This is a genomic window from Stenotrophomonas sp. 1L-E-5-B-C3 (genome assembly GCF_057292075.1).
Genome location: NZ_JBXAWS010000008.1, coordinates 168,403 through 226,073 on the forward strand (window position 1 = coordinate 168,403; position 57,671 = coordinate 226,073).

General features: G+C 66.2%; 44 protein-coding genes and 1 tRNA gene (2 of these 45 only partly in view). 30 read left to right on the plus strand and 15 right to left on the minus strand.

Annotated features, from left to right (window positions below):
* On the minus strand, window positions 1–524 hold the 5' portion of the coding sequence (gene rph / locus AC0Z6F_RS12670) for a ribonuclease PH (protein ID WP_049426699.1). 202 nt of this gene lie to the left of the window's left edge; 524 of the gene's 726 nt are visible here — the first part of the coding sequence; the start codon lies at window positions 522–524; its stop codon lies beyond the left edge, outside the window.
* Window positions 525–648: 124 nt separating this feature from the next.
* Here rph and AC0Z6F_RS12675 point away from each other — a divergent pair, with 124 nt between their 5' ends.
* Window positions 649–1,509: a YicC/YloC family endoribonuclease gene (locus tag AC0Z6F_RS12675; RefSeq protein WP_012511999.1), complete on the plus strand. Its 861-nt coding sequence runs from the start codon at window positions 649–651 to the stop codon at window positions 1,507–1,509.
* Window positions 1,510–1,660: 151 nt separating this feature from the next.
* On the opposite strand, the gene AC0Z6F_RS12680 is transcribed toward AC0Z6F_RS12675, so the two are convergent.
* The 10 genes from AC0Z6F_RS12680 to fdnG all read right to left on the minus strand — a co-directional run bounded on the left by AC0Z6F_RS12680 (window position 1,661) and on the right by fdnG (window position 13,588).
* On the minus strand, window positions 1,661–2,806 hold the full coding sequence (locus tag AC0Z6F_RS12680) for a Fic family protein (protein ID WP_448123389.1): 1,146 nt from the start codon (window positions 2,804–2,806) through the stop codon (window positions 1,661–1,663).
* A gap of 182 nt (window positions 2,807–2,988) precedes the next feature.
* Window positions 2,989–4,068 (minus strand): selenide, water dikinase SelD, encoded by a 1,080-nt coding sequence (gene selD / locus AC0Z6F_RS12685; RefSeq protein ID WP_485616951.1) that lies wholly within the window; start codon window positions 4,066–4,068, stop codon window positions 2,989–2,991.
* 26 nt (window positions 4,069–4,094) lie between these two features.
* A tRNA-Sec gene (locus AC0Z6F_RS12690) sits at window positions 4,095–4,190 on the minus strand.
* Window positions 4,191–4,214: 24 nt separating this feature from the next.
* On the minus strand, window positions 4,215–6,146 hold the full coding sequence (gene selB, locus AC0Z6F_RS12695; RefSeq protein ID WP_485616952.1) for a selenocysteine-specific translation elongation factor: 1,932 nt from the start codon (window positions 6,144–6,146) through the stop codon (window positions 4,215–4,217).
* Entirely contained in the window at window positions 6,143–7,567 is a 1,425-nt protein-coding gene (gene selA, locus AC0Z6F_RS12700) for an L-seryl-tRNA(Sec) selenium transferase (protein WP_012511996.1), read from the minus strand. Before selA ends, selB begins: the two co-directional genes overlap by 4 nt.
* A 3-nt stretch (window positions 7,568–7,570) precedes the next feature.
* Window positions 7,571–8,554, minus strand: coding sequence for a formate dehydrogenase accessory protein FdhE (gene fdhE / locus AC0Z6F_RS12705; RefSeq protein ID WP_012511995.1), 984 nt, complete (start codon window positions 8,552–8,554; stop codon window positions 7,571–7,573).
* Window positions 8,535–8,711: a hypothetical protein gene (locus AC0Z6F_RS12710; protein ID WP_154354818.1), complete on the minus strand. Its 177-nt coding sequence runs from the start codon at window positions 8,709–8,711 to the stop codon at window positions 8,535–8,537. Before AC0Z6F_RS12710 ends, fdhE begins: the two co-directional genes overlap by 20 nt.
* Before the next feature lie 236 nt (window positions 8,712–8,947).
* On the minus strand, window positions 8,948–9,595 hold the full coding sequence (locus tag AC0Z6F_RS12715; protein WP_006389639.1) for a formate dehydrogenase subunit gamma: 648 nt from the start codon (window positions 9,593–9,595) through the stop codon (window positions 8,948–8,950).
* Entirely contained in the window at window positions 9,592–10,509 is a 918-nt protein-coding gene (gene fdxH / locus AC0Z6F_RS12720) for a formate dehydrogenase subunit beta (protein WP_485616954.1), read from the minus strand. The genes AC0Z6F_RS12715 and fdxH overlap by 4 nt, the downstream gene beginning before the upstream one ends.
* A 10-nt stretch (window positions 10,510–10,519) precedes the next feature.
* Window positions 10,520–13,588 carry a formate dehydrogenase-N subunit alpha gene (gene fdnG, locus AC0Z6F_RS12725; RefSeq protein WP_485616955.1) on the minus strand — a complete coding sequence of 1,023 codons (3,069 nt, stop codon included), beginning with the start codon at window positions 13,586–13,588 and terminating at the stop codon, window positions 10,520–10,522.
* 291 nt (window positions 13,589–13,879) lie between these two features.
* On the opposite strand from fdnG, the gene gmk reads away from it, so the two are divergent.
* From gmk to AC0Z6F_RS12765, 8 genes are all read left to right on the plus strand, one after another.
* The gene (gmk, locus tag AC0Z6F_RS12730) at window positions 13,880–14,545 is read left to right on the plus strand and encodes a guanylate kinase (protein WP_006389578.1); all 666 of its coding nucleotides are present in this window, start codon (window positions 13,880–13,882) and stop codon (window positions 14,543–14,545) included.
* 110 nt (window positions 14,546–14,655) lie between these two features.
* Complete coding sequence (rpoZ, locus tag AC0Z6F_RS12735; protein ID WP_005410877.1) at window positions 14,656–14,955, plus strand: DNA-directed RNA polymerase subunit omega; 300 nt, start codon at window positions 14,656–14,658, stop codon at window positions 14,953–14,955.
* A gap of 106 nt (window positions 14,956–15,061) precedes the next feature.
* The gene (locus tag AC0Z6F_RS12740) at window positions 15,062–17,224 is read left to right on the plus strand and encodes a RelA/SpoT family protein (RefSeq protein ID WP_006389575.1); all 2,163 of its coding nucleotides are present in this window, start codon (window positions 15,062–15,064) and stop codon (window positions 17,222–17,224) included.
* A 332-nt stretch (window positions 17,225–17,556) separates the two neighbouring features.
* Window positions 17,557–17,943 (plus strand): RidA family protein, encoded by a 387-nt coding sequence (locus tag AC0Z6F_RS12745; protein ID WP_012511991.1) that lies wholly within the window; start codon window positions 17,557–17,559, stop codon window positions 17,941–17,943.
* Between the two features lie 7 nt (window positions 17,944–17,950).
* A complete protein-coding gene (gene recG / locus AC0Z6F_RS12750) occupies window positions 17,951–20,062 on the plus strand; it encodes an ATP-dependent DNA helicase RecG (protein ID WP_485616957.1) in 2,112 nt (703 codons plus the stop codon).
* Window positions 20,063–20,603: 541 nt separating this feature from the next.
* Window positions 20,604–21,542, plus strand: coding sequence for a nucleoside hydrolase (locus AC0Z6F_RS12755; protein WP_197584772.1), 939 nt, complete (start codon window positions 20,604–20,606; stop codon window positions 21,540–21,542).
* An 87-nt stretch (window positions 21,543–21,629) separates the two neighbouring features.
* Window positions 21,630–21,872, plus strand: a complete 243-nt coding sequence (locus AC0Z6F_RS12760; protein ID WP_006389217.1) for a type B 50S ribosomal protein L31 — start codon at window positions 21,630–21,632, stop codon at window positions 21,870–21,872.
* A 296-nt stretch (window positions 21,873–22,168) separates the two neighbouring features.
* Window positions 22,169–23,446, plus strand: coding sequence for a citrate synthase (locus AC0Z6F_RS12765; protein WP_012511988.1), 1,278 nt, complete (start codon window positions 22,169–22,171; stop codon window positions 23,444–23,446).
* A 150-nt stretch (window positions 23,447–23,596) separates the two neighbouring features.
* On the opposite strand, the gene AC0Z6F_RS12770 is transcribed toward AC0Z6F_RS12765, so the two are convergent.
* Complete coding sequence (locus AC0Z6F_RS12770) at window positions 23,597–24,370, minus strand: AraC family transcriptional regulator (RefSeq protein ID WP_485616959.1); 774 nt, start codon at window positions 24,368–24,370, stop codon at window positions 23,597–23,599.
* Between the two features lie 93 nt (window positions 24,371–24,463).
* Between AC0Z6F_RS12770 and AC0Z6F_RS12775 the strand changes: the two genes are divergently transcribed.
* The 8 genes from AC0Z6F_RS12775 (at window position 24,464) to AC0Z6F_RS12810 (ending at window position 37,011) form a co-directional block, all read left to right on the plus strand.
* The gene (locus AC0Z6F_RS12775; RefSeq protein WP_485616961.1) at window positions 24,464–25,222 is read left to right on the plus strand and encodes an alpha/beta fold hydrolase; all 759 of its coding nucleotides are present in this window, start codon (window positions 24,464–24,466) and stop codon (window positions 25,220–25,222) included.
* 360 nt (window positions 25,223–25,582) lie between these two features.
* Window positions 25,583–25,945 (plus strand): NirD/YgiW/YdeI family stress tolerance protein, encoded by a 363-nt coding sequence (locus AC0Z6F_RS12780; protein WP_182266633.1) that lies wholly within the window; start codon window positions 25,583–25,585, stop codon window positions 25,943–25,945.
* 455 nt (window positions 25,946–26,400) lie between these two features.
* Window positions 26,401–26,910 carry a CS1 type fimbrial major subunit gene (locus tag AC0Z6F_RS12785; RefSeq protein WP_197616948.1) on the plus strand — a complete coding sequence of 170 codons (510 nt, stop codon included), beginning with the start codon at window positions 26,401–26,403 and terminating at the stop codon, window positions 26,908–26,910.
* A 51-nt stretch (window positions 26,911–26,961) separates the two neighbouring features.
* Window positions 26,962–29,694, plus strand: a complete 2,733-nt coding sequence (locus AC0Z6F_RS12790; protein WP_485616962.1) for a TcfC E-set like domain-containing protein — start codon at window positions 26,962–26,964, stop codon at window positions 29,692–29,694.
* Window positions 29,691–30,821: a CfaE/CblD family pilus tip adhesin gene (locus tag AC0Z6F_RS12795; RefSeq protein WP_485616963.1), complete on the plus strand. Its 1,131-nt coding sequence runs from the start codon at window positions 29,691–29,693 to the stop codon at window positions 30,819–30,821. Before AC0Z6F_RS12790 ends, AC0Z6F_RS12795 begins: the two co-directional genes overlap by 4 nt.
* 18 nt (window positions 30,822–30,839) lie before the next feature.
* Window positions 30,840–31,547 (plus strand): pilus assembly protein, encoded by a 708-nt coding sequence (locus tag AC0Z6F_RS12800; protein WP_180838479.1) that lies wholly within the window; start codon window positions 30,840–30,842, stop codon window positions 31,545–31,547.
* Window positions 31,548–31,608: 61 nt separating this feature from the next.
* Window positions 31,609–36,192 (plus strand): ESPR-type extended signal peptide-containing protein, encoded by a 4,584-nt coding sequence (locus tag AC0Z6F_RS12805; RefSeq protein ID WP_485616964.1) that lies wholly within the window; start codon window positions 31,609–31,611, stop codon window positions 36,190–36,192.
* Between the two features lie 69 nt (window positions 36,193–36,261).
* Window positions 36,262–37,011 carry a hypothetical protein gene (locus AC0Z6F_RS12810; RefSeq protein WP_485616965.1) on the plus strand — a complete coding sequence of 250 codons (750 nt, stop codon included), beginning with the start codon at window positions 36,262–36,264 and terminating at the stop codon, window positions 37,009–37,011.
* 281 nt (window positions 37,012–37,292) lie between these two features.
* Here the strand turns inward: AC0Z6F_RS12810 and AC0Z6F_RS12815 are convergent, their stop codons facing one another.
* Both AC0Z6F_RS12815 and AC0Z6F_RS12820 read right to left on the minus strand, forming a co-directional pair.
* A complete protein-coding gene (locus tag AC0Z6F_RS12815) occupies window positions 37,293–37,937 on the minus strand; it encodes a hypothetical protein (protein ID WP_012511978.1) in 645 nt (214 codons plus the stop codon).
* Window positions 37,938–38,280: 343 nt separating this feature from the next.
* Entirely contained in the window at window positions 38,281–40,704 is a 2,424-nt protein-coding gene (locus tag AC0Z6F_RS12820; protein WP_012511977.1) for a penicillin-binding protein 1A, read from the minus strand.
* A gap of 219 nt (window positions 40,705–40,923) precedes the next feature.
* Between AC0Z6F_RS12820 and AC0Z6F_RS12825 the strand changes: the two genes are divergently transcribed.
* The 13 genes from AC0Z6F_RS12825 to tkt all read left to right on the plus strand — a co-directional run bounded on the left by AC0Z6F_RS12825 (window position 40,924) and on the right by tkt (window position 56,770).
* A complete protein-coding gene (locus AC0Z6F_RS12825; RefSeq protein WP_485616966.1) occupies window positions 40,924–41,982 on the plus strand; it encodes a pilus assembly protein PilM in 1,059 nt (352 codons plus the stop codon).
* Entirely contained in the window at window positions 41,982–42,854 is an 873-nt protein-coding gene (locus AC0Z6F_RS12830; RefSeq protein WP_012511976.1) for a PilN domain-containing protein, read from the plus strand. Before AC0Z6F_RS12825 ends, AC0Z6F_RS12830 begins: the two co-directional genes overlap by 1 nt.
* Window positions 42,851–43,507, plus strand: a complete 657-nt coding sequence (locus AC0Z6F_RS12835; RefSeq protein ID WP_006388913.1) for a type IV pilus inner membrane component PilO — start codon at window positions 42,851–42,853, stop codon at window positions 43,505–43,507. Before AC0Z6F_RS12830 ends, AC0Z6F_RS12835 begins: the two co-directional genes overlap by 4 nt.
* Before the next feature lie 26 nt (window positions 43,508–43,533).
* Complete coding sequence (locus AC0Z6F_RS12840) at window positions 43,534–44,037, plus strand: pilus assembly protein PilP (RefSeq protein ID WP_050559910.1); 504 nt, start codon at window positions 43,534–43,536, stop codon at window positions 44,035–44,037.
* Between the two features lie 21 nt (window positions 44,038–44,058).
* Window positions 44,059–46,032: a type IV pilus secretin PilQ gene (locus AC0Z6F_RS12845; protein ID WP_006388908.1), complete on the plus strand. Its 1,974-nt coding sequence runs from the start codon at window positions 44,059–44,061 to the stop codon at window positions 46,030–46,032.
* 190 nt (window positions 46,033–46,222) lie between these two features.
* The gene (locus tag AC0Z6F_RS12850; protein WP_041864582.1) at window positions 46,223–47,248 is read left to right on the plus strand and encodes an AAA family ATPase; all 1,026 of its coding nucleotides are present in this window, start codon (window positions 46,223–46,225) and stop codon (window positions 47,246–47,248) included.
* A gap of 8 nt (window positions 47,249–47,256) precedes the next feature.
* Window positions 47,257–48,186, plus strand: a complete 930-nt coding sequence (locus AC0Z6F_RS12855) for a DUF58 domain-containing protein (protein ID WP_065723814.1) — start codon at window positions 47,257–47,259, stop codon at window positions 48,184–48,186.
* Entirely contained in the window at window positions 48,183–48,632 is a 450-nt protein-coding gene (locus AC0Z6F_RS12860; protein WP_012511972.1) for a DUF4381 family protein, read from the plus strand. The genes AC0Z6F_RS12855 and AC0Z6F_RS12860 overlap by 4 nt, the downstream gene beginning before the upstream one ends.
* Entirely contained in the window at window positions 48,629–49,633 is a 1,005-nt protein-coding gene (locus tag AC0Z6F_RS12865; protein ID WP_012511971.1) for a vWA domain-containing protein, read from the plus strand. The genes AC0Z6F_RS12860 and AC0Z6F_RS12865 overlap by 4 nt, the downstream gene beginning before the upstream one ends.
* Window positions 49,630–51,468: a tetratricopeptide repeat protein gene (locus AC0Z6F_RS12870; protein WP_100435173.1), complete on the plus strand. Its 1,839-nt coding sequence runs from the start codon at window positions 49,630–49,632 to the stop codon at window positions 51,466–51,468. Before AC0Z6F_RS12865 ends, AC0Z6F_RS12870 begins: the two co-directional genes overlap by 4 nt.
* Entirely contained in the window at window positions 51,465–53,180 is a 1,716-nt protein-coding gene (locus AC0Z6F_RS12875; protein ID WP_485616967.1) for a BatD family protein, read from the plus strand. Before AC0Z6F_RS12870 ends, AC0Z6F_RS12875 begins: the two co-directional genes overlap by 4 nt.
* 57 nt (window positions 53,181–53,237) lie before the next feature.
* Window positions 53,238–54,557 (plus strand): dicarboxylate/amino acid:cation symporter, encoded by a 1,320-nt coding sequence (locus AC0Z6F_RS12880; RefSeq protein ID WP_032127858.1) that lies wholly within the window; start codon window positions 53,238–53,240, stop codon window positions 54,555–54,557.
* A 215-nt stretch (window positions 54,558–54,772) separates the two neighbouring features.
* On the plus strand, window positions 54,773–56,770 hold the full coding sequence (gene tkt / locus AC0Z6F_RS12885; RefSeq protein ID WP_049461813.1) for a transketolase: 1,998 nt from the start codon (window positions 54,773–54,775) through the stop codon (window positions 56,768–56,770).
* Between the two features lie 125 nt (window positions 56,771–56,895).
* Here tkt and AC0Z6F_RS12890 read toward each other — a convergent pair whose 3' ends face one another.
* Window positions 56,896–57,671: the 3' end of an acetyl-CoA hydrolase/transferase C-terminal domain-containing protein gene (locus AC0Z6F_RS12890; RefSeq protein ID WP_125894123.1), read on the minus strand. The gene runs 1,177 nt beyond the window's last position; only the last 776 of its 1,953 coding nucleotides appear in the window; its start codon lies beyond the right edge, outside the window; it ends in the stop codon at window positions 56,896–56,898.

A 57,671-nucleotide genomic window follows, 5' to 3' on the forward strand; every position in this document is an offset into this window, starting at 1 on the left:
ACCGGGGTGCCGCGGTAGACGCCCACCGACACCGCTGCCACGGCGCCCAGGATCGGGTTGCGCTTGATGTCGCCACGCTTCATCAGCACGTTCACCGCATCGACCAGGGCCACGTAGGCGCCGGTGATGGCAGCGGTGCGGGTGCCACCGTCGGCCTGCAGCACGTCGCAGTCGAGGGTGATGGTGCGCTCGCCCAGTGCATTGCGGTCCACGCAGGCACGCAGGCTGCGGCCGATCAGGCGCTGGATCTCCAGGGTGCGACCGCCCTGCTTGCCGCGTGCGGCTTCGCGGTCGCTGCGGGTGTGGGTGGCACGCGGCAGCATGCCGTACTCGGCGGTCACCCAGCCCTCGCCCTTGCCACGCAGGAAGCCCGGCACGCGGTTCTCGACGCTGGCGGTGCACAGCACACGGGTTTCACCGAAGCAGACCAGCACCGAACCTTCGGCGTGGCGGGTGAAGCCGCGTTGGATGACGACCGGACGGAGCTGGTCGGGCTGGCGGCCGCTGGGGCGGGAATCGGACATGGTGCGGGTTCCGTAATGGCGAGGGAGTACGCCGCCACGCCCGCGGCCTTCACGGGGCGGGCAAGGGGGCTCTGGTGAGGGCGCTAGGGTACCATTCCCCCTTTGCACGCACCGGACACATTCCATGATTCGAAGCATGACCGCCTATGCCGGCGGCGAGCGGGTCACCCCGTGGGGCACGCTGGGCTGCGAGCTGCGCTCGGTCAACCACCGCTTCCTGGAGGTCGGCACGCGCCTGCCCGATGAACTGCGGGCATTGGAACCGCAGCTGCGCGAGCGCATTGCCGCGCGCCTGAGCCGTGGCAAGCTGGATCTGGTGATGCGCCTGCGCGCGCCGGAAGCCGCCGCCAACCTGCAGGTGGACGAGGCCCTGCTGGGCCAGCTGGGTCGCCTGGCGCACCGCCTGACCTCCGATTTCCCCAACCTGCAGGTCAGCTTCACCGATCTGCTGCAGCTGCCGGGCGTCACCCGCGGCGAGGCCACCGATGCTGCCGCGCTGCAGGCCGAGGCCCTTGCGCTGCTGGACCAGGTGCTGGACGGTTTCGTCGAAGCCCGTGAACGTGAAGGCGGCAAGTTGTCCGCTGCCATCAGCGAGCGCGTGGACGGCATCGAACGCATCGCCACCGAAGTGCGCACGCTGATTCCGGCCATTCGCGACGGCCAGCGCGCCAAGCTGGCCGCCCGCCTGGCTGACCTGCCGCATCCGGTCGACCCCGGCCGCGCCGAGCAGGAGTTGGTGCTGTGGCTGCAGAAGCTGGATGTGGATGAGGAACTGGATCGCCTCGGCAGCCACATCGTCGAGATCCGCCGCGTGCTCAAGCAGCGTGAGCCGGTCGGCCGCCGCCTGGACTTCCTGCTGCAGGAGTTCAACCGCGAAGCCAACACGCTGGGCTCGAAGTCGGTGGACAGCCGTACGTCCAATGCGGCGGTGGAGCTGAAGGTGCTGATCGACCAGATCCGCGAACAGGTGCAGAACATCGAGTGAGAGTGCGTGGCCGGGCGTGCCGTCAGGCCATCGAAGATGCGTGCCCTGGCGGTTGGGACGAGCGTGTGATGGGGGATCGTTGATCCGCCTGGGTACGCATTAGGGGGAGATTCAACGTCTTCACTTCGATGCGCGGGCTGCGCCTACCTCCCTAGCGCTGCAGCAGTTCGGTGTATTGCTTGTAGCTGAACTGCTGGTTCCGTTTCTGATTCTCGGTACCGACAAGGACGTCAACGCTTTGCAGGACTTTGACAGCCGCACTGGCGGTGGGAAATGTCACCCCCAGCCTTTCAGCTGCAAATGTAATGGTGAAGCGCGGCATCGTAGGCAGCATTTCGAACAAGCGGATCGCCTGCACCGTGCCGTCTTTCGCAGCCATGACCTTTCTCCGGTCGGCTGCGATGAGTGAGGCGATGTCGATGATGTTTCTTTGGGCGTTCTCGGCGGCTTCGGTCGTGCAGTCGAGGAAGAAGCGGATCCAACTCTCCCAGTCGCCATCGGCGCGGATGGCCGACAGGAGCCGGTAGTACTCGGCTTGATGTTTCTTGAGTTCGCCAGAGACATAGAGCAGTGGCTCCGGCAGCAGCTTCCAGTCTTCCAGCAATGCTGCAATCAGCAAGCGGCCTATGCGCCCATTGCCATCAAGGAACGGGTGGCTCGTTTCGAACTGCGCATGGATCAAGGCAATGCGGACCAGAGGAGGAAGGTTTGTCGTAGTCTCGTGGATATAGTGCTCCATCTCACCCAGCAACCGTCCGACTTCCATGTGAGGCGGGGGGACGTAAAGAGCATTGCCTGGCCGGGTACCTGCGATCCAGTTCTGGGAGCGGCGCACTTCACCAGGTAGCTTCTGCTCGCCGCGCGCACTGTTCAAAAGGATGCTATGTGCTTCGCACAGCAGGCGCGTTGAGATCGGCAGGCCCCGATCGTGCTTCAGCTGGTCTCGCACATACGCGAACGCTTGCAGGTAATTCGTCACGTCGCTAACGTCTGTGGTACTAGCCACGTCGATTCCGGATTCTTGATCCAGCAGATCCGTCAGTGTCGCCTGAGTGCCTTCCATCTGGGAGGTCAACAAGGCCTCCTTGCGGATGGAGCTGTAGATCAGCCATTCAGCAGAAGCGACCAAACCTGACATGGCGGAGAGCCGTCCCAGCGCCGCCTCGGCTGCCGCATTGGCCATGTAGCAAGCAGGGTCAAGGGGCGGCATCGTGGGCGGCAATGGATGGGGCACGAAGGCCTTGACAAGCTCGCCACCCGAATCGGTGGTGGTATAAGTGCCGGTGGTCCTGGGCATTTGCGCTCCTGGCGAGGCGTTGTTAAAGGGATCTTTAAGAATCCCGGCCACTATTAAAGCATGCTTTAATAGTGATGAGATTGCTCTCAGTGGCACGTTATCTGAGCAAGCCGATGAAGTGGTGCCGCCGCCATGGCTGCGGATCTCATCGACGGGAGACGCGCGCCCGAGGCAAGAACATCTCAAACCACGCTGACGCCCGCCGCTCCCTCGCTCAAGCGCCCCACCACGGCCGCCTGGCCGAACCCGGCGTCGTGGAAGCAGGCCAGTACCGCATCCACCGCCTCCGGGGCGCAGGACACCAGCAGGCCACCACTGGTCTGCGGGTCGGTCAGCAGTGGCTGCCAGTGCGCCGCCGTGCCCTCGGCGAAACGCACCTCGGCGCCATACGAGGCCCAGTTGCGGTTGGAGGCGCCGGTCACGCAGCCGCGTTGCAGCAGGTCCAGCGTCTGCGGCAGCAACGGGATCTGCGCGCTGTCCACCTCGGCGGCCACGCCACTGGCGCGGCACACTTCCAGCAGGTGGCCGAGCAGGCCGAAACCGGTGACGTCGGTCATCGCGTGCACGCCGTCCAGCGCGGCAAGGGGCATGCCCACGCTGTTCAGGCGTGTGGTCGACTCGACCATTTGCCGGTAGCCCTCGGCATCCAGTACTTCTTTTTTCAGTGCTGACGAATACACGCCCACCCCCAATGGCTTGCCCAGCACCAGCACGTCATCGGCGCGGGCATCGGCATTGCGCTTGAGCCGTTGCGGATCGAGCACACCAATGGCAGCCAGGCCGTAGATGGGTTCCACCGAATCGATGCTGTGGCCGCCGGCCACCACGATGCCGGCATTGGCGCAGGCGCGTTCGCCGCCCTGCAGGATGCCGCGGATCGTGTCCTGCGGCAGGCTGTTGATCGGCATGCCGACGATGGCCAGTGCGAACAGCGGGCGCGCGCCCATCGCGTACAGATCCGACAAGGCATTGGTGGCAGCGATGCGGCCGAAGTCGAACGGGTCGTCGACGATCGGCATGAAGAAGTCGGTGGTGGCGACGATCGCCTGCCGGTCATCGAGGCGGTACACCGCGGCGTCGTCGCTGGTCTCGCGGCCGACCAGCAGTTCGACCGGTGCGGGAAGTGCCGGAACCCCGCGCAGCAGTTCGGTCAGTACACCCGGCGCGATCTTGCAGCCGCAGCCACCGCCATGCGCGAGAGACGTCAGTCGTTGCGGGGCATCGGCCGTTGAAGGAGCGGGGGACTGCGCGTGCGTGGCCATGCCGACATCTCCTGCGGAAATACGAATGGCGGAAGGCAGCAGGAGTCGAACCTACCAGGGAACGATCGACGCCCCCTACTGGGTTTGAAGCCCAGCCGCATGCCCGGATGCGCATGCCTTCCGAAAGTACAGCGGCAGCGGTGGGCTCAACCGAGGGTCCCGTTCCACTGCAGGTCGCCGCGCGGCCGATGCTGGTCACCGACACGTCGAGTGTAGCCAACGCGATTGAAGAACTCCAAGATCTGGATGCTGCGTTTGCGGCCCAGCCCGATGGCATCGCGGAACGCCGCCGCATCCACCGTGCCGCTGGCCTGTGACAGCTGCGCGACGATCGCGGCCAGCTCGGCGATGCGGGCCGGTGCATAGAACAGGTCGGGCACCACCTGGAACAGTTCACCACGCGCGGCGGCCCGCCGCAGGACTGCGCGGAGCTCATCCTCGGCCAGGCCGATGTCGGCTGCCAGGGTACGTACCCACGGCGGATCGAAACCGCCCGCGTGCAGTTGCGGCAGCACGCGTTCGAGCAGCAGGCGTTCGCGTTCCGGCGGTGCGTGATCGTGGCCGGGCAAGCGCCACCATGTGCCCGCGCGCTGCACGCTGCCATCGTCGAGCAGGTCCTGCAGCAGGGCGTTCCACAGGCTGGTTGCCAACGCAGGCACGGTGCTGCGCTGCAGGCGGCCACTGTCGACGCCGGGTTCGTCCGGGCGTCGTTCATGCCAGCCGCGCAGCGAGGTGAGCACCTGCTCGCGCAATGCCTGCCAGTGCGAGGCAAGAATGATCACCGTGCCTTCGCGGGTAGTGATGCGGCGTGCGTCGCCGGGCAGGTCGATCCGGTCGGCGGCGCGCCGGCAGTAGCGCTGCAGGGCGCCGAGGGGGATGCCGGAAGGGGCCTGCCGCAGCAGCGGGCCAACCCCTGCTCCGGCCGCCAGTTGCTCCAGTGCACCCAGCAAAGCAAGGCGAGCCAGGCTGCGCCGACGCCGCTGCGGGGGATCTGGATCGAGCACAACACCCCCGCCCAGGGTACGGGTCGCGGCCGAATCGCGGGCAATGAAGCGGTCACCGCACATCGCGCAGACCGGTGCATCGAACACCAGCTGCACGAGCTGACCATCGCCGTGGTCATGGTCCTCCAGCAGCACCACGTGGGCCTGCCGGTGCATCGTTCCCCAGTGGATATGCAGTGGCGCCCAGTCGCGCAGGGGGGCTTCCCGCGCGGAAAGCCGCAGGCGCACGTCGACGCGGGTGGTGGCCAGCAGCGCACGCGGGTCGGCGATCCAGTCACCGCGCGTGATGTCGTCGCGGGCGATGGCGGCCAGGTTCAGCGCGCAGCGCTGCCCCGCCACCGCCTGTTCGCTGGCCTGGTTCTGCGCGTGGATGCTGCGCACGCGAACGTCGGTGGCGGCCGGCATCAGCTGCAGATGTTCGCCAACAGCAGCCACGCCGCCATGCACTGCGCCGGTTACCAGCGTGCCGTGGCCGGCCAGCGAGAACACGCGGTCCACCGGCATGCGGAACAGTTCGCTGCGCAGTTCGGCCTGGCGCGTGCTGGCATCGTCCGCAGCCCACGCGTGCAGGCGGGCACGCAGTGCGCTGACACCTGTGTCTTCAGGTGACGTGCTGTTACAGGCGAACACGGGGGCGTCCTGCAGTGGCGTGCCGGCCAACAGTGCAGCGATCTCGATTTCGACCCGGGCGAGGCGTGCGGCATCCACGCGGTCGATCTTGGTCAGCGCCACCGCGGCACGGTCTACGCCCAGCAGCTGCAGGATCGCCAGATGCTCGCGGGTCTGCGGCATCACACCGTCGTCGGCGGCGATCACCAGCAGGGCGACATCGATACCAGTGGCGCCGGCCACCATCGTATGCACGAAGCGCTCGTGGCCTGGCACGTCGACGAAGCCCAGCGTCGCAGCCGGGCCTTCGGCGTCCCTGCTTTCCACCGGGACATAGGCATAGCCCAGTTCGATCGATATACCGCGCGTTCGCTCTTCCTGCAGGCGATCGGTCTCGATGCCGGTCAGTGCGCGTACCAGGCTGGTTTTGCCATGGTCGATATGCCCGGCGGTGCCGACGATCATGCCTGCAGCGTGCTCCATTGCGCGAGGAAGTCGGCTTCGTCCGCAGGCTCGAGACAGCGCAGGTCCAGCCACAATGCGTCATCGGCGATGCGGCCCAGTACCGGCCGTGGCAGCTGGCGCAGGCGCTTGGCCAGGCGATCCAGTCCGCCTCGGCGTGTACTGGTGATGCGCAGTCCGGCACTGGCCAGCTGTGCCTGCGGTTGCGCACCGCTGCCGATCTGGCTGTGCATCGCCGCGCGTTCAAGGCCGTACTCCGATGCCAACCCGTCTTGCATCGGCCGCAGCAGGCGCTGTGCCTGCGCATCGATGTCGTCCTGCGTGCGCGACAGGGTGCGCAGGGTCGGCAGCCTGTGCGCCAGCAGCTCCGGTTCGCGGTACAGGGCCAGCACCGCTTCCAGCGCGGCCAGCCCCATCTTGTCCATGCGCAGCGCCCGCTTCAGCGGGTTGCGGTTGATCCGTGCGATCAGGTCGGCGCGACCGGCGATGATGCCGGCCTGCGGTCCGCCCAGCAGCTTGTCACCGCTGAACGAAACCAGGTCGGCACCGGCCGCCAGCGTTTCCTGTACGGTCGGCTCGTGCGGCAGGCCGAACAGGGCCAGATCACACAGGCTGCCGCTGCCCAGGTCCACCACCAGCGGCAGGCCATGCTCGTGCGCGATCGTCGCCATCTTCGCGGTCTCGACCTTGGCGGTGAAACCGGTGATCGCGTAGTTGCTGGCGTGCACCTCCATCAGCAGCGCGGTGCGCGCACCAATGGCGTTGGCGAAGTCGGCCGGATGGGTGCGGTTGGTCGTACCCACTTCCAGCAGCCGCGCGCCGGCGCTGCGCATCACATCGGGAATGCGGAAGGCACCGCCGATCTCCACCAGTTCGCCGCGCGACACCACCACGTCGCGGCGGTTGGCCAGGCTGTTGAGCAGCAGCAGGACCGCTGCCGCATTGTTGTTGACCACGGTAGCGGCTTCGGCGCCGGTCAATTCGCAGACCAGCGCCTGCACCCGCGCATCGCGGTCGCCGCGGCGGCCACGGCTGATGTCGAATTCCAGATCGACCGGTGCGGTCATCGCGCGGGTCACCGCCCGTACCGCAGCCTCGGGCAGCAGGGCGCGGCCCAGATTGGTGTGCAGTACGGTGCCGGTCAGGTTGTACATCGGCTGCAGGTCCAAGCGTGCATCGGCGGCGAACGCTGCGTTGAGTGCGGCGACCAGCGCTGGGCCGTCCACCGCCTGTTGCAGTTGCTCGGCGGACAACTGCCCGCTGCTGATCCGATCGCGTAGCTGCTGCAGGTGCGAACGCAGCAGCTGGGTGATGCGGCTGCGTCCGTGGCCTTCAATCAGTTCGGACAATGCCGGCAGTCGCAGCAGCCGATCCAGCGAGGGCAGGGCAGCGGCGGATGCCGGAGCAGGAGGCGTGCGTGGCATCGGTCAGTCGCCGTCGGCCTGCCACAGCAGCGGGTTCTGGCTGGCACGCGCGTAGCCTTCCTCGCCCAGCAGCAGGTCCAGTGCGAGGGTGCCCAGATCGTCGGCCACCGGTTCCAGCATCGGGTCTTTTTCCAGGTACAGGATCTTGCGGTAACTGTGGCAGTGGTCGCAGGTCTCGGCGCGCACTGCGCTTTCGCGCACGGCGTGGCCGGCGTCGCCATCCACATCGGCCAGTGCACGGTAGGCGATGTCCTTGCCGGCGGTGCCGCATTGGCTGCACTGCACGCGCACGTAGTGCCACTGGCAGGCGCACAACGCGCACGACAGGTAGCGATAGGACGCATAGGGTGGGCGTGCCTGCACCACGCTTACCACCGGCAGGGTGCCGCACAGCGGGCACAGCCCGGGTGCATCGGCCAGCGGCTTCAGATCGGCCGGGCGGAAGCTCTCGGCCAATACCACCCAGTACACCTGCAGCGCCGTCATCACCAGCAGCGCAGCCACCGCATCCAGCGACGGCGCGTCGTCCCGCTCCAGCACCGCGTGCGCCTGCGCATCCAGCCACGCGTCATCGGCAGCGGCAACGCGTTGCAGTTCCTGGCGGGTTTCCGCCGGCAGGCCGGCTTCATCGGCACAGTGTTGGCACAGCGTGCGCAACCATCCGCGCCAGCGGTCGTCGAGCTGCAGGGTGTTGGCGGGACGCAGCGGCATGCCGGCGCCGGCCGCAGCGCTCGACTGCTGCGCGCGCGCCTGTACCTGCAGCGCTTCACGTTGCTGCGGCGTCAATTCATCCAGCAGCGCCTGCTGCGCTTCGGCCAACGCCGCCAGCAACTGCAGGTAACCGCCGATGGCACTGTGCGCGGCCAGGCTGCGCAGGCGTGCTGCGCGATCGGAGAACAGGGACGCAGCATCGGGCAGGATGATGCGCGGAACATCGCGCGAGGCCAGCGTCTCGATTTCACCGGGTTCAAGGATGCGTTGCGCCATGCAGGGCCAGCCGGAAGAACCAGCCTCCATCCTCGCCGTTGTCGGCGCTGGCGTCCAGCGTGCTGCCGGCCATTTGAAAGGTTGGGGTCAGATCCGTTTTCCTCTGGAAAACGGATCTGACCCCATCGGTTGTTGCCGTGTTCATCGTGTCGACCAAGGTCGACACCCACCAAGAGCAACGCAGAACGCCGTCCCGACAGATCGCAGGAAACTGTCGAAGGCGGGGTGGGTCCGGTTGCGGGGGCGTGAGCCGCATGGATGCGGCGACCGAGCTTACATGGACGTACTTGCAGCGTCCCCCGCAACCGGACCCACTCCGCCATCCCCAGGAAACCCGCTTTTGCCGTTGACGTTGACGTTGATTTTGCGGGTGCAGGGCCGCAGGCCCTGCCGTCAACCCTCTCCCCGCCGTCCGCGCAGGATGTCCCGGAACCACTGCCGGTGGTGCTTGTACGCCCACCCATAGGTCACCTTGCCCTGGGTCATCGCCCGCACCGAACCCTTGATCCAGATCGCCGCGTAGATGTGCACCACGATCGCGCAGATCAGCACCCAGCCGAACAGCGCATGGGCAAGCACCGAGAAGCGGATCACCCCGATCGGGAAGAAGTGGCTGAAGTACTGCCGCCAGATCACGAAGCCGGTCAGCAGCAACGCCGACAGGCAACCGATGATGGCCCAGAACAGCAGCTTCTGGCCGGCATTGAAGCGGCCTACCGGCGGCAGTTTCTCGTCCTCGTTGCGCAGCACATCGCGCATGCCGCGCATCCACTTGCCATCGTCGGCGGTCGGCAGGTTGTCGCGCCACATGCGGAACGCCAGCAAGGCGAAGCCCACCACCATCACCAGGCCGATGAACGGGTGCAGGATGCGCGTCCACGGCCCCCCGCCGAACAGCTGGGTCAGCGGGAACAGGGCAGGGTGGAACAGGGCCAGCCCGGACAGCGCCGTCAGCACGAAGCAGATCGCCACGATCCAGTGGTTGATGCGGGTCGGCGCGCGGTAGCGCACGATCTGCCGCGGGTGCGGGGCGTACTTCATGGCCGCTGCTCCTCTTCGATCTTCTTCGCCTCGTGCTCGGCCTTCTCCTCTTCCTCATCGTTCACCGTGTTGCGGCCGATGCCGATGTAATGCAGGAAGCCGGCGAAGGCGGTGGCGGCAATCGCCAGCACGCCCAGCGGTTTGGCGACGCCCTTCCACACTTCCACCATCGGGCTGATGCGCGGGTCCTTGGGCAGGTCGGCGTACAGCTCGGGCTTGTTCACGTGCTGCAGCACATACATCACATGGGTGCCACCCACGCCCTGCGGGTCGTACAGACCAGCGTTCTCGTAGCCACGGGATTTCAGGTCTTCCACGCGCCCGGCGGCATGCTCGGTCATCGCCTGCTTGCTGCCGAAGGTGATCGCACCGGTCGGGCAGGTCTTCACGCAGGCCGGTTCCTGGCCCACCGCCACCCGGTCCGAACACAGCGTGCACTTGTAGGCCTTGTGGTCCTTCTTGGAAATGCGCGGCACGTCGAACGGGCAGCCGGTCACGCAGTAGCCGCAGCCGATGCAGTTCTCTTCCTGGAAGTCGACGATACCGTTGGCGTACTGGATGATCGCACCCGGCGACGGGCAGGCCTTCAGGCATCCCGGGTCGGCGCAATGCATGCAGCCTTCCTTGCGGATCAGCCACTCCAGCTTGCCCTTCTCGTCCTCGTACTCGCGGAACTTCATCACCGTCCACGACTGGTCGCTCAGGTCGGGCGGGTTGTCGTAGCTGCCAACGCAGCTGCCGACCTCGTCGCGCAGGTCGTTCCACTCCATGCAGGCGACCTGGCAGGCCTTGCAGCCGATGCACTTGCTCACATCGATCAGCTTGGCGACCTGGCCGGTATGCGCACCACGTGCCTCCGGCGAGGGCGTGGTGGTGGCCGAGCGGCGGATGATATCCAGGGATTGCAGTGACATGGCGTGTCTCCTACACCTTCTCGACCTTGACCAGGATGCACTTCGACTCCGGCGTCTGCGAATTGCCGTCACCGATGGCGTTGGTCAGCGTATTGGCGATGTATCCGGGCTTGGCCGCACCGAGGAAGCCCCAGTGGATCGGCACGCCCACCTGGTGCACGGTTTTGCCATCAATCTGCAGGGCCTTGATGCGCTTGGTCACCATCGCCACCGCTTCGATGTGGCCGCGCTTGGAACTGACCCGCACACGGCTGCCGTTGTTGATGCCCAGCTCGTCGGCCAGGGCCGCGCCGATCTCGACGAACTGCTCGGGCTGGATGATGGCGTTCAACTTGCCGTGCTTGGTCCAGAAGTGGAAATGCTCGGTCAGCCGGTAAGTGGTGGCTACATGCGGGAACTCATCCGGCGAACCGATCTGTGCGCGATCGCTGGCGAACACGCGGGCCGCCGGGTTGTTCAGCGTCAGTGCCTGGCCGGGGCTGAGCGGGTTGCTGCGCAGCGGCGTATCGAACGGTTCGTAGTGCTCCGGGAACGGCCCCTCGGCCATGCCGGCCTTGGCGAAGAAGCGGGCGATGCCTTCCGGGTTCATGATGAACGGCCCCATCCCGCCTGCGGGATCTTCGTCGGCCTTGAAGTCCGGCACGTCCACGCTGCCCCAGTTTTTCCCATTCCATGCCAGCAGCGTGCGGCGCGGGTCGAACGGCTGGCCGGCCACGTCGCACGAGGCGCGGTTGTACATCACGCGGCGATTGGCCGGCCACGCCCAAGCCCAGCCCAGCGTGTTGCCGATGCCGGTGGGGTCGCTGTTGTCACGCCGCGCCATCATGTTGCCGGTCGGGCCCCAGGCACCGATGTAGATCCAGCAGCCGGAGGCGGTGCTGCCGTCGTCGCGCAGGTCGCCAAATGCGGCCAGCTGCTCGCCGGCCTTGCGCACCAGCTTGGTCGGGTCCTTCGGATCGAACACGTCCACCAGTGCCTTGCCGTTGTACTCCATCGCCAGTTCTTCCGGCGTCGGCAGTTCCGGGTTGGAATACTTCCAGGCCAGGTCGCGCACCGGATCCCACCACGCACCACCGTCCTTTTCGTACATCGCTTTGATGCGATGGAACAGCTCGGACATGATCTCGATGTCGCTGCGCGCTTCGCCCGGCGGATTGGCCCCCTTCCAGTGCCACTGCAGCCAGCGCGAGGAATTCACCACCGCGCCGTTTTCCTCGGCGAACGAGGTGGTCGGCAGGCGGAACACTTCGGTCTGGATCGTGCCCGGGTCGACGTCGTTCAGTGCGCCGTGGTTCTGCCAGAACGCGATGGTCTCGGTTTCCAGCGGGTCCATGCTGACCATGAACTTCAGCTTGGAGAACGCACTGATCAGCTTGCCCTTGTTCGGCGCCGAGGCCAGCGGGTTGAAGCCCTGGCAGATGTAGCCGTGGATCTTGCCTTCGTTCATCAGCTCGTACGCCTGCAGCATGTCGTACGGCTTGTCGAGCTTGGGCAGATGGTCGAAGCACCAGTTGTTGTCAGCGGTGGCGGCATCGCCCCACCACGACTTCATCAGGCTGACATGGAACTTCGGGTAGTTCTGCCAGAACGACATCTGGTTGGCGCGCAGCGGCTTCTGCGTGCGCTTGGCGATGTAGGCGTCGTAGTCCTGCTCGTCCTGCTTCGGCAACGTCAGGTAGCCGGGCAGCAGGTCGGACATCAGGCCGATGTCGGTCAGGCCCTGGATGTTGGAATGCCCGCGCAGCGCGTTCATGCCACCGCCGGCCACGCCGATGTTGCCCAGCAGCAGCTGCACCATGGTGCCGGCGCGCACGTTCTGCGCACCCACCGAGTGCTGCGTCCAGCCCAGCGCGTACAGGATGGTCATCGCCTTGTCCTTGCCGGCGGTGGACGCGATCATGTCCCAGACCTGGCGGATGCTGTCGGCCGGCGTGCCGCAGATGCGTTCGACCATCTCCACGGTGTAGCGCGCGTAGTGCTGCTTGAGCAGGGTGTAGACGCAGCGTGGGTCCTTCAGCGTCGGGTCGCTGCGCACGAAGCCATCATCGCCGTACACGTAGTCCCAGCTGGAACGGTCGTAGCTGCGCTTCTCTTCGTTGTAGCCCGAATACAGGCCGTCCTTGAAGGCGAATTCGTCCTTCACCAGGAACGACATGTCGGTGTAGTTCAGCACGTACTCGTGCTGGATGCGGTCCTCGGTCAACAGATAGTTGATCAGGCCGCCCAGGAACACGATGTCGGTGCCGGTGCGGATCGGCGCGTACACGTCGGCCACCGCGGCCGAGCGGTTGAAACGCGGATCGACCACGATCAGGCGTGCCTTGTTGTGTGCCTTGGCCTCGGTCACCCATTTGAACCCGCACGGGTGTGCCTCGGCGGCATTGCCACCCATGATCAGGATCAGGTCGGCATTCTTGATGTCGACCCAGTGATTCGTCATCGCACCACGGCCTAGCGTCGGGGCAAGACCTGCCACCGTCGGGCCGTGTCAGACACGTGCCTGGTTGTCGAATGCCAGCATGCCAAGGGAGCGCACGACCTTGTGGGTCAGCACCGCAGTTTCATTGCTGGTCGCCGAGGCGGCGAGCATGCCGGTGGTCAGCCAGCGGTTGACCGTCTGCCCGGCCTCGTTCTTCTGCACGAAGTTGGCATCGCGGTCTTCCTTCATCAGCCGCGCGATGCGGTCCAGCGCATCGTCCCAGCTCAGCCGCTTCCACTCGTTCGAGCCCGGCGCGCGGTACTCGGGGTAGAGCAGGCGCGACTTGCTGTGGATGATGTCGGCCAGTCCGGCACCCTTCGGGCACAGCGTGCCTCGGTTGACCGGATGGTCCGGGTCGCCCTCGATATGGAAGATGCTCGGCTCGGCGTTCTTGGCGCCATCGCCGAGGCTGTACATCAGGATGCCGCAGGCCACCGAACAGTATGTACAGGTGTTGCGGGTCTCGGTCGCGCGGGTCAGCTTGTACTGCCTGACCTCCGCGAGCGCGATGCCGGGCGCGAAGCCCATCAATGCCAGACTGGAGCCGACCAGGGTTGTCCCGGTCACTTTCAGGAACTGGCGGCGGCTCATCGAGGGCATGCCGTTCTCCTGGGATGGCGAGGAGGCGCAGGCCTCCGGGCTGTCGGTGGGTACGGCCCGGTTATAGCACAGGCCCCCGCACGCCCATGTGGCACAAGGCCCGGCAGCCCGCTGGCCGGGCGCGGAAAGGGGCGCCTCTGCTAAAGTTGCGTGCCCGCACCCCGGGGAGCCGTCTGCCGGGCCTGGTTCCAGGATGTTCCGCGCAGCCCCCGCCGTCCTGGCGCGATCCTCCGCGCCGGATCTGGAACACTGAGGAAAAATTTTGCGAAATCAACCAGTTGGGTTCCGCGCATGAGCGCCCCGTCGAAGCCGTCGGACGCCGTTGCGCGCGGCACGCTGTACATCGTTGCCGCCCCCTCCGGTGCCGGCAAGAGCAGCATCGTCAATGCCACCCTGGCGCGTGATCCGCAGATCGCCCTGTCGATCTCCTTCACTTCGCGCGCCATGCGCCCGGGTGAAGTGAACGGCAAGCACTACCACTTCGTCAGTGCCGAGAAGTTCGAGCAGATGATCGCCGCCGGCGACTTCTTCGAGCATGCCTGGGTGCACGGCGACTGGAAGGGCACCGCCCGCCAGTCGGTGGAACCGCAGCTCGCTGCCGGCCAGGACGTGCTGCTGGAGATCGACTGGCAGGGGGCGCAGCAGGTACGCCAGCTGGTGCCGGGCACGGTCACCGTGTTCATCCTGCCGCCGTCCAAGCAGGCCCTGCAGGACCGCATGCGCAAGCGCGGGCAGGACAGCGAGGCGGTCATCGCCCAGCGCCTGGGTGCCGCCCGCGACGAGATGCTGCACTTCAACGAGTTCGACTACGTCATCGTCAACGAGGTGTTCGACACCGCCGTGGACGAGCTGTGTGCCATCTTCACCGCCAGCCGCCTGCGCCGGGAGGCCCAGAAGGTCCGCCACGCCGGCCTGATCCAGGCGCTGCTGACCCCTGATCCGGGCGCAACTGACTGATTCCAAAAGAATCGGGTGGGGGTTGGCTTGATTTTGTCCAGCCCCTGCCAGTACACTCCGTCCCCTTTCCCTCATTCGACTGAGCGGCCGACCGGTCGCCGGGAGCCCGTATGGCCCGCATCACCGTAGAAGATTGCCTGGAAGTCGTTAACAACCGTTTCGAACTGGTCATGATGGCTTCCAAGCGTGCCCGCCAGCTCGCCAACGGCGTGCAGGCCACGCTGGACAACAGCGAGACCGAGGACAAGCCGACCGTGCTGGCACTGCGCGAAATCGCCGCCCGCAAGATCGACAACGCGCTGATCGACGAAGTCGAGAAGGCCGAGCGTGAGCGCGCCGAGCGCGAAGCGCTGGAGTGGGCCGCCGCCGAAGTGGTCGCCGACGAAGACATGTCCAAGAACGACGATTGATCGCATCGATCAAGGTCATTGCTGGATACGCCGAACAGCCCGCCCCGTGCGGGCTGTTTCGCATTCAGGATTTGCCGTAAACGGCGCACTGGCATAGGCTTCGGGCATGAACCCAGGCCCCACTGCCAAGGTCGCCGCAGTCCCCGCTGCCGCCGTACCCGACTACGTCCTCCAGCTTGAACGCGCCGCCCACTACCTGCCGCCCGAGCAGCTGCCGCTGCTGCGCCGCGCCTGGGAAGTCGGCGCCGCCGCGCATGCTGGGCAGACGCGCAAGTCGGGCGAGCCCTATATCACCCATCCGGTGGCCGTGGCCCAGGTGCTGGCCGAGCTGGGCCTGGACGTGGAGGCGCTGATCGCCGCGATCCTGCACGACACCATTGAAGACACCCCGCTGACCCGTGAGGCGCTGTCGGCCGAGTTCGGTGAGGCCGTGGCCGAGCTGGTCGACGGCGTGACCAAGCTGGACAAGCTGAAGTTCCGCGACCGCCAGGAGGCTGCCGCCGAGAGCTTCCGCAAGATGCTGCTGGCGATGTCGCGCGACCTGCGCGTGATCATGATCAAGCTGGCAGACCGCCTGCACAACATGCGCACGCTGGGCGCGCAGAGCCGCGAGGCACGTGGCCGCATCGCCCGCGAGACGCTGGAGATCTACGCGCCCATCGCCCAGCGCCTGGGCATGAGCCTGGTCAAGAGCGAACTGCAGAACCTTGGGTTCAAGGCGCTGTATCCGTGGCGCCATGCCATCCTGGAAAAGCACATCCGCAGCCAGCCGGTGGTGCGCCGCGAGGCGCTGGCGCAGGTGGAAGTGCAGTTGTCGCAGCGCCTGGCCAAGGAGGGCATCGAGCACCGCCTGGTCAGCCGCATCAAGACGCCGTGGAGCATCTACAACAAGATGCACGAAGAGAACAAATCCTTCGACCAGGTGATGGATGTATTCGGTTTCCGCCTGGTCGTGCGCAGCGTGCCAAGCTGCTACCACGCGCTGGGTTCGGTGCACGCCACCTTCAAGCCGCTGGATGGGCGCTTCCGCGACTTCATCGCCATTCCCAAGGCCAACGGCTACCAGTCGCTGCACACGGTGCTGTTCGGGCCGTATGGCTCGCCGATCGAAGTGCAGATCCGTACCGAGGAGATGGACCTGATCGCCGAACGCGGCGTGGCCGCGCACTGGACCTACAAGTTCGGTGGTGATTCGCCCAACAGCGCACAGAGCCGCGCGCATGCCTGGATCGTCGAACTGATCGACTCGCAGCGTGCTGCCGGTTCGTCGCTGGAGTTCCTCGACAACGTCAAGGTCGACCTGTTCCCGGACGAGGTCTACCTGTTCACCCCGAAGGGCAAGATCCTGGCGCTGCCGCGCAACTCCACCGCGCTCGATTTCGCCTATGCCGTGCACACCGACGTCGGCAACATGGCGGTCGCTTCGCGCGTGGACAAGAAACTGGTGCCGCTGCGGACCAAGCTGGTGTCGGGGCAGTCGGTGGAGATCATCACCGCGCGCTCGGCCACGCCGAAACCGCAGTGGCTGGAATTCGTGGTCACCAGCAAGGCGCGCACCGCCATCCGCCACCAGCTCAAGCAGCTGGAGCACGAAGACGCCGTGCAGCTGGGGCATCGCATGCTCGACCGCGCGCTGGAAGCGATGGACAGCTCGCTGGAGCGGCTGCCGAAGGGACGCCTGGATGCGTTCCTGGCCGAGCACCGCTTCCCGCGTCTGGAGGCGCTGCTGGCCGAGGTCGCGCTGGGCAACTGGATGCCGACCCAGGCCGCACAGGCGCTGATGGCCTACGCCGAACTGCGTGGCGGCCCGCATTCGCGCCACCACTCGCAGGAAAAGATCCTGATCAACGGCAGCGAGCGCGGCGTGGTCACCTTCGCCGGCTGCTGCCAGCCGATTCCCGGTGACGAGATCATGGGCTACCACACCGCCGGCAAGGGCATCGTGGTGCACCGCATGGACTGCCCGAACCTGGCCGAGCTGCGCAAGTCGCCCGAGCGCTGGGTGCCGATCGGCTGGGACACCACCGTTTCCGGCGACTACGACACCTCGCTGGTGGTGGAAGTGGAGAACGGCACCGGCGTGCTGGCGCAGCTGGCCGCGGCCATCGCGCAGAGCCATTCCAACATCGAGCGCGTGGATTACCTGGACCGCGACTTCAACGCCGCCGTGCTGGCGTTCAACATCCAGGTGCGCGACCGCAACCACCTGGCCGAAGTGATGCGCCGCCTGCGCCGCTTGTCGGTCGTGCAGGCCGTGCGCCGCCAGTAACACGAACCCGGGGTCGGATCCCTCTCCAACGGAGAGGGCTCTGACCCCATTGAATCCCGCTGCAGGTCCACACAAATGCGTGGATGATTGCGCGCTCGCCGGGAATGGCCCGTCGCTACCGGTTGCATTGCAGTAGATCCATGCCATGCGTGGATGTTCCCGGTAGTGCCGGCCGCTGGCCGGCAACCTCGCGATGTCGGCAAACGTTCATGGAGTTGCCGGCCAGCGGCCGGCACTACCGAAGCGGCGCGGTAGATCCACGCCATGCGTGGATGCGCCCCCACCCGGTACAATCACCGCTCTGTTTTCCCCCAAAAGCACCGGAGCGACCCATGTCCCGCCAGATCATCAACACCGAAAAGGCCCCGGCCGCCATCGGCCCGTACTCGCAGGCCGTGCGCGCCGGCAACACCGTGTATTTCTCCGGCCAGATTCCGCTCGACCCGGCCACCGGTGACATCGTCGGCGCCGGTGACGTCGAAGCCCAGGCCCGTCGTGCGTTCGACAACCTCAAGGCGGTTGCCGAAGCCGCCGGCGGCTCGCTGGACAAGGTCGTGCGCCTTGGCCTGTACCTGACCGACCTGGGCGAGTTCGCCAAGGTCAACGCCGTCATGCAGGACTACTTCCAGGCCCCGTTCCCGGCCCGTTCCACCATCGAAGTCTCCGGCCTGCCGAAGGGCGCCAACTTCGAGGTCGACGCGGTGATGGTCATCGACTGACCGCCACGTGGCACGCAAGGCGGCGGTCACCCCGGTCCTGTCACCGTCCGGCGAAGCATCGCTTGCGATGCTCGCCGGCGTCGGTCCGGCCGTGGCCGCCAAACTGCAGGCACGTGGCCTGGCCACCCTGCAGGATCTCTGGCTTCATCTGCCGCTGCGCTATGAAGACCGCACCCGGCTGACCCGCATCGAAGACCTGCGCAACGGCGTGCCGGCGCAGGTGGAAGGGCGGGTGGTCGCGGTCGAGCGCGGCATGCGCTACCGGCCGATGCTGAAGGTCGCCGTGGAGGATGAAGGGCAGGGCACCCTGGTGCTGCGCTTCTTCCATTTCCGCCAGCAGCAGGTCGGCCAGTTCGCGGTCGGCAACCGGCTGCGCTGCTTCGGCACGCCCAAACCCGGCCACCTCGGCCTGGAAATCGTCCACCCCAGCTACCAGGTGCTGGGCCGCAATGACGATCCCAAACTTGGCGACCGCCTCGACCCGGTGTATCCCACCGTGGAAGGCGTTGGCCCGATGACCATGCGCAAGCTGATCGGCCAGGCCCTGGACCGCCTGCCCGAGGAAAGCACGCTGGAACTGCTGCCCAGCGGTTGGCTGGATGGCCTCGGCCTGCCGTCGCTGCGCAGTGCGCTGCTGACCGTGCATCGGCCGCCGCCGGATGCCGATCTGGCCGCGCTGGCCGCAGGCACTCATCCGGCGCAGCGTCGTCTGGCAATGGAAGAGCTGCTGGCCCATCACCTCAGCCTGCGCCGCCAGCGCATCGCCTTGCAGGCGCACCATGCGCCGCCGCTGGCCGGCCCCGGCAAGCTGGCCAAGGCGCTGCTGAAACAGCTGCCGTTCGCGCTGACGGGTGCACAGGCGCGTGTGTTCAAGCAGATTCGCGAAGACCTCGCACGGCCCAGCCCGATGCTGCGGCTTGTGCAGGGCGACGTCGGCTCCGGCAAGACCGTGGTCGCCGCACTGGCCGCGATGCTGGCAGTCGAGCAGGGTAAGCAGGTCGCATTGGCAGCGCCCACCGAACTGCTGGCCGAGCAGCATCTCAACAACCTGCGCGGCTGGCTGGAACCGCTCGGCGTGCGTATCGCCTGGCTGGCCGGCAAGGTCACCGGCAAGGCGCGCGCCAAGGTGATGGAGCAGGTCGCCAACGGCGAAGCGCAGGTGGTGGTCGGCACCCACGCGCTGATGCAGGAGGCGGTGGTGTTCCAGGATTTGGCCCTGGCCATCGTCGACGAACAGCACCGCTTCGGCGTGCACCAGCGGCTGGCCCTGCGCGACAAGGGCGCGGGTGGCAACAGCGTGCCGCACCAGCTGGTGATGACCGCCACGCCGATTCCACGCACGCTGGCGATGTCCGAATACGCGGATCTGGATGTCTCGGCCATCGACGAACTGCCGCCGGGCCGCACCCCGGTGCAGACCGTTGCACTCAACAACGACCGCCGTCCCGAACTGATCGAGCGCATCGCGCTGGCCTGCCAGGAAGGGCGGCAGGTGTACTGGGTGTGCACGCTCATCGAGGAAAGCGAAGAGCTCGACGCCACGCCGGCGCAGGCCACTTACGAATCGCTGCAGGCGCTGCTGCCGGGCGTGCGCGTGGGGCTGGTGCATGGCCGCCTGAAGGCGGCCGAGAAGCTGGCGACGATGGTGGCGTTCAAGGCGGGTGAGATCGATCTGCTGGTGGCGACCACGGTCATCGAAGTGGGCGTGGACGTACCGAACGCTTCGCTGATGGTGATCGAGAATGCCGAGCGCCTCGGCCTGGCCCAGCTGCACCAGTTACGCGGCCGTGTGGGCCGTGGTTCGGCGGTATCGCGCTGCGTGCTGCTGTATCAGGCGCCGCTTTCGCAGATGGCGCGCGAGCGCTTGCAGACCATGCGCGAAACCAACGATGGCTTCGTCATCGCCGAAAAGGATCTGGAACTGCGCGGCCCCGGCGAATTGCTGGGTACCCGGCAGACCGGCCTGGCCGGCTTCCGCATTGCCGACCTGGCCCGCGACGCCGGCCTGCTGCCCGGCGTGCATGACCTGGCCGAGCGCCTGCTGGACCAGCAACCCGCGCTGGCCGATCGCGTGGTGCAACGCTGGATCGGCACCGCCGTGCGTTACGCCTCGGCGTAAGCGGGTCGGATCCCTTTGCATGGCAAAGGGCTCTGACCCCATGTCCCGGCGCTCATCCACGCCGCATTTGAAGGTGTGGAACTTGATCCACACATCCACGCATGGTGTGGATCTACTGTAGAACCGAGCCCACGCTCGGCTGCTGTTCGCGCTACGCGCGTGAGTCGAGCATGGCTCGACTCTACAGAGAGCCGATTCGATCATTTACATGTTCCTCCACGCATTGCGTGAATGTGTCGACCAAGGTCGACACCTACCAGAGCAGAACGCCGTTCCGACAGACCGCGGGAAATTGTCGAAGGCGGGGTGGGTCCGGTGGCGGGGGCGTGAGCGCCATGGATGGCGCGACCGAGGCTACACGGATGTATTCACGCCGTCCCCCGCCATCGGACCCACCCCGCCATCCCACGGATAGCCAGCTTTTGCCCTTGCCGTTGCATTAAGCAGGTGCAGGGCGCAGCCCTGCCGAACCCCAATCCCCCGTACTTGCAACGGTCATCATCCCGGTCCACACTTCGTTGCCGATCTGAAGACGGCAACGATGACCCACAAGATCCCCCTGTTGATCGACACCGACCCCGGTGTGGACGACGCCCTGGCCCTGCTGATGGCCTTTGCCGATGAACGGCATGACGTGGTCGCCCTGACCATCGCCGCCGGCAATGTCGGCCTGCAGTACACCGTCCGCAACGCCCTCAAGCTCTGTGACATCGTCGGCCGCGCCGACGTGCCGGTGTTCGCCGGCAGCCCGGATCCGCTGCTGCATCCCTCCGTTGACGCCGCCCACGTGCATGGCCGTGACGGCTACGGCGACGTCGATCTGCCGCCGCCGAGCCGCCAGGCCGACGCCGAACACGCCGCGCTGGCGATCCTGCGCCTGTCGCACCAACACGCCGGCGAACTGATGCTGGTGATGCTTGGCCCGCTGACCAACCTGGCACTGGCACTGAAGCTGGACCCGACCCTGCCCGAGCGCATCAAGCGCATCGTGGTGATGGGCGGCGCGGTCACCTGCCACGGCAACATCACCCCGGCCGCCGAATTCAACATCGCCTTCGATCCGGAAGCGGCGCACGTGGTGTTCACCTCGTTCAAGCACCTGCTGGTGTCGGACTGGGAGGCCACCGTCGCCCACGGCCTGCCGCTGCAGGACGCCGAAAAATGGCTACAGGCCGATTCCGACCGCGCCCGCTTCTACGAGCTGATCTCGCGCAAGACCCGTGGCCTGTCCGAAGACAGCAAGGGTGGCCGCTGGTACACCGCCGATGCACTGGCCATGGCCTGGGCGCTGAACCCGGAAGGGCAGCTGCAGGTCGAGTCGCGGCCGCTGAACGTGGAGCTGAACGGTACGTTCAGCCGCGGCGCCACCATCGTCGACTGGAACCGCCAGACCGGCCAGCCGGACAACTGCGATCTGCTGATGGCCTACGATCAGGCCCGTTTCGAGGCCCTGGTACGCCAGGCCTTGGGCGCCGCCTGAGCCGGATGCCGGCAACCGGTTGCCCCGAGGGGCAACCGGTGCTTATAATGCCGCTCTTGACCACCAGCCCATTTACGGTGTGAGCCCATGAAGGCCGATATCCATCCGAACTACCGCGACGTCGTCTTCCATGACGTCACCTCCGATTTCAAGATCCTGACCCGCTCGACCATGAGCACGAAGGAAACCATCAAGTGGGAAGACGGCAACGACTACCCGCTGGTGAAGGTTGAAATTTCCTCTGCTTCGCACCCGTTCTACACGGGCAAGCACAAGGTCATCGATACCTCGGGCCGCATCGACAAGTTCCAGAAGCGCTACGCGCGCTGATCTGTCGATCCAGCTTCGAACCGACGGCCGCGCTCTGCGCGGCCGTTTGTTTTTCCCCAACGCCTACCCAACGGGCGTTTGGATGGACGGAACACTGCGTTCGGATGACAACGCTTTTGCCGATCCGGGCCGCTCAACGGCCGGCGTCTGGCCGCCTGTCGTATACGACTTCTGTCTAGCGCCGGGCAAATGCTGCTGTGCGATAATGGCGTGATCCCCGGCACAGGCCGAGGACGTCATTCACGTGCCTGACCAATGCGCTTGGGCAGGCGCCTTCCCATGAAGGAGCGCACACAGTGTCCGATCTTGATCAGGTCACGCTCAACGCCGGCGATAAGTCGGTCGTTCTGCCCGTCATCAAACCCACCCTTGGCAACGACTGCGTCGACATCGCGAAGCTGACCAAGGAAACGGGGTACTTCACCTACGATTCCGGTTTCACCGCGACGGCCAGCTGCAAGTCCGCCATCACCTACATCGACGGCGACAAGGGCGTGCTGCTGTACCGCGGCTACCCGATCGAACAGCTGTCGGAAAAGTCGAGCTACGTCGAAGTGGCCTACCTGCTGATCAACGGCGAGCGCCCGAGCGCCGAGCAGCTGAAGGCCTTCACCGACGAGCTGGCGGCTGAAGCCAACGTCGATGCGTCGATCAACACCCTGATCGGCAGCTTCGCCAAGGACGCCCATCCGATGGCCATCCTGACCGCCGCCATCGCGCAGCTGTCGGGCATCTACCACGCCTCGCTGGACCTGGCCGACGCCGAACAGCGCCGCCAGGCTGCCGTGCGCCTGATCGCCAAGGTGCCGACCCTGTCGGCGCTGATCTACCGCCACGGCAAGGGCCTGCCGGCCAACAAGCCGGACACCTCGCTGGACTACGTCAGCCGCTTCCTGAAGCAGACCTTCGAGTCGGCTGATGGCCAGTACGATCTGAACCCGGACGTGGTCAAGGCGCTGGACCTGCTGTTCATCCTGCACGCCGACCACGAGCAGAACGCCTCGACCTCGACCGTGCGCCTGGTCGGTTCGACCGGTGCCAACCCGTACGCGTCGGTCGCCGCTGGCGTCACCGCGCTGTGGGGTCCGGCCCACGGCGGTGCCAACGAAGCCGTGCTGAAGATGCTGGAAGAGATCGGCACTGCCGACAATGTCGAGTCCGCCGTGCTCAAGGCCAAGGACAAGACCTCCGGCTTCCGCCTGATGGGCTTCGGTCACCGCGTCTACAAGAACTTCGACCCGCGCGCCAAGGTCATCGGTGAGATGACCGGCAAGGTGCTCAAGCAGCTGGGCGTGCAGGATCCGCTGCTGGACGTGGCCGTGAAGCTGGAACAGGCCGCGCTGCAGGACGAGTACTTCGTCGCCCGCAAGCTGTACCCGAACGTCGATTTCTACAGTGGCATCATCTACAAGGCGCTGCAGATCCCGACCGAAATGTTCACCGTCATGTTCGCCCTGGGCCGTACTTCCGGCTGGGTCTCGCATTGGCTGGAACAGCAGGTTGATCCGGAAATGAAGATCGGCCGTCCGCGCCAGGTCTACACCGGCAGCGACGTGCGCGACTACCAGGGCTGATCGCCCCGCGTAGGTTGTGCCGAAGACGCCCCGCATCCGCGGGGCGTTTTTTTTTGCCCCGATCGCGTTCGGCGGAGGGTGGCTGCGGACCGTCGACGGGTGGTGGGTGCGGACCGTTGGTCCGCACGGCAACCAAACACCTGCCCGGCACTACACCTCTGAATACCGGCTCGGCGAACACCCCAGCTCGCGCCGGAACGCGGCGGAAAACGCGCTGGGACTCGCATACCCCAGGTCCAGTGCCACGCGTGTCACCGCCTGCCCCTGGCCCAGCCGTTCGATGGCCGCCAGCAGGCACACCTGCTGCCGCCACTCGGCGAAACTCACCCCGGTATCCGCGCGGAACGTCCGCGTGAAGGTGCGCCGGCTCATGCCTGCATCCGCAGCCACCCCATCAAGCCCGATGGCGAGCGAGGGCGCATCAAACAGCGCCCGGCAGACGCGCGCCAGGCGTGCATCGGCAGGCAACGGCGCATGCAGGGAAAGCATCGGCATCGACGCGATCTCCGCGACCAGCAACTGCATCAGCTTGCCCGCACGCCCGTCCTCGTCATACAGCGCGGGCAGATCCACTGCGCCTTCCAGCAGCTGCCGCAGCAACGGCGAAACGGCATACACGTGGCACTGCGCCGGCATCGCCACCGCAGCAGCCGCCTCGATGGAAAGAAATACGTTGAGCATCGTCACCGGCCCGCGCATCGTCATTTCGTGCACCAGACCGGCGGGAACCCAGCAGGCGCGCTGTGGCGGCACCAGCCAGCGCCCCTGCGGTGTCGTCACGCTGATGGTGCCGCGCGCGGCGAACGCGAACTGTCCGCGTCGATGGGCATGGCGCGGAAAGGTGGACGACGCTGCGTAGTCATTCGAGGTGACCACGACATCGCGCGGCAGGTCTTCGTAGGGATCGAGCAGCGAATTGCGCATGGCCCGGATTCTATAGCGGTTGACCCGTCATCGACGGTGGGCCGGGCCTGCGCTGCCTAGCATCAACGCTCCTCCTCATTGCGGCAATGCTTCATGGTCAACACTTTTCATCGCGTGGGGCAGGGGCCTCACTCCGTCCTGGTCCTGCATGGCTGGTTCGGCGACGCACACGCGTTCGAACCGATCGAGCCGTGGCTGTCATGCGACCACTTCAGCTACATCTTCATGGACTGCCGTGGCTACGGCGGCATGCGCGATGTGGCGGGACAGTACAGCATCGACGAAATCGCCCGTGACGCACTCTCGCTCGCCGATGCACTTCGACTGGCGACATTCAGTGTGGCGGGGCATTCCATGGGAGGCATGGCCATCGAGCGCATAGCCGTGCTCGCGCCCCAGCGGGTGCAGTCCATGCTGGCCATCGCGCCCGTTCCCTGTGGCGGCATCGCCTATGACGCATCCACGCGAGGACTTCTGGAGAGCGCTGCCGGCAGCGTGGCCAGCCGAAGGACCATCATCGATCGCAGTACTGACGGCAGGCTGCCTGCAGCCTGGCTGGATTGGAAGGCCCGCTATTCAATGGAGCACTCCAAGCCTGACGCGTTTGCTGCCTATCTAGCCGCGTGGGCAGATACCGATTTCAGCAACGACATCGTCGGCGAGCACCGGTTGAAGGTGGTGATAGGCGGGCACGATCCGACCTTCAACCGATCACTGATGGAACGCACCTATCTGCGCCGCTACCGGCAGGCCACGCTGGAGGTTCTGGACAATGCAGGGCACTACCCGATGAATGAGACACCCTTGGCACTGGTGGCGGCCATGGAGTCCTTTCTGTTGTCATCACCTTGATCTAAGAGCGGATCGACGACGATCTGCCGACGCAGGCCATCGCATGGGTACGGTGGTGGAGCCGCATGGCGAGGTCGATACATCGGTTCAAGCCGACCGACATCGATGTTGATCGCGTCACCGTGGTGCCCGCAGGTTGAGGCTCGGTCACGATTGCGACATGTAGAGTCGAGCCATGCTCGACTCACGCCCGCAGCGCGAACAGCAGCCGAGCACGGGCTCGGCTCTACAGACGCCGCTTCAACATCTGAACGCATTCTGACACTGAATGTCGCTTTCACATCTTTTCGGATCTATTGCATAGGCATCACATCCAGGGCGATAGAACCTGAGGGCACTTACTCAGCCACGGAGACCACCATGAACCGACTGCTTGCCATTGCCCTCATCGCCACGCCGCTGGCCCTGTTGAGCCCGCACGCATCCGCGCAGTACACCGGCCCGGGTGCGGGCACCGCTGCCAGCACCGTGGCCGATGCGCGCGCCCAGCGCGACGACCATCCGGTGGTGCTGCGCGGCACCCTGGTCGCCAAGCTTGGCCACGAGCGTTATCAGTTCCGCGATGCCAGTGGCCAGATCGAAGTGGAGATCGATGACGAAGACCTGCCGCAGCAGGCCATTGGTGCGGATACCGTGGTGGAACTGCATGGCAAGGTCGACACGCATCGGTTCAAACCAACCGACATCGATGTTGATCGCGTCACCGTGGTGCCTGCAGGCTGAGGGTCGCGCGCATTGCGCGAACAGCAGTCGAGCATGGCTCGACTCTACAAAGGCAAGGCAATGGGGTTTGTTGTATTCAACGCGTGAGGGAAGTTGCATAACCTTGTCTGTAGATCCACGCCATGCGTGGATGAACCACTGTAGAGTCGAGCCATGCTCGACTCGCACGCATAGCGCGAACAGCAGTCGAGCGCGGCTCGACTCTACAAGGGCGAAGCAATGAGGCTTTTTGCATTTACCGAATGAGGGAAATTGCATAAGCCTGGAACGTTGAACTCATTCAAAGATTCTTCTTAACGCTCAACGTTTTAGGAATGCTTGAATGGCCTGCAGGACAATGGGTTTCTAACATTCTCTCCGTCGCCCGCAACCACCTCTGTGGGCGGCGCCTCCCTCCCTTTCTCCTTTGGGGAGGGGGGCTTTCTCATTCCCCCCTTGTCCGAGAGAGACAACCCATGCACGCCATTCTCAAGAAGGCCGCGCTCGCTGCAGCGCTGGCCACGGCTTCGCTGTCCGCGCACGCCGTGGAAACCAAGATCACCGTCTACGCCGACGTCGACCCGACCCTGGCCCTGCTGCGCGACGACGGCAGCGCATTGCCGGACGCCGTCACCCTGACCCACGATCCGCTGCGTGGCCTGATTCCGGATACCCAGCACGTGCGCATCCACTCCAACGATAGCGCCGCCGATATCGAAGCCAAGATCGGTGGTGCATTCGTGCTGGCCAACGGTGACGGTACGGTCACCGTGCCGATGAAGGTCAGCCTCAACGGTCGCGATCTGGGCCTGACCCCGATTGAGTACGCTGCAGTCGATCTGTTCACCGGTGCTGGCTCGACCCCGGGCGCGTCGATCTCGATGCCGCTGGTCATCGCGCAGACCGCTCCGGCACCCCTGACCACCCAAGGTCGCTACACCGGCGTCGTCAACATCGTGCTGAACCAGAAGGCCACCACGCCGTAATCCCCGCGCCGGCCCGCACGCCGGGCCGGCTGCCTTTCCAGCGGTACCCCCATGACCCCACACGCCCCCGCCATCACCCGGCTGGCGGTCGCGCTCGCCCTGGCGCTGGCAACGCCGCTGGCGGCGGCGCGCGGCGTCCCGCCCGGCTTCGAGGATCTGGTCGAAGGCCAGACCGAACAACTCGACATCCAGCTGTTCGGCCGCTCGTCCGGGCTGTCGCCGGTGCGCGTGACCCTGGAGCACGTACAACTGGAAGATCCAGCAAGCGTGCTGCAGGCGCTCGACCTGCCCGCCGAGGCGCAGGCCGCGCTGCTGCCCGCGTTGTCGCAGCCCATGCCGCGCAACAGCCATCTGGCCTGCCGCTTCGGTGGCGCCACCGCCGGCTGCGGCTATCTCGACCCGCCGGAAGACCCCGCCGCCGTGCGCGCGCTGTACGACGAAGGCGAGGGCGCGGTGCGCCTGTTCGTCGCCCGCCAGTGGATTCCCGGTAAGCCGGTTGCCGAGCGCTTCCACACCGTCAGTGCCAACGCCGAAAACGCCTTCCTGCACCAGCAGGTGATCAATGTGAGTGGCAGCCGCGACTACCAGACGCTGTCCGCGCGCGGCACCGGCGTGCTGGGTCTGTTCGATCGCGGGCATGTCTCCGCCGAATGGAACTTCAACCAGCAGCGCTACCGCAGCCACGGCAGTGACAGTGAGTTCCAGTTCGACAACGTCTACTACCGCCACGACCTGGGGCAGGCGCACTACCTGCAGGCCGGGCGCATGGACCGCCGCAACCTGTCCAGCCCGCAGGGCGGCACATTCAGTTTCAGCATGCTGCCGCTGGACCGCCTGCAGGGCCTGCGCGTGGGTACCACCCAGGCCTATGTCGACGCCGATGCCGCCGTGCAGGCAACGCCGCTGACCGTGCTGCTGGCCCGCGACGCACGCGTGGATGCCTACGACGGCACGCGCCTGCTGCAGACCTCCTACCTGCAGGCCGGCATCAACCAGATCGACACCCGCAACTTCCCGTTCGGCAACTACAACGTCACCCTGCGCATCTACGAAGATGGCGTGCTGGTGCGCAGCGAAGACGCACCGTTCGACAAGGGCGGCGACTGGACCAACAGCCAGTGGCAGTGGTTCGTGCAGGGCGGCAAGCGCAACGAGCGCCGCAGTGACCGCTTCGATGGCGAACGCGTGGCGGTGGCCGGGATGCGCGTCCCGCTGGGCCGCGACGTGGCGATGGTGGCCGGTGCCGCCGACCTCGGCGGCTTCCGATATGGCGAGCTGCGTGTGGACCTTCGCCGCCTGTACGCCACCCAGGAACTGCGCGCCAGCTTCGGCGGCATGCGCGGCAACGATGGCAGCACCGGCCAGCAGCACCAGCTGTCGTACCGCCGCATCGCATCCTGGAACATCTACCAGCAGCGCATGCGCGGCAAGGCCTGCCAGTTCGAGGCCGACGCCCGCGACCAGCTGGGCTGCACCAACTCGCTCAGCGCTTCGATGGCGCTGCCGCTGGCTGGTGGCAGTGCCTATGTGGGCTACACGCGGCGCCAGACCTGGCGCGCCGGGCGCGAGCTTCCCGGTGCAGAGGGCGACCCGCTGGCCGAGCTGGACCCGCTGCTGCCACCGCCGCCGCCGTGGCAGCCACGTCGCGAGCCGCAGCTCAGCCGCACCTGGCAGGCCAGCTTCAGCCGCAGCCATCGCTGGCAGGATTTCAGCGTCTCCACCCGCGTGGGTGTGTGGCAGCAGCGTGCCAGCGACAGCCTGCGCGGCAGTGATCAACGCGACCGCGGCATCTACTTCAACCTGAGCCTGACCCGCCTGCTGCGTGGCACCGCCAGCAGCGGCCAGCGCCGCTACAGCGTGGACGTGCGGCAGCCGCAGCATCAGCGCCCGGACATCAACTACAGCGTTGGCCATAGCCTGCGCCAGGAGGTGGATGCGCAGTACCGCGAGCTGTCGGCCGAACTACGCGCCAACAACAGTGACCGCTACAGCGCCACGCTCAGCGGCCAATTGCAGAACAGCCTGGGCCAGAGCGGCGCCACGCTGGCGCACTACCAGCAGCGCGGCCGCAGCGAGACCGCCTACAGCAGCATGCACAGCTCCGGCTTCGCACTGGGCAAGCGCGGCTTCTACTGGAGCGGAAGCAACGGTGCCGATGCCGGCCTGGCCGTGCAGGTGGCCGACACCGACGATGTCGACCTGCGTGGCGTGGCGGCCGAACTGCAGGTGGGCGGCCTGCGCCGTCAACGCCTGCAGATTGGCGAGCGCCGGTTGCTGCCGTTGTCGTCGTACCAGTCCCACCGCGCCGAAGTACAGGACGCCAGCACGCTGGACAGTATCGCCGCCATCCGCGTGAGCGGCGTGGGTGGCGCACGGCCGATGTTCCTCAGCCCTGGGCGGCTGATGCGCATGCCGGTGCCGATCGAGGTGACCTACACCTTCATCGGCAACGCCAAGGATCTTGCCGGAGCGCCGCTGGGTGGCGCCCGCATCCTCAACGCGCCGGTGCCCGGCACCAGCGCCAACGGTGGCTTCGTTGCCGATTTCCCGCGTCGCGAGACAACGCTGTACCTGCTGCAGGACGACCGCCTGCTGCACTGCCCGCTGCAGGTGCGCGAGCGCCGCCAGGTGGTGCTGCTGGTCGGCGCCGTGCACTGCGAGCCGCTGGCCGTGGCCCAGCTGCCGGCCGAGATCCGCCAGCAGGCCCGCGTGACCCGCCTGCTGCAGGAACGCGCCTTGATTGCCGCCACGCCCCAGACCGCTGCTGCAGGAGGAACGCCATGAACCGGCGTGTGTTGTTGGTGTTGATGCTGGTGTGTGCGCTGGTGGTGCTGGCGCCGAGGGCGTGGGCGCAGTGGCCGCCGGAAACGCATCCGACGGATCAGAGCCGGGACATCGTGATGACCTGGGATCGCTCAGCGGTGCAGGGTGATGTGGAGCTGTGGGCGCCGCGGACAGTGTTGGGGTTCAGTCACGACTTGGCGATGAAGTATGGGCAGATCCATGTGGTTTGTGGGTCCGCTTCTGATACTGAGTTTGGGCGGTGCCCGACGGAAGGAGTGCCTCATCTGACGCGTGGCGAATCGGACATCTCGCTTCTGATGATCGAGCAGCGAACTGGTCTGCATGCGGAGATTCGCGCGATCGGATACCTGAGACGAATCATGTCTGGAAGGGTCTGCAGTTCAGATTTCTGGGAGAACACGCAGCGATACCTATACGCAGCCAGTTGGTTTGAATGCAGGGATCAACCAATAGGGACCGGCGTTCAACTGATCATGCCGACCCAGGAGCTGAGGAGGCTCGTCGCCGGCCACTGGAAGGCCACGATGCGCCTGAACATCAAAGCCGACCCTGCCGCAGCACCGGTAGCCACAGCCACCTTCAACTTCGATTTCACCGTCACCGACTACGACGCCATCTCGATCTACTTCCCCGGCTTCGATGGCGTTGCACCGCTGGTCAACATGGACCTGCGCTACGACCCCATCCGGAAGGTCGTCGCCGGGCGCAAGGACGTGGACATGTGCCTCTACGACGGTGTGGGCTCGCAGAGCGAATTCCTCGGCGTCACCGTGCGCGACAGCGGGCCGCGCCCACCGCCGGGGCGCGACTTCGCGGTCTGGCATCAGGACGGCGGCAGCGACGACACCCAGCGCCTCGACTACCAGGTTGGCCTGAACTACGGCGGCAATCTTCTGGCAATGAAGCACGGCGAAGAACAGCTGCTGCGTGGCATCGACAGCGCGCAGCTGCGCATGGTGCTGCTGCCGGGCATCAGCCAACCCGTGTACTGCGTGCCCACGCCACTGACGCTGGAAACACCACCCACGCCCATCGCCAGCAAACGCCCCGGTCTCTACGACGGCGAGCTGACGGTAGAGCTGCGCGTGCCGACTGCCAAACCCTGATCCCCACGGAGGCTCATCATGAAGAAGCTGCTGTTCTGCCTGTTGCCGTTGAGTGCACTGCTGGCCCCACCGGCACAGGCCAATCTGTCCATTCATCCGATGCGTGCAGCGGTGGACGCCAGGCACGGAACGAAGATCCGCGTGTACTCGCAATCCACCCAGCCGCAGTACGTGCAGGCGCGGCTGCTGCGCATCACCAACCCGGCGCAGGTGGGTGAGGAAGAGATCGAAGTGGACGCCGCCGATGCGGCGATTGCCATTACCCCCGGCAAGTTCGCACTCAGCGGCGGTAGCAATCGCCTGATCCGGGTGATTCCGCTGCAGACCGTCGAAAAAGAGGCGGCCTATCGCATCTACTTCGAGGGCGTGAATGGCCCCGACGGCACGATCCTGGAGGGCGACGAGCAGGCGGCGCAGGCCAACGTCGGCGTCAGCCTGGTCTGGGGCGCGCTGGTGAACGTGGTGCCTGCCAAGGGTAGCGTGGATCTGCAACTGCAGGGCAACACCCTGCGCAATACCGGCACGCTGCGTGTGGGTATCACCGGTGCGTCCGAGTGCAATGCCAGTGGCGTATGTACGCCGCGTGAGCTGTCGAAAAGCCTCTACCCCGATGCTGCGCTGACCTTGCCGTTCCAGCTCCAGCCGGGCAACACCCTGCAGTTGCAGTACCGCCTGTCGAACGACGGCTATCGCGATCACGTAACGACCTTGGCGCCGAGCGCCTGACCCTTTATCGCCCCGCGCAAGCGCGGGGCTTCATTTCCCTTTGTTGTTAAGGAGAACAAGCATGAATCGAATCTATCGACGTATCTGGAGTGTGGCCAAGCAGTGCTGGGTGGTGGGCAGTGAGTTGAGTAGTCCACGTGGGAAATCCTCCCGGACCAAGCCGCGGTTGCTGGTGTTGGTGGCTGCTGCATCGGTGGGAATCTCTGCATCAGCACAAGAGCGCCCGAAGGATGAGTATGAGAGCGGAGAGCCTCAGGAAGAGGTGACTAGGTTCTTGGCCAGCTCTCCCATGATCTCTTCGCTGTTCGCTGCGCAACCACGCAAGATCGTGGTGCAAGGCGCCATCGTGAATGATGCCTACTACAAAGACTCAACCCTCAACGGTGACATGCAGATGATTCTGGGCTCCAGATCCAGCATCAACGGTTGGGGTTCCGTGGTCGTCGGTACCGCGTCGGCGCTGGCAGGGAGGGGAAGCGTGCTTGTCGGAAATGAGGCGATTGCAAAGGGGGACCGAGCTGTGGCGGTTGGGTACAAGGCGGAAGCCACGGGCGGCTACTCCACAGTGCTCGGTGCGAGTTCGGTTGCGTCGGGTGTTGGTACCACTGCTGTCGGTCACGATGCTCGTGCTTATTCTCAGAACTCCATAGCAGTAGGTAGTGGCGCCCGCACAGTTGAGAGCACGGCTGGTGTTTCACGCATCGCGATTGGCGGGAACGCCTTTGCCGGAACCACCGGGTACTCCGGAGCCATTGCAGTTGGTGGTAACGCGCGTGCGGAGTACAGCGGCGTCGCTCTTGGTCATCATGCGAAGGCGTTGGCCAATGGCTCGGTCGCCATCGGCGCCAATTCCGAAGCAACCGAGGCGAATTCATTTTCAGTGGGGAATACCTCAACCAAGCGACGGATTGTCAACGTGGCGGACGGGCGCTTGAATGCCACCAGCACGGATGCGGTGACCGGAAAGCAGCTGAATTCAACTAACAGTAATGTAACAGCCGCGCGATCGGTCGCTGATTCCGCGAAGGCGAATGCCGATAATGCGTCGGCGAAAGCCAATACGCTCTCTGGACTGCTGAGCCAGACATCCGCCTCGGGCAACGTCCGCGTAGGCGGGAGCAACACTGGCGCCGTGCTGGATGTCCGCAACAGCGGGAATGCCAATCGAAAGATCACGGGCGTGGCAGACGCCACGCTTAGTGCGACAAGCACTGAAGCCGTGTCGGGCAAGCAGCTCAACGCTACCAATAGCAATGTCACGGCTGCGCGATCCGTCGCCAACTCCGCGAAGACCAATGCCGATAGTGCGTTGTCGAAAGCCAACACGCTCTCTGGACTACTGAGCCAGACGTCGGCCTCGGGTAACGTCCGTGTGGGTGCAAGCAATAGCGGAACCGTGCTGGACGTCCGCAATAGCGCAAGCGCCAGCCGCAAGATCATGGGCGTGGCAGACGCCACGCTCAGCACTATAAGCACTGACGCCGTGTCGGGCAAGCAGCTGAATGCCACCAACGTCAACGTCACGGCCGCCCGATCCATTGCTGACACCGCGAAGACCAATGCAGACAGTGCGCTGACCAAGGCCAACACTCTCTCCGGGCTTCTGAGTCAAACATCTGCCTTGGGCGATGTCCGCCTGGGCGCAACCAACAGCGGCACAGTGCTGGACGTGCGGAACAGTGCCAATGCGAGCCGCAAGATCACCGGTGTTGCCGATGCTGCGTTGTCCACCACCAGTACCGATGCGGTGACGGGCCGGCAGCTCAATGACACCAACAGCAACGTCAGCACCGCACTGAGTGACGCCAGCGCAGCCAAGACTACTGCGAACACCGCTCTGACCCAGGTGGGAACGCTCAACGGGCTGCTCAGCCAGGGCAGTGCCAGCGGTAATGTCCGGATCGGTGAGAAGAACAGCGGCACCGTTTTGGATGTGCGCAACAGCGCAAGCGTGAATCGAAAGCTGACCGGCGTGGCCGATGGTGTGGTCAGCGCCAGCAGCTATGAGGCCGTCAACGGCAGGCAGCTCAATGCCACCAATGACAAGATGGCGGCGGTGGAGGGCATTGCCAGTTCTGCGGGCACGGAAGCTGCCGTGGCAAAGACGGATGCAGCCAAGGCGCTGGCCGAGACAGCGGCGCTGGGCGGGCTCGTGGCGCAGGTATCCGCGACTGGCAATGTGCGCTTGGGTGAGAAGAATAGCGGTACGACGTTGGATGTGCGCAATAGCGCCAATGCCGAACGGAAAGTCAGTGGTGTTGCGGATGGCTCCATTGATGCCAGTAGCACAGAGGCCGTGTCGGGCCGACAGCTTTACGGGACCAACAGTCGAGTTTCGGCATTGGAGAGCGCCAACCAGTACGTGAGTGTTGGTGTTGATTCTTTTAGCCAGCGGGCGGAGGCAGGCTTGCTCGGGGTAGCAATCGGGGATTCAGCTAAAACTGGCAAGGAAGGTGGAACCGCACTGGGTGCGCTATCTCTTGCAGATGGCATCAACTCCGTGGCAATCGGACGTGGCTCGACAGTCTCGAAAGACTCTCTGAATGGGTTCGCTATGGGAGCCGGTGCCCAGGTGGAGGCGGCCGACAGTCTTGCAATTGGGGCTGGAGCCAAGGTCAGGGTCGGGGCGACTGGCGCGTTGGCAATCGGCTCGGGTGCTGAAGCAACAGAGTCGGATACCGCGTCTTTTGGCACCAAGGATTCAGGGCGGCGACTTGTGAACGTCGCGCGCGGTACGGCCGACCATAACGCCACCACTGTCTCCCAGCTCAAGGATTCGCTCGCCACGCTCGGCGGCGGCGCAGGCGTGGACGACAACGGAAACGTCATCGCTCCGGCCTACACGGTGCAGGGCGGAACGCAGAGCACCGTCGAAGATGCGCTGATGGCACTCGATGGCGCCGTCATCACCGCCGACCGTCGCACGGACAAGGTGGAAGGTCAGCTGAGCTCGATCTTCCAGGATTCACCCTCGGCCCGTGCCGACGGCACGAGCCAGATAGCGCTGAATGGCGCTAATGGCATGGTGCTGACCAATCTTGCCGACGGCCGGGTGGCCCCAGGAAGCCGTGATGCCGTAACAGGCAACCAGCTGTACGCCGCAGAGCAGAAGATCTCGCAGAATCGGAATGATCTGGAGGCGATGCGCAAGGAGCGGGAGATAGGGCAGCAGGCAATGCGAGGGTTGGATGCGAGCGTCATCGACTACGGTGGTGCGCGTTTGACTGGTGTGGCTGAGGCGAAGCTGTCGGCTGACAGTTCGGACGTTGTGCGCGGCAGCCAGCTCTATTCAACCAATGGTCGACTCGACGCATTGGAAGAGATCGGTCAGTTTCTCAGCGTAGGTACAGCTCCCACGACTGGTCGCGCGGAGGCCGGTCGGGCTGGCGTCGCGCTTGGCATCCTTGCAAAGGCGGGCATTGAAGGAGGAACTGCGATTGGGTCACGCTCTCTTGCATTGGGTGTGAATTCGATTGCACTTGGGCGGGGATCTACGGTCTTCAATGGTTCCGATTTCAGCATTGCCATCGGGACGGGAGCGGAAGTCGGAACTTTTGATGGAGGAACCGCGATCGGGGGGATTGCTCTCGGTATCGGTGCGAAGGTCCAGAACGGAGCCAATGGTTCGATGGCGCTTGGTATCGACTCTCATGCGACCGAGGCAGGAGTTGTATCGTTTGGCAATCTTGGAATGAAGCGCCGCCTCGTAAACATCGCCAACGGCACCGCCAACCACAACGCCGCCACCGTCGGCCAGCTGCGTGGTGCGCTTTCCGCCCTCGGCGGCGAGGTGGATACAAACGGCAACATCGTCGGCCCGAGCTTCAACGTCCAGGGCCAGGCACAGTCCACCTTGAACGGTGCACTGCAGGCGCTCGATGGCGCGGTCGTCACCACAACCTCGCGCGTGGACAAGGTCGAAACCCAGCTCCGCTCCGTCTTCCAGGACGCTCCCTCGGTCCGCGCAGACGGCGCTACCCAGCTCACCCTCGCGGGTGCCAACGGCATGGTCATCTCCAATGTGGCCAACGGCCTGATCGCGGCCGGCAGCCGCGATGCGGTCAATGGTGGCCAGCTGCATTCGATGCAGCAGCAGCTCAACGGCCGCATGGATGGACTGGAGCAGCGCATCGACGATGCCCCGGCACCGCGTGCCCTGGCGTCGTCCTCGGTGCCGAAGCCGCAGGCCGAGGAAACTCCTGTGGTACCGGAAGGCAAGGATTCCCAGCAGGTCGCTTCGCTGGGCGAGGGTGACAAGCCCACGCCGCAGCCGAAGGCCAACAAGGACGACTCGCCGAAGCCGCAGGTCGACACCGCCGAGCTGGAGAAGATGCTGGCCCGCGCCAACGAGTACACCGATGGGGCGATCAGCAACTTCGAGCGCCGCCTGGACAAGATGGACAAGCGCTTCAACCGCATGGCGGCGATGAGCAGTGCGCAGACGGCGATGGCGATGAACACCGCCGGCCTGGCCACCTACAACCGCCTCGGTGCGGGTGTGGGCTACAGCGAGGGTGAGTCGGCGATGGCGGTGGGCTACCAGCGCGTGCTCAACGAGAAGGGCTCAGCCACCTTCAGCCTCAATGGGGCGTTCACCAACAGCGGTGAGCGCAGCATGGGCGTCGGCGTGGGCATCGGCTGGTAAGCCATGGAGCCCCGGCGTGACGCGCGTAATCCACCCCGTCGCGCCGGGGTCCTCGCCCAGGAGATGGCGATGTATCGATGGGTAAGCTGGTTCATGAGCTACCGCAGCTTCTACGTGTGGCGTGCACGGTATCGCTACTACACCCGGCATCTGGATGCCTGGATGCTGGCCAGCGCACTGTGCCTCATGGGAGTGGTGGCGCTGCTCTGGTACTACTGGCAGTTCACCAGCGCGCCGCCGCCGCGCATGCATCCGGAGGCGGCTGCGCTGCGGGTGGAAGGCATCACCAACGAGGCCATCCACCGCATCGTGCTGGTGCGCCATGGCGGTACCACGCCCGGCAAGGCGTTCACTACGCCGGAGGAGATCCGGGCCAGCACGGTACGCACGATGCGGGTGCGGCAGGTGCTGGACGGTGAGGTCGCCTGGCGGTTGAAGGCCAGCTTGCTGACGGATATCGCCGAGTACATCGACGCGACCGATGGATGCGTGCCTTACCGCTGCGAGCGCGTGCAGGAGCGCATCGCGTTTCTGCGCGAGGCGGCGGAGGATAACGCGGGCGTCAACCGGGCACTGCAGGCGATTCTGGACGAGCCGCTGGATCTGCTGCCCAGTCTGGAAGACGCTGATCGCCAGCGGGTGAAGAGTGGCTGGTCGGACTCGTTCGACGACATCTATCACCAGACGTGGCTGCTGAACGATCTGCAGAGAATGCATGCCCGGATGATGGCGGAGTACCCACGGCGCGCACCGGTGTCGTGGTTGCCGAAGTGGATGACGGGTTCGACGCCGGAGCCTCGAAACGGAACGCCGTTGTAACACCGCAACCGGCCCCCTGTAGAGCCGAGCCCACGCTCGGCTGCTCTTCGGTCAGGTATCCGGATGTCTGAAACACCGTGCGGACCAATGGTCCGCACCCACCAAAGGCGGGGACCGCGCTCCCTGTAGAGCCGAGCCCACGCTCGGCTGCTCTTTGGTCAGGTGTCCGAATGTCCGAAACACCGTGCGGACCAACGGTCCGCACCTACAAAGACCGGCACGGCCCCCCACCACGCCCGTCCCACACTGCTGCGCTCGCCGGCCATGGGCCGGCGCTACCGTCACCCGCCGATATACGCGGTGATCTCCGCCTCAGCCAGCACCTGCCGTAACTGCGCCACAGACGCACGCCGCATCGGCTTCTCATCCACCGGCGACAGCGGTGCCTGACGCAGGGCGTCATACGGCAGCACCGCCAGGTCGAAGGTCAGCTCTTCGGCACTGAACACCCACACCGGCACGTCCAGGCAGCGCTCGCGGTCCATGCGCAAACGGCGCGTCCGCGATTCGGCGGGGATGCCGTGTTCGTCCAGGAAGCGGTGCACGGCTTCCGGGTCGTCACTGTGCAGGTGCAGCTGCACGGGGCTGTTGGCGTCGGCGGTGCCATCCAGCACCGGGCCAGCCAGGCGAGGGGCGAAGCCGTGCAGGAACTCCAGTGCGCGCATGGCGGCTTCGCGGCGGCGCTGCAGTTCGTTGCCATGCTGGGGCCCGGAAAACAGCCGCTGGTACTCGCGCAGGGCGTCTTCGATCTCGGTGTTGCGGGGCAGGGAGGCATCGTCGTGGATGCCGAGCCGGCTGGCGGCCTTCAACTTGGCCTGGTGGTAGTCGCGGATGCCGCCTTCGGCCATCAGGCGGGCGGCTTCGTGGGCGAGGCGGTGGCGCCGCTCGCGGGTCTGGCTGGCAGCATGCTGACGGGCGCGATGCATGCGATGACTCCCTGTTGCGACCTGGCTACAGACTAGCGCACGGATGTGACATCTGCGTGGGTATTTCGCGGAGATGCCGCTGCGCTCGCCGGGCATGGCCCGGCGCTACCCGGCAAGACCGTGCCGCTGACCCACCAACGCTTTGGTAGGTGCCGACCTTGGTCGGCACGAGGCGCCAACCAAGGTTGGCATCTACCAGAGCAAGACCGTGCCGCTGATCCTGTAGAGCCGAGCCCATGCTCGGCTCAGGGGCGTGCGGTAAAGCAGCCGAGCATGGGCTCGGCTCTACAAAGGCGTGGATGCATCGGTGCCAACCCGCGGTTGGCACCCACCAAACCCTTCCTCAGAAGATATCGAACGCGGCGGCGTCGGCCTGCGGGGTATTGAGGTTCAGGTCGTAGTCGGTCAGGCGGTCCATGTCTTCCACCTTCACCCACTCGGTCGCACCGTTGAGGGTGGCCTGGACCATGCCGCTGGGCGGCTCGTTCTGCGCGATCGGGGTGTCCTTCAGCGCGGTGCGCATGTAGTCGATCCAGATCGGCAGGGCGGCCTTGCCACCGTATTCGCGGTAACCCAGCGAGCGGAAATCGTCGCGGCCCACCCACACGGTGGTCACGTACGGGCCGCCGAAGCCGGAAAACCAGGCGTCGCGGTGGTCGTTGGTGGAGCCGGTCTTGCCGCCCACGTCCTCGCGGCCGAGCACCTTGGCCTGGGCACCGGTACCGCGCTGGACCACGTCGCGCATCATCGACACCAGCTGGTAGGCGGTGCGGGCGTCGATCGCGCGCGGGGCGGTGCGGGCATCGGGGTTGACCGGCGCGGCCGGGGTTTCGGTCTTGGCTTCGGCCTTGGCCGCAGCAGCCGGGTCCACCTTCGGGGCCGGAGCGCCGAAGTTGAAGCCGTCCACCACCTGGTTGACCGGCTGGCCGCTGCTGCCGGCACAGTCGCGGCAGGCCATCGCCGGGTTTTCCTTGAACACCAGGTTGCCGTCGCGGTCGTTCACCTGGTCGATCAGCCAGGTGTCCACGCGCGAGCCGCCGTTGGCGAACACGGCGTAGCCGCGGGCCACCGACAACGGGGTTAGCGAGGCGGTACCCAGCGACATCGACAGGTTCGGCGGCAGTTCCGATTCGGCGAAACCAAACTCGCTGATGTACTTGCGCGCGTAGTCCACGCCCATGCCATCGAGCAGGCGCACCGAGACCAGGTTGCGCGACTGCACCAGCGCCTCACGCAGGCGCATCGGGCCGCGGAAGCCGCCACCGTCGTTCTGCGGGGCCCAGGTCTTGCCGCGGCGGTCGCGGAACACGACCGGGGCGTCGAGCACGATCGAGGCCGGGTTGTAACCCTTGTCGAAGGCGGCGGCGTAGACGAACGGCTTGAAGCTCGACCCCGGCTGTCGACGGGCCTGGGTGGCGCGGTTGAACTTGTTGCCCGAGAAGCTGAAGCCACCGACCAGTGCCTTCAGCGCGCCGCTGTGGGCATCCAGCGAAACCAGGGCGGACTGGCCGCGCGGCAGCTGGTCCAGCAGCCACTCACCTTCCTTGGCGCCGGTGCGCACGCGCACGATGTCGCCGCGCTGCACCAGCTTGCCCGGGGTCTTGTTGGTCCACTTGGCGGCGCCGGCCGGCAGCACGATCTCGCTGCGGTTGGCCAGCACCACGGTGGCGCTGCCATCGGCGCCGGTGCTGGCAACGATGGCCGGCAGCAGGCCGGCCTGGCCGAACATGCCGCGCAGGTGCTCGGCCAGAGCGGCGGCGTCTTCGCCGGCGCCCACCTGGACCTGCTTCTCAACGCCGTGCCAGCCGTGGCGGTGGTCGTACAGCAGCAGGCCGTCGCGCACCGACTGGTTGGCGGCGGTCTGCAGGGTGGCGTCAATGGTGGTGGTGACGTGGTAACCCTTGTTGACCACATCGCCGCCGAAGCGGGCGATCATTTCCTGGCGCACCAGCTCGGCCACGTACGGGGCATCGACCTGCACCGGCGGCTCATGCGCGGTGGCGTGCATCGGCACGGCCTTGGCCGCGTCGGCCTCGGCCTGGCTGACGAACTTCAGGTCGGCCATGCGCTGCAGCACGTAGTTGTCGCGGCGCTGGCGGGCACGTTCCGGGTTGGAGATCGGGTTGCCCGAAGACGGGAACTTGGGGATGCCGGCCAGCGAGGCCATTTCATCCAGGTCCAGCTCGTTCAGTTTCTTGCCGTAGTAGAACTCGGCGGCGGCGGCCACGCCGTAGGCACGGTTGCCGAAGAAACTCTTGTTCAGGTACAGCTCGAAGATTTCGTCCTTGCTCAGCTCGGACTCGATCTTCCGCGCCAGCAGGATCTCGGCCAGCTTGCGGGTGTAGCTGTACTCGGAACTGAGGAAGAACTGGCGGGCGACCTGCTGGGTGATGGTGGAGCCACCGGGCACGCGCTTGTCGCTGGTGGTGGCCAGCAGCCATACGGCACGGCCGATACCCATGTAGTCGACGCCGCCATGCTCGTAGAAGCGGGCATCCTCGGTAGCCAGGAACGCCTGCTTCAGGCGCTCGGGCACGTCCTTCATGGTGATCGGGGTGCGCCGGGTCTCGCCGAACACCGCCATCAGCTTGCCGTCGGCAGCGTAGACGTACATCGGCTCCTGCATTTCCACGTCGCGCAGGGTCTGCACGTCGGGAAGCTTGGAGGAAACGGCATAGTACAGACCGCCTACGGCGGCCGCGCCGATCAGCGCCAGGACCAGGACAATCAGGAAGATCCAGCGCAGCCAGCGGCGGAGTCGAGTCATCGGGTTCAGATTCCGATTGCGAATTTCGTGGTCGCAGAGTATAGATTACGCAAGGTGGCGGCTGGGGTCGTCGCCGGGGAGCGCAAAGGGAACAGTCAGGGGCTGCATGGTGAATCCGTGAGGGACTTCACAGCAGGGCCGTTGCCATTTGCTAAGAATACGTTATTAATGCTCGGGCGCAGGTCTTGCGTCCAAGTGCCCGTCGGCAGGGGAGAAACCGTGGGGCTCATCCCAAAAAGTCAGTCGCCGCTTGTAGGCGTCGACATCAGTTCGACTGCGGTAAAGCTTTTGCAGCTGTCCCGCAGTGGCAATCGTTTTCGTGTGGAACATTACGCTGTGGAACCTCTTCCGCCGAATGCGGTGGTGGAGAAGAACATCGTGGAAGTGGAGGCCGTGGGTGAGGCCATCCGCCGCGCGATGAACCGCTCGGGGAGCAAGGCCAAGCTGGCCGCTGCCGCCGTCGCTGGGTCGGCGGTGATCACCAAGGTGATCCCGATGCCGGCCGAGCTCGACGAGAACGACATGGAAGCCCAGATCGAGCTGGAAGCGGTCAACTACATTCCGTACCCGATCGAGGAAGTGAACCTGGACTTCGAGGTGATCGGGGCGATCCCGAACAACCCGGAGATGGTCCAGGTGCTGCTGGCCGCGTCGCGTTCGGAAAACGTGGAACTGCGCCAGTCCGCGCTGGAACTGGGTGGCCTGCAGGCCAAGGTGATGGACGTGGAGGCCTTCGCGGTCGAGAACGCCTATGCCCTGGTCGCCAGCGAGCTGCCGGTGTCCCTCGAGGGCGTGGTCGCGCTGGTCGACATCGGCGCCACCATGACCACCCTCAATGTCCTGCGCGGTGGCCGCAGCCTGTACAGCCGCGAACAGGTGTTCGGTGGCAAGCAGCTGACCGACGAGATCATGCGCCGCTACGGCCTGAGCTACGAGGAAGCGGGCCTGGCCAAGCGCCAGGGCGGGCTGCCGGAAAGCTACGAGATGGAAGTGCTGGAGCCGTTCAAGGAAGCCACGGTCCAGCAGATCAGCCGCCTGCTGCAGTTCTTCTATGCGGGCAGTGAATTCAACCGCGTCGATCACATTGTGCTGGCCGGTGGCTGCGCCGTGCTCGGTGGCCTGCCGGAAATGGTCGAAGAGCAGCTGGGCGTGCCGACCGTGATCGCCAACCCGCTGGCACAGATGACCCTGGGCCCGAAGGTGAACGCACATGCGCTGGCCCAGGATGCCCCCGCGCTGATGATCGCCACCGGTCTGGCGCTGAGGAGCTTCGACTGATGGCGCGCATCAATCTATTGCCCTGGCGCGCCGAGCGGCGCAAGCAACGCCAGCGCGAGTTCTACGCAATGCTGGGCATGGCCGCGATCGGTGGCCTGCTGCTGTCGCTGGTGATCTGGTTCTACTACGACCGCCAGGTGAGCGGCCAGATGGACCGCAACGCCTATCTGGAAGCCGAGATCGAGAAGGTCAAGGAACAGAACAAGGAGATCGACCGCCTCGACGCCCAGAAGGAACGCCTGCTGGCCCGCAAGAAGGTGATCGAGGAACTGCAGGCCAAGCGCTCGCAGATGGTCCACCTGTTCGATGCGCTGGTGCGCACCATTCCTGACGGCGTGGTACTGACCGCGCTGAAGCAGGAAGGCGATGTACTGACCCTGGAAGGCCGTACCCAGTCCAATGCCCGTGTTTCGGCCTACATGCGCAACCTGGATACCTCCGGCTGGATGACCAACCCGGAGCTGTCGATCATCGAGGCGCGTGATCCGGAGAAGGACAAGGACGGCAAGGCGGGTCCGGTTGCGGACATGAAGGCGCTGCCGTACGTGTTCGTGGTCAAGGTGAAGCTGCCGGCACAGAGTGAAGAGGTGGCGGCGACGCCGGGCCTGAACGCAGACGGCACGGTTGCGCCGGCAGCGCCGGCACCCGTGGCTCCGCTTGCCGCGGGTCCGGATGCTGCCACGCCGGCGGCACCGGCCGCAGGCCAGCCAGCGGCGGCTCCGGCGGCTCCGGCGGCACCTGCAGCAGTACCGGCCAATCCACCGGCCGCGCCGAACCAGCCGGCTGCCAAGCCCGCCCCGAAGCCTGAGGGCAGCCGCCTGGCGCAGCCGCCGCAGGCCTTCCATGCCCCGCTGCAGGGGGACCGCGCATGAGCCAGAAGATCGATCTGAAGAACCTTGATTTCAACGACATCGGCAACTGGCCGCAGAAGGCCAAGATCGTCTTCTGCTCGCTGCTGGCGCTGGTGATCATGTTCGTGGCGTGGATGCTGCTGATCAGCGGCAAGCGCGAGGAACTGGCCGGCCTGGAATCGAAGGAAGTCGAGCTGCGCACCGAGTTCACCAAGCAGCAGGAACGCGCGGTGAACCTGGCGCCGCTGAAGCAGCAGCTGGCACAGATGGAACAGGTGCTGCAGCAGATGCTGCGGCAGCTGCCCAGCAAGACCGAAATGCCGGACCTGATCATCGACATCTCGCAGACTGCGCTGTCCAGCGGCCTGACCAACGAGCTGTTCGAGCCGGAGCAGGAGCAGGTGAAGGAGTTCTACGCCGAGAAGCCGATCAAGCTGCGCATGGTGGGTAGTTACCACCAGTTCGGCGCGTTCGTCAGTGGCGTCGCCTCGCTGCCGCGGGTGGTGATCCTGACCATGCACGACATCAACCTCAAGCCCAAGGACAAGACCGGCGGCAACGTCCGCAGTGGTGCGCTGGAACTGTCCGGCACGGTCAAGACCTATCGCTACCTGGACGAGACCGAGGTGCAGGAACAGCAGAAGGCTGAAGCCGGCAAGGAGGACAAGAAGTGATCCGTTCCTTCTTCGCACGTTGTGGAATGGCTGCTGCAGTGCTGTTGCTGGCTGCGTGCGGCCGTGGCGTGACCAGCACGCCCGGCGATGCACCGAACCTGGAAAAGTGGGTGGAGGGTGAGCGTGCACGACCGGCGCAGCCACTGGAGCCGCTGCCGGTGATGCAGCAGTTCGAGACCTTCGAATACTCCGCGCAGGGCATGCGTGATCCGTTCACCGATGCCTGGACCAATCCGCAGGGGAGCGGTGGGTTGCGGCCGGATCCGAACCGGCGCAAGGAGCCGCTGGAAGGCTTCCCGCTGGACGCACTGGACATGGTCGGCACCATCGGCACCGGCGCAGGCACTGTCGCGCTGGTGATGGGACCGGACAAGGTGACCTACCGGGTGCGCCCGGGCGGTTACCTGGGGCAGAGCGACGGACGGGCCACCGCGGTCTTCGAGGACCGCGTGGAGCTGATCGAACTGGTGCCGGATGGCGCGGGTGGCTGGCTGGAACGGCCGGCAACGCTCTCGCTTGAAGATCAATGATCGTTTACTGGGGATAGCACGATGACCTTTCACCAAGCCAAGGGGCTGCGTCCCGTCCGGCGCTCTACCTTGAACCGTGTCAGCGCGCTGGGAGTCGCGCTGATGCTGGCCTGCGCTCCGGCGCTGGCTGCCGCACCGGCGGAAAAGCCGGTGGGCACCACCGTGGCACCGGCTGCAGCACCGGCCGGCCTGTCGGTGGCCAAGATCGATTTCAAGCGGGGCGATGATGGCGCCGGGCGCCTGATCGTCCAGTTCGACGGCCAGGGCGCGATCCCGGACCTGCGTACACAGGGCAACAGCGTGGTCGTGGACGTCGGCAATGCCCGTCTGCCGGCCAACCTGCAGAAGCCGATGAATGTCGTCGACTTCGCCACGCCGGTGCAGCGCATCGACGCCAAGCCGTCCGGTGCCGGTACCCAGCTGGTGCTGAGCACCGGCGGTGCGGTCGAATCGCTCGCCTACCAGAGCGGCAACGAGTACGTGGTCGAGATCAGCCCGCGGCAGGCCCCGGCCGCTGTAGGCGCGGTCACTGCCGGCAGCGTCACCCAGGCAGCCAAGGCATTGCCGCAGCGCGGCTTCACCGGCAAGCCGGTGACCTTCAACTTCCAGGACGTGCCGGTGCGCACCGTGCTGCAGTTGATTGCCGAAGAGTCCAACCTCAACGTGGTGGCCTCCGACTCGGTGCAGGGCAACGTGACCCTGCGCCTGGTGAATGTGCCATGGGACCAGGCGCTGGACATCGTGCTGCGCGCCAAGGGCCTGGACAAGCGTCGCGACGGCAGCGTGATATGGGTCGCTCCGCAGGCCGAACTGGCCAAGTTCGAGCAGGAGAAGGAAGACGCGCGCATCGCCATCGAGAACCGCGAGGACCTGGTCACCGATTACGTCCAGATCAACTATCACAGCGCCACCCAGATCTTCAAAGCACTGACTGAAGCCAAGGGCATCGGTGGCGGTGGCGGTGGTGGCGCTGGCGGCGGCGGTGGTGGCTCATCCTCGCAGGAGGACAGTGGCTTCCTGTCCGGTCGCGGCCGCATCGTGGCCGACGAGCGCACCAACACGCTGATGATCAGCGACATTCCGAAGAAGATCGCGCGCATGCGCGAGCTGATCAACGTGATCGACCGCCCGGTCGACCAGGTGCTGATCGAAAGCCGCATCGTCATTGCGACCGACACCTTCGCCCGCGAGCTGGGTGCGAAGTTCGGCATCAGTGGCAGCCGTGACAACGTCTACTTCAGTGGCAATCTGGAAGCCAATCGCCTGACCCGCGAATCGCAGGTCAAGACGGCGCAGGACAATGCCAAGGCCGAGCGTGACTGGATTGCCGGCGGCCGCGTCGGTCCGCCGCCGGTGGCGACGGGCTCGACCATCACCCGCGGCCTGAACTGGAGCCTGCCGGTTGCTACGGCCAGCAATCCGGGTTCGCTGGCCCTGTCGATCCTCAACGCCGGCTACCTGCTGGATGTGGAGCTTTCGGCCATGCAGGAAGAGTCGCGTGGCGAAGTGATCTCCAACCCGCGTGTGGTCACCACCAACCAGCGCGAGGCAACGATCAAGCAGGGCAAGGAAATCGGCTATGTCACCATCAGTGGTGGCGGCACCGGTGGCGTTGCAACGCCGAACGTGCAGTTCAAGGAAGTGGTGCTGGAACTGAAGGTCACGCCGACCATCACCAACGACAACCGCGTGTTCCTCAACATGCAGGTGAAGAAGGACGAAGTGGACCAGCTCATCCAGCTGGACGGTTACGGCACCGTGCCGTCGATCAACCGCCGTGAGGTCAACACCGCGGTGCTGGTCGAGGACGGCCAGACCGTGGTCATCGGTGGCGTGTACGAGTTCACCGACCGCAGCAGCATCAGCAAGGTGCCGTTCCTGGGCGACGTGCCGTTCCTGGGCAACCTGTTCAAGAAGCGTGGCCGCAACAAGGACAAGGCCGAGCTGCTGGTGTTCGTGACCCCGAAGGTGCTGCGCGTGGCCAAGCAGAACTGAGCCATCGCACCCCGCAACACGAAGAGGGCCGCCCTGTGCGGCCCTTCTTCGTTTGGGCCCCCTTCCACGCCTACGGCCCGGTAGATCCAGGTCATGCGTGGATGCTGTTCAGCCGTTCTTGATGCCAATCGCAGGGCACCCTGCGATGATGTCGGGAACCCGTGCCGTCCTGCGCCGGTCAAAGGCCCCCATGAACCTGCCACCGCCGATGCCCGAAACCGTTTCGCCGCCGCCCGCGCCGGCTACCTCCCGCCTGCATGCCGCTTTCAGCCAGCTGCGCGACGCATTGTCGGCCGAGATCGTGGGCCAGGCCGCGCTGGTCGAACGCCTGCTGATCGCCCTGCTGGCCGACGGCCACCTGCTGGTGGAAGGTGCCCCCGGCCTGGCCAAGACCACCGCCATCCGCGCGCTGGCCGCGCGCCTGGAAGCCGACTTCGCACGCGTGCAGTTCACCCCGGACCTGTTGCCGGCCGACCTGACCGGCACCGAGATCTGGCGCCCGCAGGAAGGCCGCTTCGAATTCGTGCCCGGCCCGATTTTCCACCCGATCCTGCTGGCCGACGAAATCAACCGCGCCCCGGCAAAGGTGCAGTCAGCGCTGCTGGAAGCGATGGGCGAGCGCCAGGTCACCGTGGGCCGCCACACCTACGCGTTGCCGCCACTGTTCCTGGTGATGGCCACGCAGAACCCGATCGAGCAGGAAGGCACCTTCCCGCTGCCGGAAGCACAGCTGGATCGCTTCCTGATGCACGTGCGCATTGGTTACCCGGACCAGGCGGCCGAATCGGAAATCCTGCGCCTGGCCCGCGAGCGCGCCCGTGGTGCGTTGGGCGAGTCGGCACCGGTACCGGAAAAGATGCCGATGCAGGATGTGTTCGATGCCCGCCGCGAAGTGCTGGACCTGCACATGGCGCCGGCGCTGGAGCGCTACCTGATCGAGCTGGTGCTGGCCTCGCGTGACCCGTCGCGCTATGACGCCGGCCTCGGCCGCCGCATCGCCTGGGGCGCCAGCCCGCGCGGCTCGATCGCGCTGGAGCGTTGTGCGCGCGCACGCGCTTGGCTGGCGGATCGCGACTTCGTCACCCCCGATGACGTGCGCGCGGTCGCTGCCGACGTGCTGCGCCATCGCGTGCTGCCCAGCTACGAAGCCACCGCCGAGGGTTGGGATGGCGAGCGCCTGGTGCAGGAACTGCTGGCCCGGGTGCCGGCACCCTGAGCCTGCGCATGACCGATCGATCCCTGGAACACGTACCCAGCGTCAGTGACGGTGACGGGCTGCGCCCACAGCTGGCCGAACTGGTGGCACTGCGGCGGCTGGCGCAGCGTCCGCCACCGCCGCGCCGTGGCCGTGCCGGCAATGCCGGGCAGGCGCCGTCGCCGCTGCGTGGGCGCGGCATGGAATATGCCGAGTCGCGCGAGTACGTGGCCGGCGACGATGCACGCCATATCGACTGGCGGGTGACCGCACGGACCGGTCGTGCCCATACCAAGTTGTTCCAGGCCGAGCGCGAGCGGGTCAGCCTGATCGTGGCCGATACTTCACCGTCGCTGTACTTCGGCACCCGCGTGCGCTTCAAGTCGGTGCAGGCCGCACGCGCCGGCGCCGTCGCCGCGTGGTCGGCGCAGCGCCGTGGCGATCGCATCGGCGCCTTGCGTGGCAGCGACCGTGAACCACCGATTGCCCCCGCAGGCGGTCCGCGCGGCGTGCTGCGCGTGCTCGACGCACTGACCCGCTGGTATGCGCAGCCGCCTGCCGATGATCTGGGCCTGGAGCGCGCGCTGGACCACGCCGGCCGCGTGCTGCGCCCGGGTGCGCGCATGCTGGTGCTGGCCGATCCGCAGCAGGCCATCCGCATTCCGCCGGCACGCTGGAGCGCGCTGGCCCAGCATCACGACCTCAGCCTGGTGCTGCTGGTCGATCCGCTGGAACTGCAGCCGCCGTCGGCCGCGCTGCAGTTCCAGACCCTGCAGCAGCGCATTGGCCTCGACCTGCGCCGCAGCGAGGTGCAGGCCCATTGGCAGGCGCATTTCGTTGAACCGCTGCAGGAGCTGCGGCGTCAGCTCGGTGCGCGCCGTGTCGACGTGCAGGTGCTGTCCACCGACGCGCCCAGCGATGCCTGGCTGGCACCGTCGCCGACCGAGGTGCCGGCATGAGCGCCAACCTGCCGCTGCGTGATGTGCAGCTGCCGCCGCCACCATCCTGGTGGCCGCCGGCACCGGGCTACCTGATGATCGGTGGCGTGTTGCTGCTGGTGCTGCTGGTGGTGGCTGTGCTGTGGTGGCGCCGCCGCCGTCGTCACCAGCGCTGGTTGCAGCTGTTCGACCAGGAGTTGGCTGCCAGCCACGACGCCGTTGCGGAACTGGCGGCCATTGCGGGACTGCTGCGTCGTGCCGCCCGCCATGCGCGTCCGGGCAGCGAGTCGCTGCGCGATGAGGCCTGGTGGCAGCGCGTGGATCCGCAGGGCACATTGCCGGAAGCACGCCGTAGCCTGTTGGCCGAAGGTGCCTATCGCCCACGCGTGGACGTCAACGAGGTGGCCGCAGTACGCCGCTGGGCGCGCGAGCGCTACCTGGCGCTGCTGCTGGAGCGCCGCCGATGAACGTGCTGGCGAGTTACTGGCCGTGGCCGGACCTGCAGCTGGCATGGCCGCTGGCCCTGCTGGCGCTGCCGCTGCCGTTGTTGATGCATTGGTGGAAACGCCGTGCCGATCCGGGCGCTGCGCTGCGCGTGCCGTATGCGGCCACCGAACTGGAAGCGCTGGCCGGTGGCGGCCGCGTCGATGTGTCGTGGCTGCGCACGCTGCTGCTGTGGCTGGGCTGGTGCGCGCTGTGCGTGGCGCTGGCGCGTCCGCAGCAATTGGGTGAGGCGATCACGCCGCCGCAGGAAGGCCGGCAGATGATGCTGGCGATGGACGTGTCCGGCAGCATGGGCGAGGGCGACATGGTGCTGGGCGGGCAGGCGGTTGATCGCCTCACCGCAGCCAAGGCCGTGCTGGCCGATTTTCTTGATCGTCGTGCCGGGGATCGCATCGGCCTGCTGGTGTTCGGTGACCGTGCTTACACGCTGACGCCACTGACCGCCGACCTGGCCAGCGTGCGCGATCAGCTGCGCGACAGCGTGGTCGGCCTGGCCGGCCGCGAGACGGCCATTGGCGATGCCATCGGCCTGGCGGTGAAGCGGCTGCGCAGCCAACCCGAGGGCCAGCGCGTGCTGATCCTGCTGACCGATGGCGTGAGCAATGCCGGCGTGCTGGAACCGTTGCGTGCGGCCGAGGTGGCGCGCGCCGAAGGCGTACGCATCCACACCGTGGCCTTTGGCGGTGACGGCAGCATGCGCCTGTTTGGTATTCCGATCTCTGCCGACCAGGACCCGGTCGACGAAGCGACGTTGAAGAAGATCGCCACCATGACCGGCGGCCAGTTCTTCCGCGCACGTGACACCGCACAGCTGGCCGGCATCTATGCCGAGCTGGACCGGCTGGAGCCGATCGCGGCGAAGGGTCCGAGCCTGCGCCCGCGCGAGGAACGCTACGCATGGGCGCTGGGGCTGGCCTTGTTGCTGGGCGCATTGGCCTGGCTGTGGCCGGAGCGTCGCCGATGATCGCGTTGGTTTCGAATCTTCCCGACTGGAACGCGCTGCACTTCCTGCGCCCGGAATGGCTGTGGGCGTTGCTGGCGCTGCCGCTGATCATCGCGGTGGCGTTGTACCGGCAGCGGCGCAGCGATGTGTGGCGGCAGGCGGTGGATGCGCACCTGCTGCCGCATCTGCTGGCGGCTGGCACGCGCCGTCGTGCGCGCCTGCCGTGGGCGCTGCTGCTGGGCTGGACGCTGGCATCGCTGGCGATGGCCGGGCCAAGCTGGCGCCAGCAGGCGCAACCGATGTTCCAGGCCAGCGCACCGTTGCTGGTGGTGCTGGACCTGTCCAGCCGGATCACCGCCACCGACCTGCCGCCCTCGCGCCTGCTGCAGGTGCGTGCAAAGGTAGGTGAGCTGCTGCGCGCGCGCCAGGGCGGGCAGGTCGGTCTGGTGGTGTACGCCGACGATGCCTACACCGTCGCGCCGCTGACCGATGACGGCAGCAATGTCGCGCTGTATCTGGATGCGCTGTCACCTGAAGTGATGCCGCGCGACGGCCAGCGCGCCGACCGTGGCATCGACTGGGCGACCCGGCTGATGCGGCAGATCGGTGCATTGCGCGGGCAGATCCTGCTGGTGACCGACCAGGCCGACGGCGAAGCCGGATTGGCCGCAGCACAGGCACGCAGCCTGGGCCTGCAGGTGTCGGTGCTGGGGCTGGGTACGCCAGCCGGTGCGGCCTATCGCGATGGCAGCGGGCAGATCCGCCAGGCCGCACTGGATGAAGCCAGCCTGCGCGCGGTGGCCACGGCCGGCGGCGGACGCTATGCGCGCATTGCCGCCGATGACAGCGATCTGCGTGCGTTGGGCGTGCTCGATGTGCGTGAGGGCACGACGGCGGAGCGACCGGGCGAGGGCAGGCAATGGCGCGATGAAGGTTTCTGGCTGCTGCCGCCCCTGATGCTGCTGGCGCTGTTGGCGTTCCGTCGCCGCGCATTGCTGGCTGCCGTACTGGCAGTGGGCCTGCTGCCATGGATGGGCGAGGTGCAGGCGCAGGCGCCGTCGGCCGCTGCGCCGCAGCCGGTGCAGGGCACACTGTGGAAGCGCAGCGACCAGCTGCAGCATCAGCGCCTGGCCGACGGCGTGCAGGCATACCGCAATGGCGACTTCGCCAGTGCGCGCAAGCAGTTCGAGGGCATCGACAACGATGCCGGTTGGTACAACCTGGCCAACGCACTGGCACGCCAGGGCAACTACGACGAAGCCATTGCTGCCTACGATCGCGCATTGGCGCTGCATCCGGGCATGGCCGACGCGGTGGCCAACCGTGCGGTGGTCGATGCCGCGCGCAAGCGCAAGTCATCCGGTGGCCAGGGCCAGGATCAGCAGAAGCCGCCGCAGAACGGGCAGCAGAAACAACCGCAGAATGGTCAGGGCCAGCAGAATCCGCAGGGCCAGCAGCCGCAGCAGGGCCAGAAGGATTCCGGCCAGGGCCAGCCGCAGTCTGGCCAGCAGGGCCAGCCCAAGCCGGGCGACGACAAAACGCAGTCGAACCCGCAGCCCGGCGAGCGTGGCCGCGACGGCCAGCAGGCACCACCACAGGTGGAAGACGCCAAGGCGCAGGCGCAGGCCGATGAACAGCAGCGCCAGCGCATGCAGCAGGCGATGCAGCAGGCGCGCGAGGGTCAGGCCGACAAGGACGGCAAGCCGGTACCAGGCAGCGATGGCGCCACGCCACGCCAACGCGAGGAGCAGCAGGCGGTGGAGGCGTGGATGCGACGCGTGCCGGATGATCCGGGCGCATTGCTGCGGGCCAAGTTCCAGCTGGAAAACGAACGCAGGAAGAGGGAAGGGCGATGACGCGGGCGATCAACATGCACGGGCACTGGCCCCGACAGGTACTGGCGGCGCTGCTGCTGTGGCTGCCGCTGCTGGCCTGGGCGCAGCCGCGTGCGTGGCTGGACCGCGACCGCATCGCGATGGGCGACACGGTCACGCTCAATGTCGAGAGCGACCAGGGCGCCCCTGACTTCACACCGTTGCGCACCGACTTCGACCTCAGCGGGCAGACCAGCAGCCGCCAGGTAGCGTGGAGCAATGGCAGCATGCAGCAGCGCAATCTGTATGGCGTGGCACTCACGCCACGGCGTAGCGGTGCACTGGTGGTGCCGGGCCTGCAGGTGGGCAGCGTACGTACCGCACCGTTGACCCTGCAGGTGGATGCCGCTGCCGTGGCAGGTCCCGACAGCAATGCGGTGGCGTTCATCGAAACCGCTGTCGATGACGAGACACCGTATGTGCAGCAGAGCGTAGGCGTGGTGGTGCGGTTGTATTTCGCTTCGCAGCTGGCCTCCGGCGAACTGGTGCTGGATACACCGGCCGGCGCGTCGTTGCAGCGGGTGGGCGATGACCGCACCGATGTGCGACAGGTCAGCGGCCGCCGCTACAACGTGGTCGAGCGGCGCTTCCTGCTGATCCCCGAGCGCAGCGGTGCACTTCGGCTGGCCGGTGCGCGCTTCAGCGGGCGCAGTGCCGGTGGCTTCTTCGACGATTTCTTCGGCGGCGGCGACGGGCGCATGAATGCCACCGGCGCCGATCGCACGTTGCAGGTGCAGGCGCAACCGGCACAGGCGCCGCAGCCATGGCTGCCGCTGCAGGGCCTGCAGCTGCGCTACACCAGTGCACCGACCAGCGCCCGTACCGGCGAGGCGGCCAACGTGGTGGTGGAGGCGATTGCCGAAGGCGCTACCCGCGCGCAGTTCACCGATCTGCCGGTGCCCGACGTCGGCAACGCGGCGCAGGTGTTCGCAGAACCTGCGCAGTACGAAGAGACCTTCAATGGCAGTACGCCGCGGCTGAAGATCACCCGCCGCTATTCCATCGTGCCGCGCCAGCCGGGTTCGCTGGTGGTGCCGGGGCCGCGCCTGCCGTGGTGGGACGTGCGCAATGGCAAGGCACAGGAAGCGAAGCTGCCGGACCTGACGCTGGCCGTGGTGGCCGGTAACGGGGCTGGCAGTGCGCCACCTGCACCGCTGCCGCCGATCGACACCGATGCGGCGCTGCCGGATGGCGATGGCCAGGACAGCCGTATCGCGGCGACCGATCCCCGCGCCAGTGGTTTGTCCGAGCGGCCATGGCCGTGGATGGGCGCCGCCATCGGCCTGGCGTTGCTGTGGCTGCTGACGCTGTTGTGGGGCTGGCAGCGAGGCCGTCGCCCGCGCGTGGCGGCGCCCGTGGCGGCCAAGGGCGCTGTGCCGGCTGTGGCGACTGGACGTGCCGGCGTGGCCGAACTGCGCCGCGCGCTGGATGGTGAAGGGTTTGATCAGGTGGAAGCGCAGCTGTGTGCGATGGCCGGTGTCGAACGTATCGAGCAGGTCATCGACCGCCTGGCTGACCCCGGACAGCGACAGGTGCTGCAGGAACTGCAGCAGGCCCGATGGGGCGGTCAGGGTGATCTTGCGCCGCTGCGCACGCGCCTGCGCGAGGTCTTCCGTGACGGACCGCACTGGTCGGCGGCAGCAAAGACCGCTGACACTGGCCTGGCGCCGCTGTATCCGCCGCGGCGAACCTGAACCGGCGCCGCTTGCGCGCTTTGTTAGAGTGCATTCATTTTTCGAGGAAACCCGCGCATGACAGCAGCTGCTGCCGACAAGAAGAAGTTGCCCCTGCATTGGAAGATGGGCATCGGCTTTGCGATCGGCCTGATCCTGGGACTGATCGTGCACGCCCTGGGCGGCAGCGTCGATGGTCTGCAGGCCGGTGCCAAGTGGGTAATGGACTACATCACCACCCCGGCTTCGGGCCTGTTCCTCAACCTGATCTTCATGCTGATCGTGCCGCTGATCTTCTCGGCGCTGATCATGGGTGTGTCGGAGATGGGCGACATCCGCGCCCTTGGCCGCATCGGTTGGAAGACCCTGGCCTATACCGTGCTGCTGTCCGGCATTGCCGTGGGCATCGGGCTGGTGCTGGTGAACCTGCTCAAGCCGGGTGTCGGCGTCGACCCGCAGGTCGCTGCGATGATGCTGTCGGAGAACGCCGAGCGCAGCAAGGAGATTGTCGCGGGCATCCATGGCACGCCGAAGGGCATGGACATGCTGCTGTCGATCGTGCCGAGCAACGTGCTGCAGGCCGCGTCTGACAACGGCGCGATCCTGTCGCTGATGTTCTTCGCGCTGATGTTCGGCATCGGCATGGTGCTGACCGACAACGAGAAGGTCGCGCCGCTGCGCCGCGCCATCGAAGGCGTGTTCGAAATTTCGATGACCCTGATCAACCTGGTCATCCGCCTGGCCCCGTATGCGGTGGCCTGCTTCATGTTCAACCTGGCCGCGCTGTTCGGCTTCGAGCTGATCATCCGCCTCGGCGCCTACGTGGGCGTGGTGGTGCTGGCACTCGGCCTGCACATGGTGGTGAGCTACGGCACGGCCGTATGGCTGTCCGGTCGTTCGCCGCTGTCGTTCTTCCGCGATACCCAGGAAGCGACGGTGATGGCGTTCTCCACCGCCTCCAGCAACGCCACCCTGCCGACCGCGCTGCGCGTGGCCGACCAGATGGGCCTGCCGCAGCGCGTGTCGCGCTTCGTGCTGACCGTGGGCGCCACCGCCAACCAGAACGGCACCGCGCTGTTCGAGGGCGTGACGGTGATCTTCCTGGCCCAGTTCTTCGGCGTGGACCTGAGCATCGGCCAGCAGATCATGGTGATGGCGGTCTGCATCCTCGGTGGCATCGGCACGGCCGGCGTGCCGTCAGGCTCGCTGCCGGTGGTGGCGATGATCTGCGCGATGGTGGGGGTGAACCCGTTGGGCATCGGCCTGATCCTGGGCGTGAACCACTTCCTGGACATGTGCCGTACCGCGCTGAACGTGACCGGCGACCTGGCCCTGACCACCCTGGTGGCCAAGGGCGAATCGCACGACGGCCCGGCGCTGGGCCCGCAGCAGGACTGAGTCCAACGCCACTGCTGGCGACCTGATCGGGGTCGGATTCCTCTCCGCAAGGAAAGGGCTCCGACCCCGCTTCACATGCGGAATCCGGGGGAGATGACGACGTTGCCGGCCAGCGGCCGGCACGACCGGGCAAGGTGAACCGACCCCCCGCCCGGCGACTATGGGACAATAGGCCGCCCGCACGTCCGCGGCCGCCTCCCGATTCCGACAGAACCATGACGCAGCCTACCCGTCGCCAGTTGGCCAACGCCATCCGCTTCCTTGCCGCCGATGCGGTTGAAACCGCAAAGTCCGGCCACCCCGGCATGCCCATGGGCATGGCCGACATCGCCGAAGTCCTCTGGAACGACTATCTCCGCCATAACCCGAGCAACCCGCACTGGTTCAACCGCGACCGTTTCGTGCTGTCCAACGGCCACGGTTCGATGCTGCAGTACGCGCTGCTGCACCTGAGCGGTTACGACCTGCCGATCGAGCAGCTGAAGCTGTTCCGCCAGCTGGGCAGCCACACCGCCGGCCACCCGGAACGCCACGAGACCCCGGGCGTGGAAACCACCACCGGCCCGCTGGGCCAGGGTTTCGCCAATGCCGTGGGCTTCGCCCTGGCCGAGAAGCTGCTGGCACAGCGCTTCAACCGCCCGGAACTGGAAGTGGTCGACCACCGCACCTGGGTGTTCATGGGCGATGGCTGCCTGATGGAAGGCGTGTCGCATGAAGCCGCTTCGCTGGCCGGTACCTGGGGCCTGCACAAGCTGGTCTGCTTCTGGGACAACAACCACATCTCCATCGACGGCAACGTCGAGGGCTGGTTCACCGACAATACCCCGGAGCGTTTCGAGGCCTATGGCTGGAACGTCGTGCGCGATGTCGATGGCCACGACCCGGAAAGCATCAAGGCCGGCATCGAGGCCGCGCTGTCGCAGAGCGACAAGCCGACCCTGATCTGCTGCCGCACCACCATTGGTTTCGGTTCGCCGAACAAGGCGGGCAAGGAATCCAGCCACGGCGCTCCGCTGGGCAAGGACGAGCTGGAAGCCACCCGCAAGCAGCTGGGCTGGGAATACGGTCCGTTCGAGATCCCGCAGGCGATCTACGACGGCTGGCGCGCCAATGGCGCTGGCACCCTGCGCCAGGCCGAGTGGGAACAGCTGTTCGACAAGTACGCCAGCCAGTACCCGGCTGAAGCGTCCGAGCTGACCCGCCGTTCGCACGGCGAGCTGCCGGCCGACTTCGTTGCCAAGGCCGATGCCTACATCGCCCAGGTGGCCGCTGAAGGCCCGACGATCGCTTCGCGCAAGGCCTCGCAGCTGGCCATCGAAGCCTACGCCCCGCTGCTGCCGGAAATCGTCGGTGGCTCGGCCGACCTGGCGCACTCCAACCTGACCCTGTGGAAGGGCAGCAAGTCGGTTGCCAGCGACGACGCCAACGCCAACTACGTGTACTACGGCGTGCGCGAGTTCGGCATGACCGCCATTGCCAACGGCCTGGCCCTGCACGGCGGCTTCATTCCGTTCGACGCCACCTTCCTGGTGTTCAGCGATTACGCCCGCAACGGCGTGCGCATGAGCGCGCTGATCCCGGCGCACGCCATCCACGTCTACACCCACGACTCGATCGGCCTGGGCGAAGACGGCCCGACCCACCAGCCGGTGGAGCACCTGGCTTCGCTGCGTTACATCCCGAACAACGACGTGTGGCGTCCGTGCGATGCGGTCGAGTCGGCGGTGAGCTGGAAGGCTGCGATCACCCGTCAGGATGGTCCGAGCTGCCTGGTGTTCAGCCGCCAGAACCTGCCGCACCAGCCGCGCGACGCCGAGCAGATCGCCCAGATCGAGCGCGGTGGCTACGTGCTGGCCGATGCCGCCGGTACCCCGGACGTGATCCTGATCGCCACCGGTTCGGAAGTTTCGCTGGCGACCGAAGCCAAGGCCCAGCTGGACGCGGCTGGCCTCAAGACCCGCGTGGTCTCGATGCCGTCCACCGACGTGTTCCTGCGCCAGGATGCGGCCTACCGTGAATCGGTACTGCCGAACGCCGTGCGCAAGCGCGTTGCGGTGGAAGCCGGCGTCACCGGTTTCTGGCGCCAGTTCGTCGGCCTGGACGGTGCGGTGATCGGCATCGACACCTTCGGTGCCTCGGCCCCCGCCGACCAGCTGTACAAGCACTTCGGCATCACCACCGCCCACGTGGTGGAAGCGGCCAAGGCGCTGTAAGCAGCCTCGCGAAGCAGGAAGGGAAAGGCCGGCGCACGCCGGCCTTTTCTTTGCTCGAGAGAAAAGGGGACGGAGGGGATCAAGTCGTTTGTGCACAAGCGACTTGATCCCCTCCGTCCCCTTTTTCAGGCGGTGCGTGCCAGTGCGAGGCGCAGCAGTCGCGCGTCCAAGCGTTCGGCGAAATCCTTCGGTGCCTGCAGGCCCATGCGCTGCAGGTACACCGCATCGCCGTCGCCAGCCGGTTGCCGCAGCGCTGCCCAGACGGTACGCAGCTTGTCGCCGCGGGTCTGCGTGTTGGCCTTCAGCCAGCCCAGCGCTTTCACCAGCACCTGCTCGATCTCGTTGAAGTCGCTGCCCAACGGATAGTCGGGCAGGCTGCCATCGACGCGGAACGGTGCCAGTGCCGCGGACAGTGCCTGCGGCGTGTTGCGCTGCTGGCGCTCCGGATCCGGTTGCGTGGCCGCCAGCAGCTTGCGCGAGGCGTGTGCCTGCTGCAGCAGGCCGCCCTGGAACGGGGCCTCGGTGATTGCAGTCATCGCATGCACGCAGTCCTCGTCGGTCAGGCCGCGCAGGTCGGCGATGCCGTATTCGTTGAGGTAGATGTCGCGCAGGTGGCGTGGGATGGTGGTGTGCCCGTAGTTCCAGCGCACGTTGGATTCGCGCTGGCCCTTGTCATCTCGCGCGGCGCGGAACATCAGCACGCTGCGCGCTTCCGGCAGCGCATGTGCCATCGCCACGAAGTTGTACTGGCCACCCACGCCGGACACCACACGTCCATCATCCAGCGCATCCGACACCGCCGCGCCCAGCGCGGTGGCCATCATGCAGGAGTTGAAGAAGCGCGCGTGGCGGCGCTGCAGGCGTTCCAGCGTCTCATTGCCGCCGTAGAGCTGGTTGATCT

Bases quoted from the DNA above. Each gene is read 5' to 3' on its own strand.
- AC0Z6F_RS12675 (WP_012511999.1), top strand. From the start codon at position 649: ATGATTCGAAGCATGACCGCCTATGCCGGCGGCGAGCGGGTCACCCCG.
- AC0Z6F_RS12680 (WP_448123389.1), bottom strand. From the start codon at position 2,806: ATGCCCAGGACCACCGGCACTTATACCACCACCGATTCGGGTGGCGAG.
- selD (WP_485616951.1), bottom strand. From the start codon at position 4,068: ATGGCCACGCACGCGCAGTCCCCCGCTCCTTCAACGGCCGATGCCCCG.
- selB (WP_485616952.1), bottom strand. From the start codon at position 6,146: ATGATCGTCGGCACCGCCGGGCATATCGACCATGGCAAAACCAGCCTG.
- selA (WP_012511996.1), bottom strand. From the start codon at position 7,567: ATGCCACGCACGCCTCCTGCTCCGGCATCCGCCGCTGCCCTGCCCTCG.
- fdhE (WP_012511995.1), bottom strand. From the start codon at position 8,554: ATGGCGCAACGCATCCTTGAACCCGGTGAAATCGAGACGCTGGCCTCG.
- AC0Z6F_RS12715 (WP_006389639.1), bottom strand. From the start codon at position 9,595: ATGAAGTACGCCCCGCACCCGCGGCAGATCGTGCGCTACCGCGCGCCG.
- fdxH (WP_485616954.1), bottom strand. From the start codon at position 10,509: ATGTCACTGCAATCCCTGGATATCATCCGCCGCTCGGCCACCACCACG.
- gmk (WP_006389578.1), top strand. From the start codon at position 13,880: ATGAGCGCCCCGTCGAAGCCGTCGGACGCCGTTGCGCGCGGCACGCTG.
- rpoZ (WP_005410877.1), top strand. From the start codon at position 14,656: ATGGCCCGCATCACCGTAGAAGATTGCCTGGAAGTCGTTAACAACCGT.
- AC0Z6F_RS12740 (WP_006389575.1), top strand. From the start codon at position 15,062: ATGAACCCAGGCCCCACTGCCAAGGTCGCCGCAGTCCCCGCTGCCGCC.
- AC0Z6F_RS12745 (WP_012511991.1), top strand. From the start codon at position 17,557: ATGTCCCGCCAGATCATCAACACCGAAAAGGCCCCGGCCGCCATCGGC.
- AC0Z6F_RS12755 (WP_197584772.1), top strand. From the start codon at position 20,604: ATGACCCACAAGATCCCCCTGTTGATCGACACCGACCCCGGTGTGGAC.
- AC0Z6F_RS12760 (WP_006389217.1), top strand. From the start codon at position 21,630: ATGAAGGCCGATATCCATCCGAACTACCGCGACGTCGTCTTCCATGAC.
- AC0Z6F_RS12770 (WP_485616959.1), bottom strand. From the start codon at position 24,370: ATGCGCAATTCGCTGCTCGATCCCTACGAAGACCTGCCGCGCGATGTC.
- AC0Z6F_RS12775 (WP_485616961.1), top strand. From the start codon at position 24,464: ATGGTCAACACTTTTCATCGCGTGGGGCAGGGGCCTCACTCCGTCCTG.
- AC0Z6F_RS12780 (WP_182266633.1), top strand. From the start codon at position 25,583: ATGAACCGACTGCTTGCCATTGCCCTCATCGCCACGCCGCTGGCCCTG.
- AC0Z6F_RS12785 (WP_197616948.1), top strand. From the start codon at position 26,401: ATGCACGCCATTCTCAAGAAGGCCGCGCTCGCTGCAGCGCTGGCCACG.
- AC0Z6F_RS12790 (WP_485616962.1), top strand. From the start codon at position 26,962: ATGACCCCACACGCCCCCGCCATCACCCGGCTGGCGGTCGCGCTCGCC.
- AC0Z6F_RS12795 (WP_485616963.1), top strand. From the start codon at position 29,691: ATGAACCGGCGTGTGTTGTTGGTGTTGATGCTGGTGTGTGCGCTGGTG.
- AC0Z6F_RS12800 (WP_180838479.1), top strand. From the start codon at position 30,840: ATGAAGAAGCTGCTGTTCTGCCTGTTGCCGTTGAGTGCACTGCTGGCC.
- AC0Z6F_RS12805 (WP_485616964.1), top strand. From the start codon at position 31,609: ATGAATCGAATCTATCGACGTATCTGGAGTGTGGCCAAGCAGTGCTGG.
- AC0Z6F_RS12810 (WP_485616965.1), top strand. From the start codon at position 36,262: ATGTATCGATGGGTAAGCTGGTTCATGAGCTACCGCAGCTTCTACGTG.
- AC0Z6F_RS12815 (WP_012511978.1), bottom strand. From the start codon at position 37,937: ATGCATCGCGCCCGTCAGCATGCTGCCAGCCAGACCCGCGAGCGGCGC.
- AC0Z6F_RS12820 (WP_012511977.1), bottom strand. From the start codon at position 40,704: ATGACTCGACTCCGCCGCTGGCTGCGCTGGATCTTCCTGATTGTCCTG.
- AC0Z6F_RS12830 (WP_012511976.1), top strand. From the start codon at position 41,982: ATGGCGCGCATCAATCTATTGCCCTGGCGCGCCGAGCGGCGCAAGCAA.
- AC0Z6F_RS12835 (WP_006388913.1), top strand. From the start codon at position 42,851: ATGAGCCAGAAGATCGATCTGAAGAACCTTGATTTCAACGACATCGGC.
- AC0Z6F_RS12840 (WP_050559910.1), top strand. From the start codon at position 43,534: ATGGCTGCTGCAGTGCTGTTGCTGGCTGCGTGCGGCCGTGGCGTGACC.
- AC0Z6F_RS12845 (WP_006388908.1), top strand. From the start codon at position 44,059: ATGACCTTTCACCAAGCCAAGGGGCTGCGTCCCGTCCGGCGCTCTACC.
- AC0Z6F_RS12850 (WP_041864582.1), top strand. From the start codon at position 46,223: ATGAACCTGCCACCGCCGATGCCCGAAACCGTTTCGCCGCCGCCCGCG.
- AC0Z6F_RS12855 (WP_065723814.1), top strand. From the start codon at position 47,257: ATGACCGATCGATCCCTGGAACACGTACCCAGCGTCAGTGACGGTGAC.
- AC0Z6F_RS12860 (WP_012511972.1), top strand. From the start codon at position 48,183: ATGAGCGCCAACCTGCCGCTGCGTGATGTGCAGCTGCCGCCGCCACCA.
- AC0Z6F_RS12865 (WP_012511971.1), top strand. From the start codon at position 48,629: ATGAACGTGCTGGCGAGTTACTGGCCGTGGCCGGACCTGCAGCTGGCA.
- AC0Z6F_RS12870 (WP_100435173.1), top strand. From the start codon at position 49,630: ATGATCGCGTTGGTTTCGAATCTTCCCGACTGGAACGCGCTGCACTTC.
- AC0Z6F_RS12875 (WP_485616967.1), top strand. From the start codon at position 51,465: ATGACGCGGGCGATCAACATGCACGGGCACTGGCCCCGACAGGTACTG.
- AC0Z6F_RS12880 (WP_032127858.1), top strand. From the start codon at position 53,238: ATGACAGCAGCTGCTGCCGACAAGAAGAAGTTGCCCCTGCATTGGAAG.
- tkt (WP_049461813.1), top strand. From the start codon at position 54,773: ATGACGCAGCCTACCCGTCGCCAGTTGGCCAACGCCATCCGCTTCCTT.